The sequence below is a fragment of the Synechococcus sp. Lug-A genome, from assembly GCF_024345655.1.
Classification (GTDB): Bacteria; Cyanobacteriota; Cyanobacteriia; order PCC-6307; family Cyanobiaceae; genus MW101C3.
In genome coordinates this window covers 55,898-112,438 of sequence record NZ_JAGQBN010000009.1, presented here as the reverse complement: position 1 = coordinate 112,438, position 56,541 = coordinate 55,898, and the positions used below count along the sequence as shown (strand labels likewise).

The following is a 56,541-nucleotide window of genomic DNA, read 5'->3' as shown; positions in this document are numbered from 1 at the left end:
AGGCCACCATCTACGCTCCCGCTGTTTCGCCGCCCGCAGCACTCCGTGGCCCCATTGCCCGCTCCTCTGTGCCTGGCCCTGATCGCCGCTCTTGGCTTCGGCGCCCTGCTGCTGTGGCTGGAGCTGCGCCACCGGCTGCGGCCCGCTTCACCGCTGCGGCTGGATTCCCATGACTGGACGGTGCAGGAGCACCCAGCCGCCACTACCGGAGCGGCCCCTGCGGCGGTCGCGGGGGCCATCACCGTGGAAGGCGTGCTTCGCCTCAGCAACCCCCATGCCCGCATGGAGGTGATGGTGCCGGAAGTGGAGCTGCGGCCCACCCTGCTGGGCAAGGGCGACCTGAGCGGGGTCACCGTCACGGCCCGCCTCACCGCCGCCCATCCCGATGAGGACACCCGCGCCGATGGCTACTGGGCGGCCTACATCGTCAAAGGGAACAAGCAGACGGAGGCCCGCGTCTCGCTCACGATCGCCGCGCCGGCCGGCCGGCCGTCTGATGGCGCCGCCGGGCAGCAGCCGATCAATCCCCTTGCCCTGATCGACACCCTCTGGCTCGAGGTGTTGTGGATCAACTACGGCCCCTTTGGACGGCTGCAACGCCGTGACGGTCTGCTGATACCCCTGCGCAAGCCCGAGCCCCTGCAACCCGCCACCGCCCGCTGGCGAGCAGGGGAAGCCTGTCAGGTGCTGCCGCTGCCCACCCATCTGCTCGGCGTGCTGGATGATCCCGCCGACGTTCTGCGCCGCTACGCCGCTGCCGTGCTGCAACCCGGCGACATCCTCACGATCGGCGAAACACCGCTGGCGGTGATGCAGGGCCGCTACCAGCACCCGGCCATGGTGGAGCCATCGGCCCTGGCCCGCCTGCTCTGCCGGGTGTTCCATCCCACCAGCAGCCTGGCCACCGCCTGCGGCCTGCAGACCCTGATCGACGACGTGGGCCCGGCGCGGGTGCTGTGCGCCTGGCTGGCGGGCACCCTGATGAAACTGGTGGGCAGCCGCGGCGGCTTCTACCGCCTGGCGGGAGAGCAGGCACGCCTGATCGATGACATCACCGGCACCACCCCCCCCTACGACCAGACGATCGTGTTGGGCCCGGCCCACCCCGAGCGCAGCTGCCGTGAACTGGCCAGGCAACTGGGCGTGCCGGTGGCGGTGGTGGATGTGAATGATCTGGGCCGGGTGAAGGTGCTGGCCGCCAGCGAAGGCTGCGATGAGGGCCTGCTGCAGCGGGCATTGCGGCCCAATCCGGCCGGCAATGCCAACGAGCGCACGCCTCTGGTGGTGGTCCGCCCCGCCTGACCCTCACGCGCTGGCACCCCTCCGGCCAGCCGGTCCAGAACCGATACAGTCGGGTCACGACTGAAGTCACGTGCGGCACCCCATCCCCCTACGCCCCTCGGGAGGTGACCCGCTCGCCGCGCCGGGGGAGCTGCGGATCGAGCCGTTGCAGGGCTGGTCGTTGCCGCTGCTGAACGATGCCGCCTTCGCTGATCTGCAGCCGCTCTTGCAGCGCTCCCTTCTGCTGCGTCAGCCGGAGCGCCTGCTGAGTGCCCTGGTGCAGCGCCCGCCCCTGGTTCCTGAGGTTCTGGTGGCCTACGAGACAGCCGATTGCATGCTGGGGGTGAGCGTGGTGCGACGCCTCAACCGGAGTGGCAGCTGCTGGGGTGTGGAGGCGTTGCGGGTGGCACGCACCGCCCTGCAGCGGCCAGGCAGCCTCAGCGGCCAGGAGATCCAGGCGGGCCTGCTGCGCGAGGCGCTGCACCGCTGCAGCGGTGCCGCCAGCTGGATCGCCCGCTGTGACAGCACCGACACCGACCGGCTGGCACTGCTGCGGGAGCAGGGCTTTCAGCCCCTGCGGCACGAGGTCTCCTGGCTGTGGAACGCCCCGGCAGAGCCGGGCCCGGCTCTGCCGCCCCCTGGCGACCTGCAACTGCGGCCCCTGAATCGGCGCACCGCCGGCCTGATGCTGCACCTGGAGCAGGCGGCCTGCCCGGCGCTGCTGCGCCAGCTGCTTGACCGCCGGGTGGAGGATCTGCTCGACCAGAGCAGCGGCCCCAGTGCGCTCTGGCTCGACCCCAGCCGCCAGCAGGCAGTGGCGGGCGTGCGCCGGCTGCATCACCAGGGCCATGGCCCGGTGGATGTGCAGCTCACGGTGCATCCCGGTTGGTCGCGGCTGCACGGCCCGGCGCTGGAGCACCTGCTGATCCAGGCGGTGGCCAGCGATCCGGTGGTGCGCCTCTGCAGTGATGCCGGCGATGCGGAGCGCTGCGCCTGGTTGCGCAGCATCGGCGCCAGCCTGGAAGGCGAGCGGCTGCTGATGGCGCGCAGCGTCTGGCGCCGCCACGAGCAGGCCAGCAGCCGCGCCGCCAACTGGCGCCTCGACACCGTGCTCGAGCCGTTCAAACCGCGCCGTCGCACGGTGCCCACCCCTGCAGGACCGTCGGCGCTCACGCCCGCCGCACGCCCAACGCGGGCACTGGTGAGTGCCTCCTCCAGTGCGCTGTCCACCCTCCGGTGAGCGCCACCCCCGGCACGCGGCAACAACGCCAACCCCCACAGCCCCGCTCCGTGCTGGCGCTGGATGTGGGGCGGCGGCGCATCGGCCTGGCCGGTTGCGATCCGCTCGGGCTCACGGTCACCCCACTGCCGGCACTGGCGCGCGGGGCCTTCGCCCACGACCTGGAAACCCTGCGCGTCCTCAGCGCCAGCCGGCGGGTGCAGGCGCTGGTGGTGGGGCTGCCGCTCGACAGCCACCAGCAGCCCACGCCCCAGGCGGCCCACTGCCGCCGCTACGGCGAACGGCTGGCCCGCCACCTGAGCCTGCCGCTGGCCTGGGTGGATGAGCACGCGAGCAGCTGGGAAGCGGGCGAGCGCCACTGCCTGCACGGTGACCGCAGCGGCGCCCTCGACAGTGCCGCAGCGGCGCTGCTGCTGGAGCAATGGTTGCGGGAAGGTGACGAGCCGGTGACCTTGGCGACCCCCCTGCGGACAGCAGGCCGACGCTGAGACATTCTGAGAGGGTCTGACTCCCCCTCCATGAGTGCCGAAGGCCCCTCGATCACAGGATCCGGTGACGTGCCCACGGTTCTCGTCCGTGACGACCACGACCGCCAGCTGCTCTGCTTCCTCGAACAACTGATCCCGCTTGATGGGCACGATTACGCCCTGCTCACGCCGGTCGATACCCCGGTGTGCCTGTTCCGCCTGCAGGGCGACGACGAACCGGAGCCGATCGAAACCCTCGATGCCACCGAACCGATCCTGTCGGTGGCCGATGTGGTGCTGCAGGAGCACGACCTCACCCTGGTGCGTTCCGCCGTCACGCTCACGGTGAGCGGTGAGCTGGAGGAGCCCGATCCGGAGGATCTCGACGACGAGGACGGCGACGAAGACGACGACACCGACACCTACGAGCTGCTCGTCAGCTTCATGGTCGAAGACCAGGAGTACGGCCTGTACATTCCGCTCGACCCCTTCTTCGTGGTGGCCCGCATGCACAACGGCGAAGCAGTGCTGGTGGAAGGCGAGGAATTCGACCGCGTGCAGCCGCGAATCGAGGCTGAACTCGACGACAGGGAGAGCGCTGGGTGACCTCCCGCCACCTGCTGCAACCCGACTGGGAGCTGCAAACCAGCCTGGCCGGCCTGCCGCTGGAGCGGCTGATCGCCCAGAACATCAAGGCGCTGGTGCTGGATGTGGATCGCACCCTCATCCCGCGCCGGCAGTCGCAGCTGCCGCCTGCCGTGGAGCAGTGGCTGATTCAAGCCAAGCCGCACCTGCGCATTCATCTGTTCAGCAACAACCCGTCCCGGCGCCGCATCGGAGCGGTGGCGGATCAGCTTGACCTCCCCTACACCGTGTCAGCGGGCAAGCCGCGCCGCAGCACCCTGCGGCGGGTGCTGGCTGAGCTGAATCTGCCGGCGCGGCAGGTGGCCGTGGTGGGGGATCGCCTGTTCACCGATGTGCTGGTCGGCAACAGGCTCGGCCTGTTCACGGTGTTGGCCAAGCCGGTGGATGTGCACGGGCTGCCCTGCCGCGTCGACCATCTGCAACGGCTGGAGGTGCGGCTGGCGCGGCTGGCGGGAGCGGACCTGAAGGGATGACGCGACGTGTGATCAAGGTGGGCACCAGCCTGCTGCGGGGCTCGGCGGATCGCGACACCGCCTGTGTGATCGCCGATCTGGCGGCCAGCCTCAGCCAGCAACGTCGCCGGGGCGATCAGGTGACCCTGGTGACCAGCGGCGCCGTGGGCCTGGGCTGCCACGCCCTGCAGCTGGAAAAGCGCCCCACCGAAGTGGTGGCGCTGCAGGCGGCGGCGGCGGTGGGGCAGGGCCAGCTGATGGGGCTTTACGCCGAAGCCTTCGCCAGCCACGGCGTGCGTGTGGCGCAGGTGCTGCTCACCCGCGGCGACCTGGCCTCGCGTCGCCGCTACCAGAACGCCTGCCGCACCCTGGAACACCTGCTGGGTTGGGGCGTGATTCCGATCGTCAACGAAAACGACACCCTGGCCACCGACGAACTGCGCTTCGGCGACAACGACACCCTCTCGGCGCTGGTGGCGGTGGCGATCGGCGCCGAGGAACTGGTGCTGCTCACCGATGTCGACCGGCTCTATTCCGGTGATCCCCGCAGCGATGCCACAGTCGAGCCGATCGAGGAGGTGCGTGACCTCCAGGAGCTGGCCCGGCTCAGCAGCGTGGCCAGCGGGGGCGGGCGCTGGGGAACCGGCGGCATGACCACCAAGCTCACTGCCGCCCGCATCGCCACCTCCAGCGGGGTGCGCGTGCGGCTGGCGGACGGCCGCGACCCGCGCGTGCTGGAGGCCCTGGTGGCAGGCGAGAAAGTGGGAACGGTGTTTCAGCCCAGCTCCAGACCCCTGGCCGACCGCAAGGGCTGGATGGCCCATGCCCTGCTGCCCAAAGGGGATCTGGTGATCGATGCAGGGGCGCAGAAGGCGCTGGTGGAGCGGGGCGCGTCCCTGCTGGCGGTGGGCATCCGCGCCGTGGAGGGCCGCTTCGGCCGCCAGGACGCGGTGCGGCTGGTGTCGTTGCAGGGAGAGGAAATCGGCCGGGGCCTCTGCGCCCTGAGCAGCGAGGAGGTGCGGCAGGTGCTGGGCCTCAGCAGCAGCGACGTGCAGCGGGAGCTGCAGCAACCGGCAGGAGCGGCGGTGGTGCACCGCGACCATCTGGTGCTCACGGCCCTGGCACCCGCCAGCGACTGACCGCAGGGCAGGCCTACGATCCGGCCTCAGTTCGCGGCTCCGGCAGCATGCGCTTCAGCACCCTGCTGCTCCAGCTCGCCCAGCGGGGCCTGCTCAACGACTCCGCACCGCGGCATCTGGCAGGCGACCCCGAGCTGAGCGGGGCAGCCGCCGTGGATCAGGCCGCTGCCGGCCAGCTGTCCTTTCTCGAGCCCGGCCACCAGCTCAGTGCCGCCCTGGCCACCTGCCACGCCTCGGCGCTGCTGCTGCCGCTCGACCCGGAACTGCAGCAGTTGGCGCAGGAACGGGGCATGGCCTGGGTGGCCCTGAAGGATCCGCGGCTCGGGTTCGCTGAGGCCCTGGCGGCACTGCACCCGCCCCGGCACTGGCCCGCCGGCATTCACCCGTCGGCGGTGATCGATCCGAGCGCCAGCGTCGGCACCGGCGTGCACATCGCCGCCCATGTGGTGGTGGGGGCCGACTGCCTCGTGGGTGAGGGCTGCGTGCTCCATGCCGGCGTGGTGCTGTACCCCGACGTGCACCTGGCTGAGGGCTGTGAGCTGCATGCCAATGCGGTGCTCCATCCCGGCAGCCGTCTGGCGCGCGGCTGTGTGGTGCACTCCAACGCCGTGATCGGTTCGGAGGGGTTTGGCTTCGTGCCCACCGCCAATGGCTGGCGCAAGATGCCCCAGACCGGCCTGGTGGTGCTGGAGGAGCAGGTGGAGGTGGGCTGCGGCACCACGATCGATCGCCCATCGGTGGGGGAGACACGCATCGGCGCCGGCACCAAGATCGACAACCTCGTGCAGATCGGCCACGGCGTCGTCACCGGCCGGGGTTGTGCGCTGGCCGCCCAGGTGGGCATCGCCGGTGGCGCCCGTCTCGGCAACGGTGTGATCCTGGCGGGCCAGGTGGGTGTGGCCAACCGCACCACGATCGGGGATCGGGCGATCGCCTCGTCCAAGTCGGGCTTGCACGGCGACATCGCCGCCGGCGAGGTGGTGAGCGGCTATCCGGCGATCCCGAACCGCCTGTGGCTGCGCTGCTCGGCCGCCTTCAGCAAGTTGCCGGAGCTGGCCCGCAGCGTGCGCCAGCTCAAGGCCGCCGCCGGCGACCCCTGAGGACTGTGCGGGTGGGTCGATGGCTGTGCGTGTGGATCAGCGCCTGAGCCGGTAATCTCGCCAGTTGCCCCCGCCGCCTCGGCTGAACGCATGACCACGTACCGGATCACCCTCCTGCCCGGCGACGGCATCGGTCCGGAGATCACAGCGGTGGCCAGGCGGCTGCTGGAGGCAGTGAGCGCCAGCCACGGTTTTTCCTTCAGCTTCGACGAACAGCCGGTGGGAGGAGCGGCAATCGATGCCTGCGGCGTGCCGTTGCCGGAGCGCACACTCGAGGCCTGCCGCCAGAGCGATGCGGTGCTGCTGGCGGCGATCGGTGGTCCCCGCTACGACGGCCTGCCGCGCGAACAGCGCCCGGAAAGTGGCCTGCTGGCCCTCAGGGCCGGCCTCGGCCTGTTCGCCAACCTGCGCCCGGTGAAGATCATTCCGGCCCTGGCGGGCGCCAGCAGCCTCAAGCCTGAGGTGATCGAGGGCGTCGACCTGATGGTGGTGCGCGAGCTCACCGGCGGCGTCTACTTCGGCACCCCGAAAGGCCGGGTGGAGGCCGGTGGGCATGTGCGTGCCTTCAACACCATGGCCTACAGCGACTACGAAATCGATCGCATCGCCAAGGTGGCCTTCCAGCTGGCGACGGAACGTCGCGGACGGCTGTGTTCGGTCGACAAGGCCAACGTGCTCGATGTGAGCCAGCTCTGGCGCGACCGGGTCACGGCGATGGCCGCCGACTATCCGGCGGTGGAGCTCAGTCACCTCTACGTCGACAACGCCGCCATGCAGCTGGTGCGCTGGCCCAAGCAGTTCGATGTGCTGCTCACCAGCAACCTCTTCGGCGACATCCTCAGCGACGAAGCCGCCATGCTCACCGGCAGTATCGGCATGCTGCCGTCTGCCTCCCTGGGCAGCGACGGGCCGGGCCTGTTCGAGCCGGTGCACGGCTCAGCACCCGACATCGCCGGCCAGGATGTGGCCAATCCGATGGCGATGGTGCTCTCGGCCGCCATGCTGCTGCGGGTGGGTCTGCAGCGGCCTGAAGCCGCCGACGCCCTGGAGCGGGCCGTCGACCAGGTGCTGGCGGCGGGCTGCCGCACCGCTGACCTGATCGGTGAGGCCGACCTCGCCAGCGGCTGCACGCGGCTGGGCTGCGCCGCGATCGGTGATCGTCTGCTGGAAGCCCTCTGACCGGCGACCTGCCAAACTCACAGCCTCGTTTCTCCCCCGCTGCACCGATGTCCAAACGTCACCCGGTCGTGGCTGTCACCGGTTCCTCGGGCGCAGGCACCAGCACGGTCAAGCGCGCCTTCGAGCACATCTTCCAGCGGGAGGGCATCCAGCCGGTGGTGGTGGAGGGCGACAGCTTCCACCGCTTCGAGCGCGGCCCGATGAAGGAGGAGATGGCGAAGGCCCAGGCCAACGGCATCAACTTCTCCCACTTCGGTCCGGAAGCCAACCTCTTCGATCAACTCGAGGATCTGTTCCGGGCCTACGGCGAAACCGGCAGCGGCAAGAAGCGCTATTACCTGCACTCGGTCGAAGAGGCCGCCGAGCACAACGCCCGGCTTGGCACCCAGCTCGATCCCGGTCAGTTCACACCCTGGGAAGAGATCCCCACCGGCACCGATCTGCTCTTCTACGAAGGCCTGCACGGCGGCGTGGAGGGCGACGGCTACGACGTGGCCTCCCTGGTCGACCTGCTGATCGGCGTGGTGCCGATCGCCAACCTGGAATGGATCCAGAAGATCAGCCGTGACAACGCCGAGCGGGGCTACTCCGCCGAAACGATCGTAGACACGATTTTGCGGCGCATGCCCGACTACATCAACCACATCTGCCCCCAGTTCAGCCGCACGGACATCAACTTCCAGCGGGTGCCCACTGTGGACACCTCCAACCCATTCATCTGCCGCAACATCCCCACCCCTGACGAGAGCTTCGTGATCATTCACTTCCGCAAAGGGGCGCGGGAGAAGTGGGGGATCGATTTCTCCTACCTGCTGCGCATGATCAACGGCTCCTTCATGTCGAGCCCCACGAGCATCGTGGTGAACGGCGGCAAGATGGGCTTCGCGATGGAGCTGATCCTCACCCCGATCATCCACCGGCTGATCGAGGATAAGAAGAGCCTCTTCTGACCGATTAAGCTGCGCCCAAAGGTCGCGCCGGGGGAGGACGATTTCCATCGCCACATCTCCTGATTCTTCATCCGGTTCCGTCCCCCCGTCGTTCGTGATTCGGGGGGCCGCCGGCGCGGCCAACCATTCCATGCGCTGGGATCGGATCAACAGCGGCGATGTGCTCAGGCGAGCCCGTCAGGTGTACTACCACTACTGCGAACATGTCCCCGGCGGTAGTGAACCGCTGGGGATCGTGCTGCAGGAAGCCACTGATCAGGGCCGGGTGGTGTTCGAAGCCCCGGTGCTGTTGCCGGAGGAGCGGTTCATTCCACTGGAGATGATTGGCGGGCGGGGCGCACGCTCCCGCAACAACCGACGTCCATGACCCCCATCAGCCTCGAACCGATCGCCGTGCTGGCAGCCGTGCTTGGCGCCTGCGTCGGCAGTTTCCTGAACGTGGTGGCCTGGCGCCTGCCGCGCCGCGAATCGATCCTTTCGCCCCCCAGCCACTGCCCCCACTGCGGCACCACGCTGGCCTGGTATGAAAACCTGCCGGTGCTGGGCTGGCTGTGGCTGCGGGGCCGCTGCAACCACTGCCACGCACCGATCTCTCCCCGTTACCCGCTGGTGGAGCTGCTCACCGCCGGACTGTGGGTGGCCGTCGTGCTGGCCAGCCCTTCCGCCATGGGCGCGCCGCCGCTCTGGCTGCTGATGATTGCCGGCTGGGCGCTGATCAGCCTGCTGGTTCCGTTGGTGCTGATCGATGCCGATCAGCTGTGGCTGCCTGAACCGCTCTGCCGCTGGGGCCTGGTGGGGGGTCTGGTGGTCACCGCGCTGCTGGGGATCAGCCAGTCGGAGGCGATCGCCCGCCAGCTGCTGGTCAACCACCTGCTCGCCGCCGCCGTGGGGCTGCTGGTGTTTGAAGGGCTCAGCGCCCTGGGCGAGAAGCTGCTGGGCCGCCCCGCCCTCGGTCTGGGCGATGCCAAGCTCACGGCCCTGCTGGGGGCCTGGCTCGGGCTGCAGGGCATGGGCCTGGCGGTGGCCCTGGCCGTGCTGGGTGGCGCGGCACTGGGCTCGATCGGCCGCCTCACCGGCCGCCTGGGCCCGCATCAGCCCTTTCCATTCGGCCCCTTTCTGGCTTTCGGCGGCATCGCCGTGTGGCTTGCAGGCGAAGGCTGGTGGTTGCGCTGGTTCGGCGGCTGGCTGGGCTACCAGAGCCTCTGAGCGGCTTGCAGCGGCATGGCGCCGGCAGCGGCAGCTTTTAATGGTGATCCGTTCTTGCGCCTGTCGCCTCTCCCGTGTCGCTGTTCGACTGGTTCGCCGATCGCCGCAAGGCTGCACCGGTGGTGCGTGCCCCCCAAGAACTCGACGAGGGCGACGGGCTCTGGAGCAAGTGCCCGGAATGCGGCCTGGTGGTCTACCGGAAAGACCTGATTGCCAATGCCAGCGTCTGCAGCGGCTGCGGACACCATCTGCGCATCGACAGTGAAGCCCGCCTGCGGCTGATCGCCGATGAGGGCACGTTCCAGCCGCTCGATACCGATCTTTCCCCCACCGATCCGCTCGCCTTTAAAGACCGGCGCAGCTATGCCGATCGCCTGCGCGACACCCAGAGCAGCACCGGTCTGCGCGATGCGGTGATCACCGGCCTCTGCCGGATCGAGGGCATGCCCCTGGCGCTGGGCGTGATGGATTTCCGCTTCATGGGCGGCTCCATGGGTTCGGTGGTGGGCGAGAAGCTCACCCGCATGATCGAAACCGCCACCTTCCGCCGCTATCCGGTGTTGATCGTGTGCGCGTCTGGCGGGGCCCGCATGCAGGAAGGCATGCTCAGCCTGATGCAGATGGCCAAGATTTCCGGCGCCCTGCAGCGGCACCGCCAGGAGGAGCTGCTCTACATCCCCCTGCTCACCCACCCCACCACCGGTGGCGTCACCGCCAGCTTCGCGATGCTGGGCGACCTGATCCTGGCCGAACCGAAGGCCCTGATCGGCTTCGCCGGACGCCGGGTGATCGAGCAGACCCTGCGCGAGAAGCTGCCGGAAGGTTTCCAGACGGCTGAGTATCTGCAGGATCACGGCTTCGTCGACCTGATCGTGCCCCGCACCCGCTTCCGCTCCACCTTCGCGAGCCTGCTGCGGCTTCATGGCGTCACCCCCGCCGTAGCCGCTTGATGGGCTGGCTCACCAAGCAGCTCTTGCTGCCGCTTTTGCAGCGCTGGTCGCCCCAGCTCGCCGCCCACCGTTTCTGGTCGTTGGCCCGGGCGATGGTTTCCGGTTGCAGGCTCCAGGGCTTCATCGTGGCCGCCGCGCTGTTGCTCGCGCTGCTCCCGGCGCTGCTGCTGCCGGCTCCTGGCTTGTCGGGCGGTGCGGCCCTGGCCGGCCCGGTCAGCTGGAAGGAGGTGCCTGCCACAGCGGAAGGGCGCCAGTGGTGGGATGAGGGCAGCCTGAGGCTGAGCCGTGAGGGCTGGCTCTCCGTACTGAGCCGCTTTCAACCGGCGCCGCCCCCGGAAACAGACGACTCCGGTAACGCCACCAGGGCCAAGGCACGGCCCGGTCAGCTGTATGTGATGGACCTGGACTGCGGCCAGCGGCTGTATCGCGACACCTCCGTCAATGGCTTGCCCCGCTTCGGCGCCGACTGGCAACCCACCGGCGGGGATGCCCTGATCAGCGCGGTGCTGGAAGAAGCCTGCGCCGCCGGCGCCCCCCTGCTGGCCCTCCGATGACACTGCTCGAAGCAGCGCCCCTACGGGTAGCGGTGGCTGGCCTGGGATTCGGAGAAAAGGTGCACCTGCCGGCCCTGCGCGCCAGTGGCCGCACCGAACCTGTGGCGCTCTGGCACCCTCGACACGAGCGGGTTCAGCAGGCCGCCAGCGCCGCCTCCCTGCCTGGCTTCACAAACTTCGAGGCCCTGCTGGCGGACCCCGGCATCGAGGCGTTGGTGATCGCCACGCCGCCCGCCCCCCGCTTCGCCCTGGCGAAAGCCGCCCTCGACGCCGGCAAACACCTGCTGCTCGAGAAACCCGTGGGCGTTTCGGCGGAGCAAGTGGAGGAATTGCAGCGGTTGGCGATCAGCCGGGGGCTGCAGGTGGCGGTCAACTTCGAATACCGGGCGGTGCCGGTGTTTCAGCAACTGGCGGCCCTGCTGGCGGCTGGGGTGATCGGCGATCCCTGGCTGGTGAAACTCGACTGGCTGATGAGCAGCCGCGCCGATGCTTCCCGACCCTGGAACTGGTACGCCCAACGCAGCGAAGGTGGCGGTGTGCTGGGCGCCCTGGGCACCCACGCCTTCGACATGCTGCACTGGCTGATCGGCCCCACCCGGGAGCTGCAGGGCACACTCTCCACCGCCATCGACGCCCGCCCGCTGCCCGATGGCAGCGGCCGCCTGGCTGCCGTGGATGCGGAGGACATCGCCCTGCTGCAGCTGGGACTCGATGCGGGCCTCGCTACAGGCTTCGGCACAGGAAGCGCTGCTGGCAGTGGTGCTGGAAGCCAGCGGCTGGTGCCGGCCCAGGTGAGCCTGGCGGCAGTGGCCCGCCAGGGGCGCGGCTGCTGGCTCGAGTTGTACGGCAGCGAAGGCACGTTGGTGCTGGGCAGCGACAACCAGAGCGACTATGTGCATGGCTTCCACCTCTGGCGGGCAGGGCGAGGCGAAGCGTTGCAGCCTGTACCGGTGGACCCTGCTCTGGCCTTTGCCCGCACCTGGGCCGATGGGCGAATTGCCCCGGTGGCGCGCCTGCACCGCTGGTGGGCCGAAAGCGTGCGCACCGGTCAGCCGATGGTGCCGGGTCTCAGCGAGGGCTTCCGCAGCCAGCTCTGCTGCGATCTGGCCATCGCCGCCGCCGGCACCGGCCTGCGCCAGGACCTGCCGGTGGGTTGAGAGCGATCAGCATCGCCTAGAGTCGCGCGCATCCCGCGTCAGGGTTTCGAAGCCGGTGGCCTGGTCTCTTGGTCCGCCTCCCCTCGTTCACCGCGCTGGTGCCCCCGACGTGCCCACCCACACCCTCAGAGGTATTCCCCCATGGCCCTCGTTCCCCTTCGGCTGCTGCTCGACCATGCCGCTGAGAACGGCTATGGCATCCCTGCCTTCAACGTCAACAACCTGGAGCAGGTGCAGTCGATCATGGAGGCTGCCTATGAAACCGACAGCCCGGTGATCCTGCAGGCGTCCCGCGGCGCTCGCCAATACGCCGGTGAGATTTTCCTGCGTCACCTGATCATCGCCGCCACCGAAACCTATCCCGACATCCCGGTGGTGATGCACCAGGACCACGGCAACAGCCCTGCCACCTGCTTCGGTGCCGCCGCCAACGGCTTCACCTCGGTGATGATGGATGGCTCCCTGGAAGCCGACGCCAAAACCCCCGCCAGCTACGAGTACAACGTGGCCGTCACCAAGGAAGTGGTGGATGTGGCCCATGCCATCGGTGTGAGTGTGGAAGGCGAACTGGGCTGCCTGGGTTCCCTGGAAACCGGCAAGGGTGAAGCCGAAGACGGCCACGGTTTCGAAGGTGCCCTCTCCCGCGAGCAGCTGCTCACCGATCCTGCCGAAGCCGCCGACTTCGTCGCCAAAACGAAGGTGGATGCGCTGGCGATCGCCATCGGCACCAGCCACGGCGCCTACAAGTTCACCCGCAAGCCCACCGGCGAAGTGCTGGCCATTTCCCGCATCGCCGAAATCCACAAGGCGATCCCCAACACCCACCTGGTGATGCACGGCTCCAGCTCCGTGCCCCAGGAATGGCTCGACATGATCAACAAGTACGGCGGTGCCATTCCCGAAACCTATGGCGTGCCGGTCGAAGAGATCCAGAACGGCATCAAGAATGGCGTTCGCAAGGTCAACATCGACACCGACAACCGTCTGGCCTTCACTGCCGCTGTGCGGGAAGCCGCCTTCAAGGATCCTGCCAACTTCGATCCCCGCCACTTCAACAAGCCTGCACGGGCCTACATGAAGCAGGTGTGCCTTGATCGCTACCAGCAGTTCTGGTGCGCCGGCCAGGCCAGCAAGATCAAGCAGCAGAACATCAACTACTACGCCGCCCTTTACGCCAAAGGCGTCCTGGATCCCAAAACTGCTGTGGCCGTCTGAAGCGTCCACAATCTGCCTGTCGACAACCAACAGTGTCGGGCTCACGCAGTCCACGCTCGCGCGAATCACATCCACCCTGGGGCCTTCGGGCCCTTTTTTCATGGGGAGATTTCGGGCTTATGGCATCGGGCAGCCATGGGCCCTTTGGTCTCATGCCATCGAGAGCCATCCGGTCCCATTGGTCTGATGTGACATGGAACCACAGGCCCCTTTCGGGCTATCCATCCCATGAACCATGCCGCTCAGAGCTTCCGGCCTTGCTGCCTGTGGGACGTTCGGGCCAGTGGTTGTGTGGCGGCTGCAAGCTGATTGATCGCGCGAAAGCTTCCAATCGTCCTGCTACCACAGCCTGGCCTCAGAGTGTGTCGAGACCGGGGATCGGCAGGGGCGGAGGCGGGAAGGCGGGCAGTGAGTCGGCTGGGCTGGAGCCTTTGGCGGTGCCTTGGGTGAGCTTTTCAAGGGCAAGTTCAAGATCCCGGTCCATCACAAAGCGGCGCCCGTCGGTGACCACCACCCGCACCAGCGTCGGCAGGCTGTTGTTGCCCGACTCGAGGTAGATCGGCTCCACGTAGAGCAGACCATCACCCACCGGCAAGACCAGCAGGTTGCCATGCACCAGTCGGGCTCCTGCTCGGTTCCACAGACCGAACTGGAAGCTGATCTGAGGATCCTGCTCGATCAGCGCGGTGACCTGCTCCGGGCCCAGCAACAGCCGCTGCTGAGGGAAGCGCACAAGGAACAGTTCGCCGTAATGGGGAGGATCGTTGCGGGCAGCCAACCAGCCCACCAGGTTGGAGCGGCGCACCGGGGAGAAGGGCAGCAACAACACGAATTCCGGCCGCCGTTCTCCAGGCAGCTGGACAGTGGCGTGATACGGCTGCACCGCCACAGTTTCGGAGCCGTAGGTTTCGAGCGGCACCGACCAGACATCATCGCCGTTGTAGAACGTGCGCACATCGGTGACGTGATAGCGAAGCAGACGCTCCGATTGAATCTTGAACTGACTGTTGGGCACCCGGATGTGGGCCAGCAAGGCTGACGGCATGTCCGTGAGCGGGTGAAACAGTTCAGGGAAGGCCCGCTGCCAGGTGCGCAGCACCGGATCACTGGGATCGCTCACGTAGAACCACAGCCTGCCATCCTGTGCATCCACAACGGCTTTCACAGGATTGCGGAAATAACGGATGCCTTCCGCGTTGGCGTCACTATAGGGATAACTGCGGCTCGTGGTGTAACCATCGAGCATCCAGTATTGATGGTGCTTCTCGTCAAACTCCGAGGCGTTCTTCACGTTCACCGTCACCATGTACGGCTCACTTTCGAAGCGTAGGAAAGGGGCCAGAGCTTCCACCCGTTCATTCACCTGGCGCCGCAGCAGCAGCAAGGAGCGGGACGTGAACGAACCGGCCAGCAGCACCCGCGGCTCATGCAGGTACACCGCGGCTGTGAAACGCTGCCAGGCATTGGTGAGCGGAATGCCCCGTTCACCGTCGTAGTGGCTGTAAACGTTCAGCTCCCCGTCAGGGAAATCGAATTCCTGCACCTTGGTGGGCGCGATGGCGTAAGGCGCCGGAGCCGAAGCGAAGTACAGGCGTGGTCGGCCCACGGGAAAAGCGGCCTGCGCTTCAGCGTCCGTGATGCCCAGCTGGGAGATGCCCTGCACCCTGCCACTGCGACCGAGATCCTTCACGAAGAACAGCGGCAATCCGTCAGGCCCGAACACATTCACGGGTGACACGGTGAAGCCGTAGCCATGGGTGAAGACCAGATGCCGGTTCAGCCAGGTGCGCGATCCCTCAGGAAGCGCGGCGCTGTCCAGCTCCCTGGCGGAAATCAGCACCTGCTGGGAGGCCTGGTCCTCTCCGGCCGCGGAGAGGTCGTAGCGGTCGACGGCCGCTGAGGGGAACGTGTAATACAGGCGCAGTTGCTGCAATTGGCGGTTGGCCGCCAGCAAGGGCCCGCTGTCCCAGAGGCGGATGTTGGCCAGGGTGCCCGGCGCTTCGACAAGGTCGGCGGCGGTGATGCGTTGCAGGGGCTCCAGGGTTGTGTTGCGCACCTCCTCAAGGCCGAAGGCGCGCCGGGTGGCACGGATGCTGCGCTCGATGTAGGGCGTTTCCACCGCCAGCTCGCGCGGCTGCACCCAGAAGCGCTGCGCCTGCGGCGCCACCGCGAACTCGGCCACCGGCAGCAGCAGAGCCGTGGCCAGCAGCGGGAGCACCACCACGCGGCGCAGCCAGGTGCGTCGCACCGGCAGCGCCAACCCCAGCGCCGCCAGCATCAACAGCAGGGCCAGCAGCAGCCGGATGGGCAGGCGCACATGCAGGTCGACGAAGCCGGCGCCTGCCGCTACACCGCTCCCCTGCACCATCAACGCAAACGGGGAGAGCGCATTGCTGAGCGAGGCCAGCGCCGCCAGCACGGCGATCTGGGGCTTGAGCACGCCCTGCTGGTCACGGCTCAAGCCCACGAAGCGGAGGTCGCTGAGGCTGGATCCTTCGGTGAAGCTGACCCAGAGGCAGCCGGCAAGCCCCACCACCAACTGCGCGATCAGCACGCTGAGCAGCAGCTGCAGAGCCGGCAGCCGCAGCACTGAAAAGCTGAGATCGAAATGGGTGAGCGGATCGGCTTCACCGAACGGCACGGCCAGCAGTGCCGGCAGCCACAGGCTCCAGCCGCGCGCCAGGGCTGTGGCCGAACCCGCCAGCGCCGCCACCAGCACCAGCCGCAGCACCGGCAGCGGCCGCACCAGCAGCAACAGGCCGAGCAGGGCGGCCAGCAGCCCCACCCCTACGGGCGAGAGGCCGGCCAACGCAGACAGGCCACTCACCACATCGCCATCGAAGGGATCGGTGATCAGGCCCCGGGCCTGCACGAACAGAAACATGAGCCCTGTGCTGAGCAGCAGCAGCAAGGCCAGCAACGTGCACACCAGCGCGAGGGGGCCCATCCGCAGCAGGGGCTGGCGCGGCAACGGCTTGGCTGTGGCCTCGCTGCGCAATCGCCAGCAGCGGTGGAGTTGCTGCAACTGCAGCGGGACCCCGACTCCCATCACCAGGAGGAACCCGAGCACCTGCAGCATCCAGCGGCGCAACAGCACCTGCTGAAAGTCGAACTGCGAGTACCACGCCCATTCGATGCTCAGCCGCGAGACCACGAGCACGCCGAAGGCGAGCAGGGGCACGAGCAGCAGGCCCGCCAGCAGCGGTGGCTTCAGGCGAGGGAAACGGTGGGGCACGGGCTGAGGCTAAACAGGCATCGGACGCTGACAAGCCTGCGGCCTGAATGGCACTCCGAAGGTAACTGAATACCCGACTTCAGAGATCGGATATTTCCGTGCCTTCTGCTCATCGCTGCTAGCTTTCGATTCAACGCTGCAGTGAGCCTGTGACGGCCACCCTCTCTCGTGCCACCTTCACGGGGCTGCGCTGCAAGGAATGCGGCCACCCCTACGACGCCGGAGCCCGCCACGTCTGCGAAGACGTCTGTTTCGGGCCTCTGGAAGTCGTCTACGACTACGACGCCATCCGCGCCCGGGTCACCCGGGCCACGATCGAAGCCGGCCCGGCCTCCATCTGGCGCTACCGCGAATTTCTGCCCGTGCAGGGCGATCCCATTGATGTGGGCACCGGGTTCACCCCCCTGGTGCGGGCCAACCGTCTGGCCCGGCGCCTCGGCCTCAAGAGCCTCTATATCAAGAACGACGGCGTCAACATGCCCACCCTGTCCTTCAAGGACCGGGTGGTGTCGGTGGCCCTCACCCGCGCCCGCGAGCTCGGCTTCACCACGGTGAGCTGCGCCAGCACCGGCAACCTGGCCAACTCCACAGCTGCCATCGCTGCCCATGCGGGCCTTGAGTGCTGCGTCTTCATCCCCGCTGATCTGGAGCTCGGCAAGGTGCTCGGCACCTTGATCTACAACCCCACCCTGATGGCGGTGAAGGGCAACTACGACCAGGTCAACAGGCTGTGTTCCGAAGTGGCCAACACCTACGGCTGGGGCTTCGTGAACATCAACCTGCGCCCCTACTACTCAGAAGGCTCCAAAACCCTCGGCTACGAGGTGATCGAGCAGCTGGGCTGGCAACTGCCCGACCACATCGTGGCGCCGCTGGCTTCCGGTTCCCTGTTCACCAAGATCCGCAAGGGCTTCGACGAATTCATCAAAGTCGGCCTTGTCGATGAAAAGCCGGTGCGCTTCAGCGGCGCCCAGGCCGAGGGCTGCTCACCAATCGCCCAGGCCTTCGATGCGGGCCGTGATTTCATCACCCCCGTCAAGCCCGACACCATCGCCAAATCGATCGCCATCGGCAACCCTGCCGACGGCCCCTACGCCCTCGACATCGCCCGCCGCACGGGCGGCACCATCGCCTCCGTCACCGACGAGGAGATCGTGGCCGGCATCCAGTTGCTGGCCGAAACCGAGGGCGTGTTCACCGAAACGGCCGGCGGTACCACCATCGCCGTGCTCAAGAAACTCGCCGAGCAGGGCAAGATCGATCCAGACGAAACCACCGTCGCCTACATCACCGGCAACGGACTCAAAACCCTTGAGGCCGTCAGCGGGGTTGTCGGCGAGCCCCACACGATCGAACCTCAGCTCAGCAGCTTCAATGCCGCCTGGGAGCGGGCCCAATCCCTGCATCGCGCCACATGGGAGCCGATGGGGGTCTGACCCCAGCCCACCGGGATTCCCGGCGATTTCATTCCTTCCTTCCCCCTTGCCCAAGTCCCATGGCGATTCAGGTCCTCATTCCCACTCCGCTGCAGAAGTACACCGCCGATCAGGCCAGCGTGGAACTGGAAGCCTCCAGCGTGGATGCCCTGCTGCAGGAGCTCGACAGCCAGTTCCCCGGCATCAAGGCACGTCTCACCGATGAGCAGGGCAAGCTGCGGCGCTTCCTGAACGTCTACGTGAACAGCGAAGACATCCGCTTCCTCGATAACCAGGCGACCCCCTTGAGCGATGGCGATGAAGTGAGCATCGTGCCGGCCGTGGCTGGTGGCTGAGGCCGGCAGCAGGCCAAAGGGTGTCATCGGCGGCCACCCCCCGGCTCCAGGCTTGCGTCAATAGGCTCACCGACATCACCAAGCGGCTGGATCCATGACCCAGACCAAGCCACCAACCGCCACCTCGCCGAGCAGCTCGAGCCGGCCCTCCGCAGCACCTGCAAGCAGCCCAAGCCCCACCGCCCAGCTGTTCGACTATCGCCAGGCAGCCAACCCGATCCGCCACGGGCTGACCGAACCGATCCCGGACCAGCGCTGGGGCCCTGAACTGCACGCCAGCGGTCCGACGGCCGTGCTGCCCCTTGATCTGAGCGCGGCTCTCGGCTGCAGCGGCCCGGCTACCAGTCCGGCCCTCTCCGCCAACTTCATTCGTCTGCTGGCCGGGGAGTCGATCGAGGCCAGCGCCAACGCCACCAGCCTCCTGTTTTACGTGCTCCACGGCGAAGGCCGCTGCCACCGGCAGGGCAACGGCATCGCCCCGGCCTTCCGCCAGAGCTGGGGTCAGGGCGATCTGTTCGTGCTGCCGGCCGGAGCCACGCCGCAGCTGGAGGCCACGGCCGAGAGCGTTCTCTACTGGGTGCACGACGCTCCTCTGCTCCGTCATCTGGGTGTGAGCCCCGATCAGGCGCGCTTTGAGGCCACCTACTACCCAGGCAGCTGGCTGCGCCAGGAGCTGGCGCTGCTGGCAGCCGACCCCAGCAGCGCCCGCAGCAACCGGCTGAGCCTGCTGCTGGCCAATACCGCCCTGCCTGCCAGCCGCACGGTCACCCATACCCTCTGGGCCATGTACGGCATGGTGCCGGCCGGAGCCGTCCAGCCACCGCACCGGCATCAGTCGGTGGCGCTTGATCTGGTGATCGACTGCGATCCCGGTTGCGCCACCCTCTCGGGCAGCGAGCTCAATGCCGACGGCACCATCCGCAACCCCGTGCGCATGGAGTGGGAACCCGGTGCCGCCTTCGTGACCCCGCCAGGGCAGTGGCATTCCCACGTGAACGAAAGCGGCCGCACTGCCCTGTTGCTGCCCATTCAGGACGCCGGCCTGCACACCTACCTGCGCAGCCTCGACATCCGTTTCAGCTGAGCAGGTGGTTTCGGTTCATTCGATCGAACAGGTCGCCTGATCACAGGGTGACCTGATCCAATCGTTCGTTCGCTCGAACACACCAGTGCATCGAGCAGGCCAGTGATCGAAGAGCTCGTGGAGATCGACCGTTCGCCTGTTCTTCTGGGCTAGTGCCCTGATGAATCGAGTGCCGAACCACAGCCTCGCCTGCGCAGCCCGCTCAGGCCGCGGGGGTGGGCGTAAGCGCCCTCTGGGTGGTGGCCATGAGGTTGGCTTCATAGCGGTCCACGATGGCCCGGAAGTCATCACCGCTCAGGGTTTCCCGCTCGATCAGCAGCTCCACCAGATCATCAAGCAGGTCACGGCGCGGCTCCAGTTCGGCGACAGCCCGCTCGAGCGCCTCCTGGGAGAGCGCGCGCACCTGAGCATCAATGCGGCGGCCGGTGGTTTCGGCGTAGCTGGGCCGCGTGTGGATCAGATCGCGACCAAGAAACACTTCAGCGGCATCACCTTCAAGTGCGACCGGCCCCAGCGGTGAAAAGCCGTAGCGGGTGACCATCTCGCGGCAGATGCGGGTGGCCATCTGCAGGTCGCCGGAAGCACCCTGGGTGATTTCGCTGGGGCCGAACACCACCAGCTCAGCGGCGCGACCGCCCATCACGACCACCAGCCGGGCCTGCAGATACGCGCGGCTGATCAACCCGGAATCAATGATGTCCTCATCTGGCATGGTGCGGGCAAAGCCGCCGACGCCGCCGGCCCGCGGCAGCAGGGTCACCTTGTCGAGGCGATCCGCGTGGGGAATGAGGGTGGTGAGCAGGGCGTGCCCCACTTCGTGGTACGCGATCAGGCGCTTCTTGGCGCTGTCGAGCAGGGGAGCCACGGCCAGGCCCATGGTGATGCGCTCCAGGGCATCGCTGAGCGCCTGGTCATCGATGCTGGCTTTCTGGCGGCGTGCGGTGAGGATGGCCGCCTCATTGAGCAGGTTGGCCAGATCCGCTCCGGAGAATCCAGGCGTGCGGGCGGCCCAGGTGGCCATTGACACCTCGTCCGAGAGGGGCCTGCTGCGGGCATGCACAGCCAGGATCGCTTCGCGGCCGCGCCGGTCGGGCAGATCCACGCTGATCTGGCGATCAAAGCGACCGGGCCGGGTGAGGGCCACATCCAGAACATCCGGCCGGTTGGTGGCCGCCAGCAGGATCACGCCGGAGTTTTCCTCGAAGCCATCCATTTCGGTGAGGAGCTGATTGAGGGTCTGCTCCCGTTCGTCGTTGCCACCGCCGATGCCCGCTCCACGCTGGCGCCCCACGGCATCAACTTCATCAATGAAGATGATGCAGGGAGCCTTTTCCTTGGCGCGGCGGAACAGGTCGCGGACCCGGCTGGCGCCCACGCCCACGAACAACTCCACGAACTCCGAGGCCGCCATCGAGAAGAAGGGCACACCCGCCTCGCCGGCGATCGCCTTGGCAAGGAGGGTTTTGCCGGTGCCAGGCGGGCCCACCAGCAGCACACCGCGCGGAATCTTGGCGCCGATGGAGGTGAAGCGCTCGGGCTGGCGCAGGAAGCTCACCACCTCCTGCAGTTCTTCCTTGGCCTCGTTGATGCCCGCCACATCCTCGAAGCGCACCAACACCGTGCCTTCGGGCTGGAGGCGCGGCTGGCTGCGCCCGAAGCCGATCGCCTTGTTGGCCACCTGGGAGGAGCGCCGGATCAGCAGCGTGAGACCCCCCACCAGCATCACCACCAGCAGCACATTGACCACCAGGCCAGCGGTGGCATCTTCCTGGCGATCATCACGGACGCTGAGCGGCACCTTGGCCTGTTCGGCGGTGCTGAGCAGCAGGGTGTCGTTGGCGAACACCGGCACCCGCGCTTTGCTGCCATCGGCCATGGTGACCAGGGCTTCCCGCTGGCGCAGCGACAGCTCCACCTCCTTCACCTGGCCGGCCCGCATCAGGGCCAGCAGCTCGCTGTAGGTAGGGGCCGGAGCCTGCTGCACGCCAAAATTGCCGAAGAGACCAGGCCGAGACTCGGCAGCAGCCGGAGGCAGTGCTGCTGGCGTCGCTTGACCGGGAGGCTGGTCTTGAGCTGCTTTCTCCGTAGGGGTCGGCTCTGCGGTGGAACGTTCTGAGGCGGAGCCTTCTGTGGCGGCCTGCTCAGCGTCGGGCTGTGTTGGAGGGGTCTGGTTGCCGGGAGTAGGACTGGTGCTGGTGGCGGCTGGCCTCGATTCAACGGCAGGAGCCGCTGTGGGATCTGGGGCAACCGACAGGGCAGCGGTGGACCCGCTGGACCAGAGCGGATGCACAGGAGGCGCGCTGCTCACGGGGATTTGCTTCTCCTTGGAGCTTAGCGATTTGACGAAAGGCAGGCCGGCAGCGGAAAGTAGTTGTTTGGCAGTAGGTAGGGAATGGCTGTTCCCAAGAAGAAAACGTCCAAAGGCAAGCGCAATCAGCGCCACGCGCACTGGAAAGCCAAAGCTGGCGTTGCCGCCAGCAAGGCGCTCTCCCTCGGCAAAGCCGTGCTCAGCGGCCGGGCTCAGGGCTTCGTCTATCCGATCGACGACAGCGCCGAAACCGAAGAGAGCTGAGGACCTGCCAGGCGGGCCTGCTCACCGGTGCCCATCCAACGGAAGCGGCGCCGGCTGTCCAGTAGCCCCACCGCTTCCACAACCTGCTCCTGGCCTGGGTCGGTGCACCAGACCAAGGGATCCTGGTAAAGGGCTGGTGGGAGAGAACACAGACTGGCCCGCACAATCCTTTCCAGGTCGGCCCCACGCAACGCTATGGCTGCCGGGAGTGGACCTTCTGTGGAGCTTCGGAAAGCGGAAGCGCTGATCCCGGCGTCCCCACCCATTGAGCCGCCCAAGCGGCGCTGGCGCGCTTCAGCCTGAAAGCGCCAGCGGCGTGGCCAGCTCCAGTCGAGCGGTCGCAGCACCCACAGCCCATCCAGCTGCGCCCACACCGGCGCGTAGGGCAACAGCGCAGCGTCCCACTGCGGCAGCCAGGCCTGTTCCTCGGGCGTCAACCCCAGTGCCGCCCCACCCGCCAGCCGCTCCAGCCGCCCCGCCAGTGCTGCCGGGCCAATCGGACGGCAACCAATCATCCAGCCCTCCAGCAGCACCACATCGGCCTGCTGGGCGCTCCAACCGCTGCGATCACCACGCCCTTGCCGCAGGCGTTTATCGAAGCGGGGCCAGCGCAGGATCCCTTCCTGGCGCCAGCGTGTGAGCTGGTGGGCGAGCAGGTCCGCGTCATGGCTGCCAGGAGGAACCCGGTCGACACCAAAGGGATTGCCCGCCATGCGGCTGATGCGCTCCTGCCAGGGCCAGTAGAAGTCGTCGATCGAGAGGCTGCTCAGGCTGAGGCCCAGCGCCGGTGCCAAGGCGCTCAGCCAGGCACCGAGGCTGGATTTGCCGGCCCCCACCGGGGCGTTGAGGCCGATCAGCAGGCGCTTGCCCTTGGCCACCTCGCGCTGGCAGCGGGTCAGCAGCGGTAACACCACCGCCCAGCGCGGATCAGGCGGAATGGACAGGGCGTCGGGATGCTGCCGCCAGCGCTCCTGCCAGGCCACAGCATCCGCCACACCGCAGGCCTGCAGCAGGCGGCCGTAGGGAGCCTCAGGCCAGAGCGGGGTGTACGACGGCTCTGGAGTGTGCGTCACGAGCCCAGCTTGAACGCCTCTGCCACCACGGCGTAGACGAACCCGAGGCGCAGGTGGTCGCAGATCACCCAGGCCAGGGTGGGTTCACCGCGCACCTGGTGGCTGCGCACCCGTACCAGCACTTCGAGCAGCACCACCAGCAGAAGCACCACCACCGGCCGCTGCCCGATGGTGACGAGGAAATAGGAGGTGAGGTTGTTACCGCCGAAATACCCGGCCAGCAGGGCGATCAACGACAGGCTGCGGCGTCGCCAGGTGCCACGCACCCCCTGCAGCAGGGCAGCGGCGCTGCGATCGAGCAGGTGCTGAAAGCGGGTGGCCTGAACCGGCGGGGTGCTCATGACGGAACGGCCAGCTGCTCCAGGTAGGAGAGCGTGATCAGGCCGTCAGGGCAAGGTGGGCCCTGCAGCACCGAGACGGGAGCGCCGCCCTCACCCAGCTGGCTCACAATGGCGGCCGCCCCCTCGAACACAGCGAGCGGTTCCTGGCGTGTGGCTTCGCTGAGGGTCACCAGGGTGCGCAGGCCAGCGGCCGTGGCGGCCCGAGTGCCGTTGCTGGAATCCTCAATTGCCACCACCGCTGCCGCCGGCATCGCCAACTGGCTGAGGGCGAGGGTGTAAGCGTCGGGCGAAGGCTTGAGGGCAGCCACGTCGTCGCCGCACACAAGAAAGGCGAAGGTGGCAGCCCCCCCAGGCAACAGGCGATCGATCAGTGCCTGCGCGGAAACGCGCCCGCTGGTGGTGACCACCGCCTGGCGGAGGCCGGCGCTGGCGGCGGCCGTGATCAGCCGCTCGACGCCCGGGCGCAGCCGGATCGCCCCGGATGCCATCAGGGCTGTGTAGTGCTGTTGCTTGCGACGCACCAGGGCATCCAGCAAGGCGGGATCGGGGGGCTCAGGCCCCTGGTCGCTGAGATAGACGCGCAACCGCTCCCGGCCGCCACTGATCGCCAGCAACTGGATGTAGGTGGCCGGATCCCAGTGCCAGGGGAGACCTTCCTCGGCAAACGCCAGGTTGAAGGCCGGGCGATGACCGTCCAGCTCCGTTTCCGCCAGCGTGCCGTCCACGTCCCAAAGCAGGGCGCCAAGGGAAGGCTTCAGAGGAGCGTCATCCATGCAGGGAGGGTAGGCAAAGGCGCATGAACAGCCAGCACACAGAATGCGAAGGCCGCCTCGACGATGGCCTGTTGTCCCGCCTGCCCGAGCAACGCTGGCAGTTGCCGGCGCCCCTGCCGGCCCCGGAGGCCAGTGACCCGGCAGCCAGGGATACCGCTGCGGCGCTGGCCGCCCTGGGTCTGCCGCCCGAACTGCTGGCCGTGCTGCGCCGGCGGGGCTTTGACAGTGCGGCGGCGATCACCGCCTTGCTGGACCCCCCCGCCGCCCCCGATCCTCAGCAGCATTTCCAGGACCTGGGCGTGGCGGTGGAGCGCCTGGCGCTGGCCTGTGGGCGAAGCGAAGCCGTGGCGATCTGCGGCGACTACGACGCTGACGGCATGACCAGCACGGCCCTGCTTGTGGGCGTGCTGGAGCGGCTGGGCGCCCGGCCGGTGGCGGCGATTCCCAGCCGTCAGGACGATGGCTATGGCCTCAACACGGCGATGGTGGAGCGCCTGGCCGGCGACGGCATCCGCCTGCTGGTGACGGTGGACAACGGCATCGCCGCCGCGGACGCCCTGAACCGGGCTCTGCAGCTGAAGGTGGACGTGATCCTCACCGATCACCACACCATTCCGCCGGAGCCACCGCCTTACCTGGCGCTGCTGCATCCCGCCCGCACCCCCGAAGCCTCGCCCTACCGAGGCCTGGCCGGAGTGGGGCTTGCCTACGTGCTGGCGGTGGCGCTGGCGGAGCGGTTGAAGCGCGCGGATGCCACCGGCATGGCGCTCGACCTGTTCTGCATCGGCACCATCGCGGACATGGCGCCCTTGCACGGGGTGAACCGCCGCTGGCTTCAGGACGGCCTGTGCCGCTTGCAAGGCTCCGCGCTGCCGGGACTGCAGGCCCTGCAGCGGCTGGCTGGACTCGGGGAGCGACCGCTGGATGCCATGGCGGTCGCCTTTCAGATCGCGCCGCGGATCAATGCCGTCGGCCGGCTCGGGGATCCCCAGCTGGTGGTCGACCTGCTGACCACCGCAGATCTGGAGTGCGCCATGGAACTGGCGCAGCAGTGCGAGGCGCTCAACCGGCAGCGCCGCGATCTCTGCGATGCCATCGAAGCGGAGGCGGTGGCACTGGTGGAAGCCGACGGTCCCGAGCGCAGCCCTTTTCTGCTGCTGGCCCAGAGCCATTGGCACCACGGCGTGATTGGCGTGGTGGCGGCCCGGCTGGTGGAGCGTTTTGGTGCACCGGTGGCCCTGCTGGCCGGCGAGGGCAACGGGCTGCTGCGGGCTTCGGTACGGGCGCCCAAGGGATTTGCGGTGGATGCGGCGCTGCATGCCTGCCACGACCTGCTTGAACGTCACGGCGGCCACCCCGCCGCCGGTGGTTTCACAGTGCGGGCCGAAAACGTCGCGGCTCTCCACGACGCACTCAGCGCCATTGCCAGCGCCACTGCCAGCCCCCTGGGCAGCGGACTGCTGGTGGAGCCCGAAGCACGGCTCGCGCTCGATCGCATCGACAGACCGTTCTGGCTCTGCCTGCAACGGCTGGAGCCGTTCGGTGCCGGCCACGAAACACCCGTGTTCTGGAGCCAGCAGTGCCGCGTGGTGGAGCAGCGCAGCCTGCGGGGCGGCCATCTGCAGCTGCTGCTGGAGCAGAACGGCATCCGGCAGCGGGCAATCGCCTGGCGCTGGCAAGGAGAAGGAGCGGTGCCGGCCGTGGTGGACGTGGCCTTTCGCCTGCGGCTCAACCACTGGCAGGGCGAGGAGCGCCTGCAGCTTGAAGTGGTGGGCCTGCGCGAGAGCGGTGGGGGCGAGGTGCTGCTGCAGCGCCGCCAACGCGCCTACTGGTGCCGGGTGGAAGCGGAGGAGTTGCGCATCCGCAATGCCTCAGGCGAAGAAATGGGCGTCCCCCTGCACGAAACGAACGTGCAGGGGGAGAGGCACCCCTACGTGCAGGGGCTGATTGATGAAGCGACCCTGGCTTTGGGCCTGGTGGCCTGAGGGGTGTGTTGGCGCAGCGCGTGGGCCTGCGCCGGACGCGGGGCCAGTGCCAGGGGCAGCAGGCTCAGAGCGCGCCGCGCCGATAGAAAAGGATGAAGATCACGGCCGGGCCGGCCAGGGTGATCAGAGCCAGGGCGAGGAAGTTGGCGATCAGATGGAAATCAATACCCATGGTCCGAAAGCTCGCAAGGAAAGCGCTCTGCGTGGCAGCCTAAGGGTCGTGGTGACGGGCATCCCGGTGGCGACCATGCCACTGTGACGGCTTGTCACAGCAACGCGGGGTGACCTGATGGTCTGCGGAACCCACTGGAGCTGCATCTCTGGGTGTGGAGCCTGCTGTCGCCTCGATCCCGAGGAGCGGAGCGAGGCCCTTGAAGCGCTCAATCCCCGGCAACGGGAGACCTATCTCTCGATGGTGGGCGCTGACGGCTGGTGCCGCCATTTCGACACCGGCTCCCGCCGCTGCAGGATCTACGCCGAGCGGCCCGATTTCTGCCAGGTGAGCCAGCTGGCCAGCCTGTTCGGGGTGCCATCAGAGGCAAGCGAGGCTTTCGCGATCCGTTGCTGCCAGCAGCAGATCCGCAGCGAATTCGGCGGGCGCAGCAGGGAGCTGCGCCGCTTTGAACGGGCCACCCGCCGGGCGCCGGCACCGCTGAACGACCAACCTGGTTCCGTTGCCTCCTGCCCTTCATGAGCGCCACCAACGACCCCGGCACCGGGCCAGCCGCAGATCCTGCGCCCCTGCCGGCCGACGCCCCGGACACAGGCGGAGCCGTCCTGCCGGCCTCGTTCGTGAGCATCCTGTTCACCACCTTCACCACGGTGTTTCTGGCGGAACTGGGCGACAAGACCCAACTGGCCGCCCTGTTGTTATCCGCGCAATCCGGACGCCCCGGGGTGGTGTTCCTGGGGGCGGCACTGGCCCTGATCTGCTCCAGCCTGGTGGGGGTGCTGCTCGGCCGCTGGCTGGCAACGGTGCTCCCGCCGCAACGCCTCGAACTGATCGCCGGGCTGCTGATGGTGGCGCTCGGCCTCTGGCTGGGCATCCAGGCAGCTGTGCAACTGCTGCAGGTCCCCGCGGCCGCCGTGCTGCTTCCTTGATCCAGCCGGCTTGGGTTGAACCTTCACCCGGCCTCATCGTCTCGTGACGTTGATCTCCCCTTGGATGGATCGACTGCTTGGTTGATCAATCCCGGCCGATCCACTCCTTGGTGATCCGCTCTCGGTTGATCCACTGCTTGAGTGATCGTCTCCTTGGTTGTTCTTCGCACAGATTCAGTTGGACCGGGTGGAGCGCCCTCCGTTTGAGCGAACACTCCCCCTGACCAAGCCGCTGGAATTCCGGTCCTGCCGTCCACCCCCTCAATCTGATGCAACTTCCGCTGCTGGCCTCCACCTTTCTCACGGTGTTCGTGGCCGAACTCGGTGACAAAACCCAGCTCACGATCGTGACGATCAGCGGCACCTCCAGCAACACCCTGGCGGTGTTTCTCGGCAGTGCCGGTGCGCTGGTGCTGGCCAGCCTGCTGGGAGCCCTGGCCGGGGGGTCTCTCTCCTCGCTGATCCCGCCGGCCGCCCTGCAGCTGGCCGCCTCGCTGGGGTTCCTGGTGATCGGCAGCCGCCTGCTGATCCGGGTGCGGCAGGAGGCTTCGTAAAGTCTTTGCTAAGACGCCAGTTCCCGGGGGCTCCGCTGCACGCCCCGGGAACCGCCATCTCTATCCCCGTTCCTGGCTCCAACCCTGTCTCTCCCCGCTGCTCCGATGAAGTTTTCGGTCGCTGACCTGCTCGACCACCTGCCCGAATCCGATGTTCTGCCGGTCGAGCAGCTCGAGAAGGCGCTCGGTCTGAGCCTCACGCCCGACAAGCAACACCTTCGCATCGCCCTGGCAGGCCTTGAAAAAGTGGGGCTGCTCGAGGCGAACGAGGCCGGCATCTCACGACGCGCCGACGACAGCCTGATCGAGGCCCGGCTGCGCTGTTCCAGCAAGGGGTTCTGCTTCGCCCTGCGCGAAGACGGAGGCGATGACATCTACATCCGCGACCACCAGCTCAATCACGCCTGGAACGGCGACCGCGTGCTGGTGCGAATCACGCGGGAGGGTGGGCGCCGTCGCTCCCCGGAGGGCGGAGTGCAATGCATCCTCGAGCGGGCCACTGCCAGCCTGCTGGCTCAGGTGGAGCAACAGGACGACCGGCTGGTGGCCGTGCCCCTCGACGACCGGCTGCTGACCACCGTGGCCCTGCCAGCAGACGATGCCGTCTACCTCGACCCTGCGGCCGAATCGGTGGTGGAGGTGCGGCTCGATCGCTACCCGGTGGCCCAGTTCCCTCCCCAGGGCCATGTGGCCCGGCGTCTGCCGATCAAAGGGGGCGAGGAGGCAGACCTGGATCTGCTGCTCACCAAACATGGCCTGCGCGAACGGGCCAGCGCCCCCCGCGCCAGCCTGCGCAGCCCCAACGACAAGGGCCGCACCGACCTCACCGGCCTGCCCACCCTGCTGCTGCGGCCCTGGCAGGGAGCGGAGGCGCCGGAACTGCCGGCCCTCTCCCTGGAGGAAAGCGACGAAGGCCTGCGGGTGTGGATCCACAGCCCCGCCGTGGCCGAGCGGATCACGCCCGGCAGCGCCACCGACCAGTGGCTGCGCCAGCAGAGTTCGGCCTACTGCCTCGGCAAGCGCTGGTTGCCGCTGCTGAGCCCGGCGCTCGCCAAGGCCACTGCCTTCCGGACCGGCGAATCCGCCGCCGCCGTATCGGTGGCCCTGACGATCACGCCGGAAGGGCAGCTGAGCCACTACCGCTTCGCCCTCACCACCATCCGCCCCGACGCCGAGGTGGACGCCGCTGCCCTGGAGGCCCTGGCGGACCGCAAGCCGAAGGCCCGCACGGTGCCCGCCTCGCTCAAGGCGCTCAAAACCGTCCTGCCCGACCTGGAACGCCTGATGGCGGTGGGTCGTGGGCTGCAGGAGCAGCGGCTGGCGGCCGGCTCGGTCGATCTCGATCTGCCCTTCCCCCCGCTGGAGGTGCTCGGTGATCTGCGCACACCCGAACCCGATGAGTGCCACCGCGGCTGGATGATCGCCCTTCCCTCCACCCAGCCGCTGGCGCTGCTGCGGGAAGTGGTGCTGCTGGCGGGCCGCGCTCTGGGTCATCACCTGCAGGCACTGCAGCTGCCGGCTCTGTTCGCGGTGCAGGCGGCGCCCGATCCGGCGGAAATCAACGAAGTGGCCAAGGCCGCCCTGGCCCTCGATGTGCCGCTTGATCTGGACGACGAGGGCAATGCCCCCGCTCCCGGCGTGCTGGCCACGATCTTCGCCGCCAGCGAACGCCGCCGCGGCTTGCAGCACCAGCTCAGCGAGGTACTCAGGCCCGTGCAGATCAGCCTGGAGCCGGGGCCCAACCTGCTCGCCGGCGAAACGCAGGCCTACGCCCCCTGGTGCCTGGCCACCTCCTCCTACGCCGATCTGTGGAACCAGCAGGTGCTGGTGCTGCTGCTCACCGAGGGCAAGGATCGCCCCAGCGTGCGCCATAAAACCCGGGTCGACCTGGCCTCCGATGCCTGCCACGGCCAGATCGACTGGCCGCTGCTGCCGCCGAGCCAGATGGCCGAGCTGCAGCAATCCCGCAGCGTGTCCCTGCTGCAGCGCCTCAATGGCCGGGCTCGCTTCGTCGCCGACCTCCAGGGCGACCTGCTGGCGATGGCCCAGGCCCGCGCCGCCGAACCCCTGGTGGGCGAGACACTCACCGGTGTGATCAGCGGCGTGCAGAGCTACGGCTTCTTCGTGGAAATCCCTCCGTCCCTGGTGGAAGGGCTGGTGCACGTGAGCTCGCTCAAGGACGACTGGTACGAATACCGCTCTCGCCAGAACCGGCTGGTGGGGCGCAAGAACCGCCGCACCTACATGCTGGGGGACGCCGTTGAGGTGACCATCCTCAAGGTGGACGCCCTGCGCCATCAGATCGATCTGGCGGCGATCCTGCCCGACGACGACGGCAGCGGCAGTGAGCTGGGCGGTGCAGGCCACTTCAGCGGTGATACCGGCGCTGAAGATGGCGCGGGCCCCGACGGTCAGGACGGCATCGACGCCGAGACCGACACGGAGGCCTGAGCGATGGACCCGGTGGTTCTGGCGGTCTCCGGCGCGTCCGCCATGCCGCTGGCGGAGCGGGCCCTGCAGCTGCTACTGCAGGCGGGCCAGCCCGTGGAGCTGATCGTGAGCCGCGGCGCCATCACCGTCTGGCTGGCGGAGCAGGGCCTGCGCATTCCCGTCGAGCCCGAGGCCCAGACGGCGTTCTGGCTGCAGCGCACGGGCTGTGCCGATGGGCCACTGCGCTGCCACCGCTGGAACGATCAGACGGCGGCGATCGCCAGCGGCAGCTTCCGCACCCGCGGCATGGTGATCCTGCCGGCCAGCATGGGCACGGTCGGACGGATCAGCAGCGGTGTCGCGCTGGACCTGGTGGAGCGGGTCGCCGATGTGCACCTCAAGGAGGGCCGGCCACTCGTGATCGCACCGCGGGAGATGCCATGGAACCTGGTGCACCTGCGCAACCTCACCCAGCTAGCGGAGGCCGGTGCCCGCATCGCTCCGCCGATTCCCGCCTGGTACCAGCAGCCCCGCTCCCTGGAGGACATGGTGGATTTCCTGGTGATCCGGGTGTTCGATTCGCTGGGGTTCGAGCTCGGTGAGCTGCGCCGGTGGCAGGGTCCGGTCGAGCTGGCGCTCCCCACCTGAGACCCGCCGTGCTGCAACGCCTGCTGCTGCTGCCACTGCTCGCCCCGTTGCTGGCAGTGCTGCTGGTGGGTGCCTTAAACCCGCGGCCAGCCACCAGCCTGCGGCTGCTGATCTGGACCTCACCGGCGCTGCCGATCGGTCTGTGGATCGCCGCAGCAGCCGGTGGTGGCGCCGCCCTGAGCGCGGGTGCCACGGCGCTGGCGCTCAAGGGTCAGTCCCGGGTCGTCGTTCAGCGGCAACGCAGGGGTCTGGAGCCGCCAGCCCAGCAGGAACCATGGGACCTGCCCCGCAGCGAGCCGTCGCGGCGCCGCGACGCACCCGTTGAGGGGTCCGGGCGCGGGCGCCCGTTTGCAGCAGCAGCGGCCGGTCCTGTTCGCGCCGCTGGAGACCCTGCCCCCACCGTGGCCGTCCCGTTTCGGGTGATCCGCCGCGCTGATCCAGGAATGGGCGCTGCCGGAGCTTCTGCTGCAGCCACCGCAGGAGATGCCGCTGCGGATGGCTGGGAGGCGCCACCAAGCGACGACTGGTGAACCAGCCGGACGGTACCGCCCCTAAAGTTCCCAGACCTGAACGCCAGATCCCCGTGCCGGTGAGCGAACCCAACGGAGCCGCCCCCACGCCATCTGCCGTGGAAGCCGCGGAGAATCCGGCCGCCAAAGCCAAGCCCCCGGCAGTGGAGGACAAGCCGTTTGCCGAGTTCGTGCCGGAGATCTTCCTGCCGGCACTGGCCAAGGAAATGCAGGCCTACGGCGGGCCCTCGCCGGAGCTGAGCTTTGAGCAGGCGCCGATGCCCGTTGTGGGTAGCGACTGCTGGGTGGTGAAAGGGTGCATGCCCCGGGGCCGGCGGTTCTGGCTGTGTTTCACCACCACCGACATCCACGGCCCCAAAACCTTCAGCCTGGCCGAATCCGGTAGCGAACCCACCTTGCTGGAGTCGTTCCTGATCGATGAGCGCAAAGCCACCCTGCCCCTGCTGGTGTCCAGGGTTGTGTCACGGCTCAACGGGCAGAAGTGGCTCGGGCCCAACTGAAGCCAGCGCACCGGGCCCGGCCGGTACCTCAAGCACGCCGCCCTATCGGAGACACAGCGTTGAGCCTCTATCCCGGCTCGATCTGTTGGAGCGTCACAACTGGGCCCCTTCGGCTCGGATGGCCCTTACGATGCCTGCATCGCCTGCCTCGACGCCAGAATGGTGCCTCCCACCGCCGCACCCAGCGCTCCCGTCGCCGCTTCGAACGACCACGCACCGGCCTTCAAGGATCCGGTCAAGGACACGATCCTCACCCCGCGGTTCTACACCACAGATTTCGACGCAATGGCGGCGATGGATCTGCGGCCCAACGAAGTGGAGCTGGAGGCGATCTGCGAAGAGTTCCGCAAGGACTACAACCGCCACCACTTCGTTCGTAACGGCGAATTCGACGGCGCCGCCGACAAGCTCGATCCCGACACCCGCCGTGTGTTCGTCGAGTTTCTCGAGCAGAGCTGCACATCGGAGTTTTCCGGCTTCCTGCTCTACAAGGAGCTGAGCCGCCGCATCAAAGCCAAGAACCCGCTTCTGGCCGAATGCTTCGCCCACATGGCCAGGGATGAGGCCCGCCATGCCGGCTTCCTCAACAAGGCCATGGGCGACTTCGGGCTCCAGCTCGATCTGGGCTTTCTCACAGCCAGTAAGTCATACACCTTCTTCAAGCCCAAGTTCATCTTCTACGCCACCTACCTCTCGGAGAAGATCGGCTACTGGCGCTACATCGCCATCTACCGCCACCTCGAGAAGAACCCTGACAGCAAGATCTTCCCGATCTTCAACTTCTTCGAAAACTGGTGCCAGGACGAAAATCGCCATGGCGACTTCTTCGACGCTCTGATGAAGGCCCAGCCGGACACCGTGCGTGGCCTGCAGGCGCGCCTCTGGTGCCGTTTCTTCCTGCTGGCTGTGTTCGCCACCATGTACGTCCGTGACGTGGCCCGCAAGGAGTTCTACGAAGCCCTTGGCCTTGATGCCCGCGCCTACGACAAGTACGTGATCGCCAAGACCAACGAAACCTCCGCCCGGGTGTTCCCCGTGGTGCTCAACGTGGAGCACCCACGTTTCTATGAGCGGCTGGAGCGGATCGTGGGCAACAACCAGGCCCTCAGCGCCGCCGATGCCTCCGCCGCCATCGCTCCGCTCAAGGTGCTGCGCAAGCTGCCCTTCTGGGCCGCCAACGGCCTCGAAATGGCGAAGCTGTTCTTCATGGCTCCGATTCGCAGCGAGGCCTTCCAGCCCGCTGTGCGCTGATCCTCAGCCGTTTGAAGTGCCTGGCCAGGGGCCTACCCAACCCAGCAAATCTCTGGGGGGGGTTCCCTGGCAGCGAAGCTGCTGAGGCATCCCGTGCCTGCGGACTCGCCGTTAGCCTGAGCCACCAAGATCAGGCCGACTTCCTTGGTTGCTTCCACTGCTCGCCCCTTGCTGGCGCTCGAAGGTTTTGACCTCAGCTGGCGTCAACGCCTGGAGCCGTTGCTGGCTGCAGGACGCGCCGCTGGAGCCAGCCTGGTGGAGGTGTTCCTGGAGAGCACTGACCACATCGGCTTGCTGGCTGAGCAGGACCGCATCACCAGCGTGAGCCCGGCCTTTGGCCGCGGCGCTGGTGTGCGCGTGTTCCGCGGCGAGCGCGATGGCTTCGTCTCCACCAACGACCTCAGCGAGCGGGGCCTGATGGTGGCGCTGGAGCAGGCCCTGGGCATGCTGGGCCTCACGGTCAACAGCAACGGCATCAGCGGCTTCGACGGGCTGCCCGACCTGCGCGACTACGCCCTCGCCAAGGGCGACTGGCTGGGTGCCTGCCCGACCCTGGCGGAAAGCACCGACCGGCTGTTGGAGGGCACCGCCCTGCTGGAGCAGCACGGCCAGCACCTGCAGGCACGCCGCGGCAGCTACGCCCGCGACTGGCAGGAGGTGATGGTGGCCGCCAGCGATGGCACCTTCGCCCGCGACATCCGGTTGCACCAGTCGGTGGGGCTCACGGCCCTGGCCGCCGATGGGGAGCACCGGGCCAGCCAGGGCCGCCGTTATGGCAGCACCGACCGCCCGGACGATCTGCGCCAGTGGGATGCCCAGACGGCCGCCGTCGACCTGTGTGCCAGCACCCAGGCCATGCTGCATGCCGAGTATGTGGAAGCGGGCACCTACCCGGTGGTCCTTGCCAACCGCTTCGGCGGCGTGATCTTCCACGAGGCCTGCGGCCACCTGCTGGAAACCACCCAGGTGGAGCGGGGCACCACCCCCTTTGCCGATCGGATCGATGCTCCGATCGCCCACAGCGCCGTGACGGCGATCGACGAGGGGCTCAGCGACGGCGCCTTCGGCAGCCTGTCGATGGACGACGAGGGCATGGTGCCCCAACGCACGGTGCTGATCGAGAACGGGGTGCTCAAGCGTTTCCTCTCCGACCGCGCCGGTGAACTGCGCACCGGCCACCCCCGCACCGGCAGCGGCCGGCGCCAGAGCCACGCCTTCGCGGCCGCCAGCCGCATGCGCAACACCTACATCGCCGCCGGGCCGCACACCCCGGAGCAGCTGATCGAATCGGTCGATCGGGGCTTGTACTGTAAATCGATGGGTGGCGGCAGCGTGGGCCCCACCGGCCAGTTCAACTTTGCGGTGGAGGAGGGCTATCTGATCGAGAACGGTCGCCTCGGCAAGCCCGTGAAAGGAGCCACCTTGATCGGTGAAGCCAAAGAGGTGATGCCCCGGCTCTCGATGTGCGCCAATGATCTGGAGCTGGCAGCCGGCTTCTGCGGTTCGGTGAGCGGCAGCATCTTCGTCACCGTGGGGCAGCCGCACATCAAGGTGGATGCCATCACCGTGGGAGGCCGCTGATCATGAGCACCACCACAGCGGGAACCACCTTGGGCCTCGACGCCCACGCCCTCAGTGAGCAGCTCAGCGGCCTGGCCCAGGGCCTGGGCATCGAGCGCTGGGATCTGGGCGCCGCCTGCAGCACCGACACCTCCGTGCAGGTGGACCGCGGCGAAGCCAAGCAGCTCAAGGGCGCCCAGCGCAGCGCCATCACCGTCCGGGTCTGGAACGGGGATGGCCTTGTGGGCATCACCAGCACCTCCGACCTCTCCCCCGCCGGCCTGGCCCGTGCCCTCAGCGGTGCCCGCGATGCCAGCGCCTACGGCAACGCCGACGACATCCCGGCCTTCTCGCCGCTGGCCACGGCCCCGCTCGAACCGCTTGATCAGCCACTGGTGGAGCCGCGCGGCATCCTCGAGCTGCTGGACACCCTGCGGGAAGCGGAGCGCGACCTGCTCGGCCGCCATGCCGCCATCACCACCGTTCCTTACAACGGCCTGGCCCAGCGCAGCAGCGAGCGCCTTTACCTCAACAGTGCCGGCGCCTGCCGCGAGCAGAAGCTCACCACCGCCAGCCTTTACCTCTATGCCCGCGGTGAAGAGGAGGGCCGCAAACCCCGCAGCAGCGGCGCCGTGCGCCTGGCCTACGGCCTGCAGCAGCTGGATGTGGCCGGCTGCATCGCCGAAGCGGCCGAGCGCACCATCGCCCATCTCGATTACGCCCCGATCCAGACAGGGCACTACACCTGCATCTTTTCGCCGGAAGCCTTCCTCGACCTGATCGGCGCCTTCAGCAGCCTGTTCAATGCCCGGGCCGTGCTCGACGGCGTCAGCCTCAGCAACCGCGACGCGCTCGGCAGCACCCTGGCGGTGCCGTTTCTCTCCATCCACGACAACGGCCTGCATCCCGGCAATGTGGGCGCCTCGAACTTCGATGGCGAAGGCACGCCCGTGCGGCGCCTGGCCCTGGTGGAAGGGGGCGTGCTGCGCCACTTCCTGCATTCCGAAGCCACGGCGCGCGCCTTCGGGGTGGAGCCCACCGGCCATGCGGGCCTGGGCGCCAAGGTGTCGGTGGGGCCGCATTGGTTCGAGGTGGGGCCAAGCGCCGGTTCCTCCGGCGGCGCCAGCGGCCTGGATCGCCACACTGCCGACGGCGTGGTGTGGATCGATTCGCTCTCGGCACTGCACGCCGGTGTGAAGGCGAGCCAGGGATCGTTCTCACTGCCGTTTGATGGCTGGCTGATCCGCAACGGCGAAGCGCGCTCGATCGAAGCGGCCACCGTGGCCGGTGACATCCGGGCTGTGCTCAAGGGCATCCTCGGCTTTGAAGGGGAGGCCAAGCTCACCCCCGATGGCCTCTGCCCGCACGTGTGGGTGGAAGGCCTGTCCGTGACCGGCGACGCCTGAACGGCACCGGCCCCGTTTGATCCACCCGCCCACGTCCCTGTGAAGATTCTGTTCTGGGGCACGCCGGCCTACGCCGTGCCCAGCCTTGAGGCGTTGGTGGCTGCCGGCCACACGGTCGTGGGGGTGGTCAGCCAGCCCGACCGGCGACGTGGCCGGGGGGCGGCGGCCCAGCCATCGGCGGTGAAGGCCCGGGCCCTGGAGCTGGGGCTGCCGGTGTTCACGCCCACCCGCATCCGCCGCGAACCAGAGGTGCAGCAGCAGCTGGCGGCCCTCGGCGCCGACCTTTCGGTGGTGGTGGCCTTCGGCCAGTTGCTGCCGCCCGAGGTGCTGCAGCAACCGCCACTGGGCTGCTGGAACGGCCACGGTTCCCTGCTGCCCCGCTGGCGCGGGGCCGGGCCGATCCAGTGGTGCCTGATGGAAGGCGACGCGGAGACGGGGGTGGGGATCATGGCGATGGAAGCCGGCCTCGACACGGGTCCGGTGCTGCTGGAAGGTCGTCTGCCGATTGGCCTGCTCGAGAACGCCCAGCAGCTGGCAGCCCGGCTCAGTGCGCTCACCGCCACCCTGCTGGTGGAAGCGATGCCGAGGATCGAGGCCGCCGGTCCTGGCCCCGAACCGGAGCGCTGGCAGCGGCTGGGGCTGCGGTCCCAGGGCGACGACGGCGTGCGCTTGGCGCGGTTGTTGCGCAAGGAGGACTTCGCGGTGGATTGGAGCCGTTCGGCGCTGGCGATCCACCGCCAGGTGATGGGCTTGTACCCCGGCGCCACCACCACGCTGGCGGGCAAGCGGCTCAAGCTGCTCGCCACCGAGCCGCTGGTGGCCAGGCTGGCGGAACAACTGAGCGCCGACGTCCGGGCGCTGGCCACCGGCGTGGCTGAGCAGCAAGGGAGACCCGGTGAGGTGCTGGCTCTGCTGCCAGGCGTGGGGCTGGTGCTGGGCACCGGCGGCTGCCCGCTGCTGCTGCGCAGTGCCCAGCTGGAGGGCAAACAGGCGGCCAGCGGCCAGCCCCTGCTCCAGCAGCTGGGCCTGCAAGCGGGTGACCGGCTGGGTGAGAAGGGGGCAGGGTCTGCTCCAGAGGGGACGCTCGGCGGGAGCTGAGCGCGGTTCCGCTGGTGCTCAGGCCAGGCGCCTTTCGATCTGGTGCTCAGGCCGGGCGTCTTTCCATACAGTGACGCCACGAGCGGACAGGACAGGCGCGATGGAGGGAGCCGGAGCGGCGGTGAATGCGCAGGAACCGGCAGCAGCGATGGAGAACGGGGGCCGCAACGATCCGCTGCTGTGGGCCCTGGATCATGCGCAGGCGCCTTTGCGGGTAGGCACCTGGCTGAAGGTGGAGGCCGATCAGGCCGCGGTGTTCGCCGTGGGGAATCAGCTGGCCGATGTGCTCCTCACGGGCCGCCATCAGCTGCGGCGCCAGTCGCTGCCGAAGCTGGCGGGGTTGATCGACCTGCCGGGGCAGGAAGGCAGCTTCTTCAATGCCCAGATCCACGTGGTGGACCTGCGCCCCTTCACGGCCCTGCCCTGGGGTGAGAGACGTGCGCAGCCGATGGTCGCCACTGCGCTCCGTCCGGTGGCTCCCTCGCCGGAGACCTTCAGCGCCTCCGGGCTCTGCGCGATCCAGTGCCTGGACCCGCTGCTGGTGCTACGTACCGTGGGCGCCCGCCAGCTGATCGAGGGCCCGTCACGGCCGGCTGCACCGGTGACTGAGCTGCTGGCCCCGCACCTGCTTGGCATCTCCAGCCAGCTGCGGCAGGTGATCCGCGATGGTGCCCTTGGCCCAGCGCGGGAGGAGCCATCGCTGGCCATGCTGGCCAGCGACACAGGGGAGAGGTGCCGCAGCAGCTTTGCAGCTGTCGGACTGGCGCTCAGCGATGTGCGCATCGAGAGCCTCACCCTGCCGGCACGGAAGCCGAGCGGAGAACTACCGGCCTCGTTGGAAGCACTGATGAGCCTGTTCCGGCCGGCACCACCGCCACCACCACCGGCCTGAGCCGGTTGACTGGGCTGCAGGCTTGAGCGGAGGGTCAGGGGCGACGGGTACGAGCCCGCGCCGGGGCGGCGGCAGATCCGGAGCCCGGCGCCGGCCGGCGGGAGCGGGTGGGGGGACGATCAGGCCGGCCACCGCCTCCTCCGCCGGAGCGGCGTCCACCCTTGCCCCGCCCACCGCTGAGATCCAGCGGCGGGGCCGAGAGGATGGTGGGCTCAAACCCGGCGATCTCGAGCCGCGGCAGTGGGTTGCCGATCATCCGCTCGATCGCCCGCAGCAGCTCATGCTCCTCGGCGGCCACCAGGGAGATGGCATGGCCACTCTGGCCCGCACGGCCCGTGCGGCCGATGCGGTGCACGTAGTCCTCGGCCACGTTGGGCAGATCGAGGTTCACCACATGGGGCAACTGCTCGATGTCGAGGCCGCGGGCAGCCAGATCGGTGGCCACCAGCACACGCAGCTCGCCACTCTTGAAGGTGGCCAGCGCCCGGGTGCGAGCGCCCTGACTCTTGTTGCCATGGATGGCCATGGCCGTGAGGCCCTCCTGGTTGAGGCGATCGGCCAGGCGGTTCGCCCCGTGCTTGGTGCGCGAGAACACCAGCACCTGCCGCCAATCGCCCTGGCGCACCAGATGGGTGAGCAGATCAGCCTTGCGGGCCATGTCGCAGGGATGCATCACCTGCTCCACCAGCGGAGCGGCCCTGTTCTCGGGCGTGGCCTGCAGCTGCACCGGGTTGTGCAGCAACCCCTGAGCCAATTTGCGGATCGAGGGGTTGAAAGTGGCGGAGAACAGCAGGTTCTGCCGCTTCGGCGGCAGCAAGGCCAGGATCTTCTGGATGTCGCGGATGAAGCCCATGTCGAGCATGCGATCGGCTTCATCAAGCACGAGGATTTCGAGCCGGTCGAAGCGGATGGCGTTCTGCTGATAGAGGTCCATCAGTCGCCCCGGAGTGGCCACCAGCACGTCGGCGCCACGGCGCAGGCGCTGCATCTGCGGGTTGATCTTCACCCCGCCGAACACCACATCGCTGCGCAGATCGAGATAGCGCCCATAGACCTGCACGCTTTCCGCCACCTGGGCCGCCAGCTCGCGCGTGGGCGTGAGCACCAGGGAGCGCACCTGGTTGTTGCGGGCGTGGGGGCCGTGCTGAAGCCGCTCCAGCATCGGCAGGGTGAAACCGGCGGTCTTGCCGGTGCCTGTCTGGGCAGCCGCCATCACATCGTGGCCAGCGAGCACCGCTGGAATTGACTGCAGCTGGATCGGCGACGGCACTGTGTAGCCCTTGGCCGCGATCGCCTTGAGCAGCGGCTCCGAGAGACCAAGCGAATCAAAGGAGACGCCGGCATCGGGAAGGTCCGTCAGCACAGGCCGCTGCTGCGGTGCCTGCTCCTCTGCCTGAAGGCGACGGATGGGTGGCGTGCGGCGACCGCCGCTGGGTTGCTCCTGTCCCGGAGCTGGGTGGGTCAGAAGGGTGATCGGAGCGGCTCGCATGGTGCCCCAAGCCTAGAGGGAGCCACCAAGCACGCCCGAGGGTGGAGAGGCCTTGGGGTTGAGGGCCTCAGAGCGGCTGGTGGCATCGGAACCGTTGCGCCAGATGAGGAGAGCGACAAGGACGCCATGACGGCGAGCGGCAGGGACAAGCGAACGCAGGAGGATGACCAACTGCCAATTCGCCGTGCCGCCCAGTTGTGCCGGCTGACAAACGGATGGGAGGCGCACAGCGTCGGGATGCCGTACAACAGCGGCCAGCTCAGCTGCAGGCAGGAACAATCTGGTGGCCAACCACATCGAGCAGCCAAGTCCTGAGCCAAGGCACGGGTGATCTCAGCGGCTTGAAAGGCGGTAGCCGATCCCACGGATCGTTTCGATGCGGCGGGAATCGATTTTGCGACGGAGATAACCGATGTAGACATCCACAATGTTGGACTGGGGATCGTGGCCATAGCCCCAGACATGGTCGAGAATCTGCTCGCGGCTGTGGATGGCCAGCGGGTTGCTGAGGAACAACTCCAACAAACGGAACTCACGATCCGTGAGGTCGATAGGGTCGGGAAAACTCTCGAGGAACACCTGGCGTGCCCGCAGGTTCATGGTGATGCCGCAGTGCTGAAGCTCAAGCGTCTGCGCATTCGGAGCCTGAGCCAGGCGGGCAGTGGACGTGCGCAGGCGGGCACGGATACGCGCCAGCAGTTCATCAAAGCGAAAGGGTTTGGTGATGTAATCATCAGCGCCAGCATCCAGGCTGGCCACCTTGGTGCTGAGATCATCGCGGGCGGTGAGAACAATCACCGGTGTTTCTATGCCCTGACCCCGCATCGCCTCGAGAACATTGGTGCCATCAAGGCCCGGAAGGCCGAGATCCAGCAATAACAGATCAATGGGGGAGGCAGAAAGGATGTCGACCACGCCATCACCGGATGGCGTGTGCACCACGTCGTAGCCCTGAGCCCGCAGCCCCTTTTCAATGAAGCGAGAGATGCGTGGCTCGTCTTCGGCGATCAGGATGCAGGCCATGGCTCAGGGGAAAAGTCACGCAGCAGCACAGGTTGCCGTGCGGGAAAGATCAATGTGAAGGTCGTGCCGCGGTTTGGCTGGCTGAGGAGTTCAATCCGGCCGTGGTGGGCGTTCACGATAGCCCTGACGATCGACAGACCAAGACCCGAATGATGCTCAGCTTGGGTGCGGCTTCTGCCCTTGAAGAAGCGTTTGAATACCTGCGGCTGGATGCGCTCAGGAATTCCCTCACCGCTGTCTGAGACCCAGAGGCGGATGGATCCATCGGCAGCGAGGGAGGAGCCCAGCTCAATGCGATCAGATTCACTGGTGTGCTGGGTGGCGTTGAGTGCAAGGTTCATCATGCACTGGGTGAGGCGTTGTTCATCGGCCTCCATCATTGTCTGGGCCGTGCATGCCAACGACCAGCGGCGCGGGGCGAGAATCCTGGCCTTCTGGTAGATGTCCTGGGTGAAGCGATGCACATCAAGGTCACTGAGCACAAGGAATTCAGGGCGTTGGGATTGGGCCAGCAGTGAAAGCTCTGCAACCAGCCTGGCGATCCGGTCCACTTCATCCAGCACCAGGCGTACCGTTTCACGGCGAGCCTCCTCATCATCGTCCTGAAGAAGCAGCTCGATATTGCCCCTGATCACTGTGATTGGTGTGCGCAATTCATGCCCAGCATCTTGGATGAATTCCTTCTGGGAAATGATTAAGGCTTCCAGGCGGTCCATCATGGCATTGAAGCTGAGGGTGATGTCACCCAGTTCGCCTCTGCCGGTAACGGGCAAACGCTGTTTGAGATTCGTGGCCGTGATCGAACGCGTGGTGCTGGCCAGCAGCTGGAGGGGAGCCAGCACCGCCTTGGAAAGAATCCAGAGAAACAACAGCGACGTGATCAGAATGCCAACAACAATCTGAACCAAGATGGAGGTGAAATCGCCAACCTCAGCAAGTTCGCCTGCAGTGGTACGTGCCGCCACGAACACAGCTTGCACCCGGCCATCCACTTCAACCGGAACGGCCGAATACAGAATGGTTCCCACCTCTGGATCAGCTTCATCCACCTTGCCTGAAGCAAGCTTTGTGGTGGCTTCCCACTGCCGCATCAAGACAGATCCCGGCCGCATGGGGTGAGGCAGAGCCACTGGGCTCGAGCGCTGAAACTCTCCATTGATGATCAAGATGAAGAAGGTGTCGTCTTCCGGAAGGATCTTCGTGAGAAAACTCTTCATGTGCCCGGCAAGCTCAGGACTGGAAGGAGCCGCTTCGGCGGTAAGCAATGGACGCATGTAGTGCTCGAAGTCTTGAATGCTCTCGCCCAGGCTGGTTTGCTCACGCTGATGCAGCTCAAGCAGCAGCAGATGCTTACTGAGCGGCACCGTCAGACCAATCAGCACAGACAGCATCACGGCATAGAACACCAACAGCCGCGTGCGAACCTCACCAAAGAACCCCGCTTGCGGCATGTGACCTTCCAACGTGTACGGAATTGAGCAGTAAAGGTAAGGCAGCACCGCTGCTGGAAGCGATGCTTTCACACTGGCGTTGAGCCTGGACTGTCGCCGACACAAACAGCTGAAACAGCCCCGTTCAGAGCACTGATCAAAGCGTGAGCAGTGAATGCAGGAAGAAACCCGCCAGGCCAACAGCCTGACGGGTGATCATCACGATCGATGAGGTCAGATGAAATCGAAGGTCGGCACGTAATCGAACTTGAAGTCGTTTCCGGGATCAAAGCCACCGAAGTACCCCTGCAGCAGCATGCTTCCAGAGGAGCCAGCAAACGAGAGCTGGGTGCCCTGGGACGTGGTGCTGATGTTGATCGACGCTTCGGAAAGGCCCAGTGAGGCCGCGAAGTGGATCTGGTCTCCCTGAACGCGGCTGAAGTCGATCACCGTATCGCCAGCGCCGAAGATGAACACATCACCCCCTGCGCCACCCGTGAGCCTGTCATTTTGCAGGCCGCCGTCGATCAGGTCATCGCCGGCACCACCAACCAGCTGGTCGGCACCGCCGCCGCCCCAGAGCAGATCATTGCCGGCATCGCCGTTGAGGCGATCGGCACCGGCGCCACCATCGATGATGTCGTTGCCATCACCACCGAAAACGATGTCGTTTCCGCCAAGGGAACGGATCGCATCATTGCCATCCAGACCGTTCATGGTGTCGCCGGCAGCGGTGCCCGTGAGCACGTCGTCGCCGGCTGTTCCGGTGAGTTGTGGCAATGGCGGCGTGACCGAACCAGTGGTGGGGAGATAGCCACCCGTGTTGTTGAAGGGAACGAGGCTGGCTGCCGTGAGCGGCTGATCAGAAACCAGAATTTTCTCCAGCTGCAAGCCGGCATAGGCGCCACCCACACCAACAGCAGGCGATTCGGAAATATAGAAGAAGTCGGCACCATTCTTCGATTGATCTGGATCCACATCCAATGCATTCGCACTGGAGACTCCAAAGGTGGTCACCTGTCCAGCGGCGGTGGTGACAGTCAGACCGATGACGGCACCAGCACCACCGATCAGAGCACCGGTCTGGGCGTTGAAGCTGGCGGGAGCAAAGGTGATCCGCACCGTATCGGTGGCACTGAACCAGACACGCCCTACTTCGACACTGGTTGTGGAAGCATTGGAATCAAATTGAAGGGCTTCGCCGAGACGATCACCACTAACAGTGAGGGTTGTCATGTCGAGTTCTCAAGTAGGAGGAACACTCAACAAAGTTATCGGCCTATCTACCCGATGACGCAACAATGAGAACCTTCTCATGTCGCCTTCATCGTTATGACAATGTCTGTCAGATGTTACTCAAATACAACTGAATGCAAGAAAACAGCGGCGTGATTTCTTGCATTCTTGGTTGGGGCCGAACGAAGTGAGCCAGACAGCTCGGCAGAAGGGTTTCTCCCCGCAAAGGAAGAAACGCAATCAGAGCCATCTGGTCTCTCGGATGTTGCTGTGGTAGCAGGAAGCGAGCTCTTGCTCCTCAGCGCCCCGCCCCAGCCCCCGCAGGCACCTTGCCGACGCCCAGAGCGCGCAGTTCCTGCAGCAGGGTCTGCAGCACCTGTTTGGCGTCGCCGAACACCATCGAGGTCTGGGGGAGTTCGAACAGGTCGTTGCGGATGCCGGCGTAGCCGGAGCCCAGGCTGCGCTTCACCACGAACACCGAACGGGCCTGATCCACCTCCAGCACAGGCATGCCGTAAAGCGGGCTGCCGGGATCGCTCTTGGCGCGGGGGTTCACCACGTCGTTGGCGCCCAGCACGATCACCACATCGGTGCGGGGGAACTCCGGGTTGATCGCATCCATCTCGATCAACTGGTCGTAGGGCACATCGGCCTCAGCCAGCAGCACATTCATGTGGCCCGGCATGCGGCCGGCCACCGGGTGGATCGCATAGCTCACCGCAATGCCCTGCTGCTCCAGCAGCTTGGCCAGCTCCTTGAGGCTGTGCTGCGCCTGGGCCACCGCCAGGCCGTAGCCCGGCACGAACACCACGCGCTCGGCCGCTTCCAGCGTGAGCGCGCATTCCTCGGCGCTGCAGGAGGTGACGTTCTTGTACCCCTCATCCTTGGCACCATCGGCGCCGGCCGCCGGCGCTGCCCCCATGGCTCCGCCGAACAGCACCGAGGTGAGCGAACGGTTCATCGCCGTGCACATCACCTGGGTGAGGATCAGGCCCGCCGCCCCCACCATGGCGCCCGCCACAATCAGCAGCTCGCTGCCCACCACGAAGCCAGCCGCCGCTGCCGCCACACCGGAATAGGAGTTGAGCAGTGAGATCACCACCGGCATGTCGGCGCCGCCGACCGGCAGGGTGAGGCCCACGCCCAGCAGCAGCGACAGCACGGTGAGCGGGATCAGCGCCACCGCCATGCCTTTGAGCACCAGGCCGCAGAACACCAGCGAGGCCACCGCCAGGGTGATGTTGATCGCGTGGCGCTGGGGTTTCTGGGTCCAGCCGGGGGTGCCCAGCCATTCCTGCAGCTTGCCCATCGCCACCAACGAGCCGCTGAAGGTGATGGCGCCCACCAGCACCGACGCCAGCACCGACACCTGACCCAGCAGGTCGAGCGGCGTGGGCAGTTGGGCAGCGCCGATCGCCACCAGCAACGACGACAGGCCGCCGCAGCCGTTGAACAGGGCCACGGTTTCTGGCATGGCGGTCATCGCCACCTTGAAGGCGAGCAGGGCGCCGAGGCCGCCGCCCACCCCCAGACCCAGCAGCATCCACGGCCAGCCGTCAAACCCCTGTTGCAGCAGCAGACCGGCCACCGCCAGCAGCAGGGCCAGGGCCGCCAGACCATTGGCCGCCCTCGCTGTGCGGATCTTGGCCAGGCCCTTGAGGCCGAGGGCCAGCAGCAGCACGGCCCCGAGTTCGAGCGTCAGTTCTCCCATCAGTTCGCTCCCTTGCGTTTGAACATGGCCAGCATCCGGTCGGTCACGAGGAAGCCCCCGACCACGTTGAACAGGGCAAAGCCCAGCGCAGTGGCGCCCAGCAGGCGCAGTGCCGGTGTGGGCGCCTCGGCGATCAGCACCAGGGCCGCCAGCAGGGTGATGCCGCTGATGGCGTTGGCGCCGGACATCAACGGGGTGTGCAGGGTGGGGGGCACCTTGCCGATCAGTTCCAGCCCGAGCAGGCTGCCGAGCACCAGCACCCAGAGCGCTTCGGTGCCGCTGAGAACGCCGCTCATGCCGCCACCTCCACCAGCGCGGGCCAGAGGTCGGGGCGGCGGCAGGCGCCGGCGTGGGTGATCAGACAGGGGTCCAACAGGGGGTCCTCCGGGGAAATGGTGAGCAGGTCGTCGACGAGCAGCTGCTCCAGCAGCGCCGACACATTGCGCGCATACAGGGCACTGGCGTGCTGCGGCACCGAGGCCGGCAGCTGGCCGGCACCGATCACCCGCACCCCGCCGATCTCGACGGTGGTGTCGGCCTGGCTGCCGGCCACATTGCCGCCCTGACCCACCGCCAGATCCACCACCACCGATCCGGGCCGCATCACGGCCAGCATCTGTTCGGTGATCAGCAGCGGTGCCGGCCGGCCCGGCACCAGCGCCGTGGTGATCACGGCGTCGGCTTCGGCCAGGTGCACGGCCAGCTGCTGGCGCTGCGCTTCAAGGAAGGCCAGGCCGGCCTCGCGGGCATAGCCGCCGGCCTCACCGGGGGCATCGCGTTCAGGCGGATCAATGAAGCGGGCACCGAGCGATTCCACCTGCTCCTTGGCGGCCGGCCGCACATCGCTCACCTTCACCACGGCGCCGAGGCGGCGGGCCGTGGCCACCGCCTGCAGACCGGCCACGCCGGCGCCGAGCACCACCACCTTGGCCGGCTGCACCGTGCCGGCGGCGGTCATCAGCATCGGGAAGAAACGATCGAGCTCGGCCGCTGCCAGCAGCACCGCCTTGTAGCCGGCGATGTTGGCCTGCGACGAGAGGGCATCCATCGTCTGGGCGCGGCTGATGCGGGGCAGCAGCTCCAGCGCCAGTGCCGACACGCCCTGGTGGGAGAGGCGCTCGATCAGGGGGCGGTTCTGGTAGGGCTCCAGCAGGCCCATCAGCAGGCTGCCGGAGCGCAGACGCTCCACATGGCCGGGGCCGCCCTCGGCTTCCAGCCGCGGTGGCGCCACCGTGAGCACCACATCGGCACTCTCCCAGCCTTCAGCGGCTCCGGCGGGCAGGACCTCCGCGCCGCTGGCCGCAAAGCTGTCGTCGCCGTAGCCCGCCTGCTGGCCGGCCCCACTCTCGATCGCCACCGCGCAGCCCTTGTCCGCCAGGCGGCGGGCCGTTTCCGGCGTCGCGGCCACCCGTCGTTCGCTGGGGCTCCGCTCCGCCGGGATCCAAACCCTGATCACGCTCCACTCCCTCCACACGGGTTTCCATGTAAAGAGCAGGAGGCCCATCAGGAGCCTGCCGGGCCCGGCCGTGTGTTCATGCCACCACATGCGTTCATGCCGCTGCCGGCAAGCGCACACACCACGGCAATCCGTAGCCGCCCGCACATCCGCGCCGCGATCGGCTCCCTAAATCCAGTGGGTCATCCACGTCGACCTCACCATGGCCACCTATGCGATCACGATCGAGGGCGGCAAGACCTTCGACTGCCCCGACGATCAGTACATCCTTGATGCCGCCGAAGAGCAGGGCATCGACCTGCCCTACTCCTGCCGTGCCGGTGCCTGCAGCACCTGTGCCGGCAAGATCCTGGCCGGCAGCGTGGATCAATCCGATCAGAGCTTCCTCGACGACGACCAGATTGCCCAGGGTTTCGCCCTGCTCTGCGTCAGCTACCCGATGAGCGACTGCACCGTGCTGCCGGGCGTGGAAGACGAGCTCTGAACCCGGAGCTGCGCGCGGGCTCATTTCGCTCAGGCCCCCACCACCGCGCGGTAGGTGGGGTGCCAGCGGGCCTGCTCCAGGCAGGCGAGCGCTTGCTCGGCCGTGCTGGCGTGGCGGGCCACGCCGGCTTCCACCGCCGCCAGGGCCACCGCTTCCGCCACCGCGGTGGACACCACCGCCACCTCAGTGAGATCCGGCATCAGCGGCGCCTCCGGATCGCTCCAGGCAGGAATGCGCCGCGCCAGTGCCTCCAGGCCCGCATCGATCATCGCTTCGCTCACCTCGCTGGCCCCCACCGCCACGCTGGCGAAACCCAGGCCGGGGAACAGGAAGCAGTTGTTGCACTGACCGATGCGGCGCAGCCGCCCCCCCACCTCCACCGGCGCAAACGGACTGCCGGTGGCTACCAGCGCACGGCCCTCACTCCAACGCAGCAGATCGGCGGGTTGGGCCTCCGCCAGCCGGGTGGGATTCGACAGCGGCAGGATGATCGGCCGCGCCACCGCGGCGGCCATGTGTTCCACCACCTGCTGAGTGAAGGCCCCCGCCACCGTGGAGGTGCCGATCAGCACGGTGGGGCAGACGCGCTCCACCACTTCCAGCAGGCCGATCGTGCCGGCGGCGTCGCGGCGGAAGGCCTCCAGCTCCGCCAGCGGGCGTGCCAAGCCTCGGGCCATCTCCGGGATCTGCTCCGGCAGCTGGCCCGTGTGCACCAGCCCGTGGCGATCGATCAACCACAGACGTTTCCGCGCCTCTGTGGCGGAAAGGCCGCTGCGCTGCAGCAGGCGCACCAGGCCGTCGGCGATGCCGCACCCCGCTGTACCGGCGCCGAACACCACGATGCGATGCTCCGCAAGCGGCACTCCGGCCCCCTGGGAAGCCGCCCTCACCACAGCGCAGGCCACACCTCGGGTGCCCTGGATGTCGTCGTTGAAGCTGGGCAGCTGCTGCCGGTAACGGGCCAGGTTGCGGTGGGCATTGCCCACGCCGAAATCCTCCCAATGCAGCAAGGCCCCCGGAAACACCTCGGTGACGGCCTGCACGAAGCGGGCGATCAGGGCGTCGTAGGCCGCACCGGCCAGGCGCGGCTGGTGGCTGCCGGGATAGAGGGGATCGTCGAGCAGCTCGGGCCGATCGGTGCCCACATCCAGCACCACCGGCAACGCCCGGTGCGGATCCAGACCGGCGCAGAGGGTGTACACCGCCAGCTTGCCCTGGCAGATCTCGATGCCGCCCACCCCCTGGTCGCCGATGCCGAGGATGCCCTGCGCATCGGTGACGAGGATCAGATCGATCGGCCTGCTGGCCGCCTGCCGCAGCACCGCCGCGAAGCGATCCTGATCGGCCGCCGCCAGAAACACACCGCCGGCGGGGCTGCGGTAATCGAGGCTGAAGCGCTGGATCGCCGTTCCCACCGTGGGGGTGTACACGATCGGCAGCACCGCTTCGACGTGATCGGCCAGGAAGCGGTGGAACAGGATGCTGTTGGTCTGGCGCAGGCCGTGGGCGAAGCGGAACTTCTCCATGTCGCTGGCCAGGCTGCAGAAGGCCTTCCACACCCGGGCCACCTGGATGTCGAGCGACTCCACGGCATGGGGCAGCAGCCCCTCCAGGCCCAGCTGGAGCCGCTCCGCCCGGCTGAAGGCCGTGCCCTTGTTGAACTGCGGATCGGCGAGCAGCTGGCGCCCGCGCAGGCTGGTGGTCAGGGGCGCAGGGGTGGGCAAGGACGAAGCGCTCAACGGCCCCTCAGCAGCCGGGATGCCGGAGCGTACGCCAGTCGCCACAGCCGGTGCGGACCTCCAGGCCGATCCCGACCGGACCACCGGCAAGGCCGCCCCGCTGCTCCTGCCACCAGCCACAGGCCGCCTCCCAGGCCGCCTCCATCGAGTCGTAGGCCTCATCGAGCACGGGGTGAGGCTGTCCCTGGGGATCGACGAGCCGGTAGATCCGCTGGACAGGTGCTCCGGGCAGGACAGGAACCATCACGACAGGGTTCAGTGTGCAGGATCCTGCGCGGGATCGGGGACGCTGGCTGTGCCCACGCGAACCCTCCGGGCGGGGTGTGGCGCAGCCTGAGGCCGGCTCAGGCCTGTCGCCGGGCATCGACGCGCTGCCAGAGAGCCAGGCCGCCGCCCTTGCCCCGTGCCGCCAGCCACGACCCCTCGGGATCCGCCGCGATCAGGGCAAAGAACGGCAGGCCCGCCACCGGCAGGCTGCTGAAGGGAGCGGCGGCGGGCAGCGGGCGATCCACCAGTGTGCGTGCGCCCAGCCGCAGCTGCAGACGCAGGAAGCGGAACAGCAGCAGGGGGCGCCGGCCCTGCAGCCGGGCCTCGCCGCAGAACCGCAGCTCCAGCATCCCCAGCCGCACGCTGTTGATGATCTCCAGAGGGTCCGCTTCAGAGGCGGCAGACGCGGCTGCATCGGTTGACTCTGCTGGCGCGCTCAGGCTGAGCGAGGCGCCGAGCCCGCGCAGCAGCGTGCTGGACAGGTCTGCAGGGGTGGAGCGGCCCCGCGGCCAGGTGCGCTGCAGGATCCACGTACCGCGCAGCGCCGCCGGGCTCAGGCCGCTGCCATTGCGGCGGCTCGCGCACTCCAGCGCCAGCAGTTGCGGACCATCGGGCAGGGAATCGGACATCGGCGGGGGGTGAGGTGGGACAACGGCTGGCGGGTGGGGATGGCCGTTCGTGAAGCCGGGTATGGATCGCTGGACGGGGACTGGCACCGTTTTTAGGGTTGATGTGGAGGGTGCCTCACCGGCCTCCCCCACCGCCAACCCACGAGGATTTCCATGCGCACCCATGACCTCGAGAACCATGACAACCTCTACGCCGATGAGGTGGCCATGCAGGCGGGCGAAACCCGCGCCGATGCTCTCAACCATGCCCTGCTGGCCACCGGCGCGATCCTGCTGATGGTGGCCGCCCTGGGTGTGGTGTTGATCATCAGCTGAGCCAAACTCACAGCTCAGCAGGCAGGGCTGAGGGATGCTGCCGCTGTGCTGGATGGTGGCAGGCGTTCAACCGGGGTGACTCGGTAGTGAATGCTGCACTGATTGCACCTGCGCATCGACTAAACACCAATGATGCAGCCGAGGTGAGCCGATGTCCAAGGACAAACTGAAAGAAGAGAAAGTCAAGAAGGACAAGAAACACAAATCCGGCAAAAATGGCCACAAGAAGAGCCACGGCAAAGCGCTCTCCTACCCGCTCGGCTCAGGCGATGCCTACGGTCCCTCGCCCATCCTTGACGACTTCTCCGAGCAGTCCGAAGGACGTTTAACCAAACTCGACAAGAAGCTCTACGAGAAAGAGCTGGCTCGCCTGCAGGTGGAGCTGGTGAAGATGCAGTACTGGATCAAGTCAGTGGGCTACAGGCTCGTGCTGCTCTTCGAAGGCCGTGATGCGGCCGGCAAAGGTGGAACGATCAAGCGCATCACCGAGCCGCTCAACCCACGCGGCTGCAATGTGGTGGCCCTCGGCACCCCTTCCGACCAGCAGAAAACGCAGTGGTATTTCCAGCGCTATGTGGAGAATTTCCCCTCCGCTGGTGAGATCGTGCTGTTCGATCGCAGCTGGTACAACCGGGCCGGCGTGGAAAAGGTGATGGGCTTCTGCAAGCCTGAGCAGGTGGAGGAATTCATGCTCTCCTGCCCGGAATTCGAGCGGATGCTGGTGCGCAGCGGCATCATCCTGATCAAATACTGGTTCTCTGTGAGCGATGAAGAACAGGAGGCCCGTTTCCTCTCCCGTCTGGAAGATCCTGCCCGGCGCTGGAAGCTGAGTCCGATGGATCTGGAGTCGCGGGATCGCTGGGTGGAGTTCTCCAAAGCGAAAGACGAGATGTTCGCCCACACCAACATTCCTGAAGCCCCCTGGTTCACGGTGGAGGCCAACGACAAACGCCGTGCCCGCCTCAACTGCATCCGGCACTTGCTCAGCAAGGTTCCCTACGAAGACATGACACCGGCTCCGTTTGAATTGCCGCCCCGCAAGAGCGGCAGCGATTACCAGCGTCCGCCGATGAACGAGCAATTCTTTGTGCCCAATGCTTATCCCTAAGCACGGGTGAGGCTCAGATCATGCTGCGGGGAGCCGGGGATGGGAACAACTGCTGAAAGGCAAGCTTGCGCTCGCTGAGCGGCTCCATGGCCCGGTCCCAGAGAGTTTCGAAGTAGAAAAAGGCCACCCCGAGCTGGCGTTCCCGCACCGCATTCACCTGGGCCTGAATCAGCTCTATCGGGACCAGGCGCTGGCGCTGACCCGTCATGATCGCCACCGCTGTGGGAATCCTGGTGCGCGATTCCAGCAGCGCCGCTTCGGCCAGCTGGGGCAGGAAGGAATCAAGATCCGGGCGGTAGAGCTGCACGATCAGCTCATCCACCAGGCCACGCCGGATCCAACCGAGCCAATCCTGGAGCTGCAATTTGTAGGCGAAGTCGTAATAGTTCGGCGACACAGACACCACCGCTGAGGGCTTGGCCGCATGCACAGTGTCATGCACTCGTTGCATGAAGTCACTGATCTTGTCAGCGCGCCACTTCAACCAGGCCGCATCGCGCGGGTTAGCAGGAGGAGCCTTCCTGGTTTCCTTCCGATACAACGCCGTGGTGACGTCGTCATAGCCGAAATCACTCGGCAGGCTCATGTGATCGTCGAACTGGATGCCGTCGCCGTCGTATTGGCTGATGATTTCCTGCACCAGTTCCAGGATGAACGCCTGCACGTCAGGATGCAGCGGGTTCAGCCACACCACCTCACCGGCGGCGCTGATCGAGGTCAGGCCGCCGTCCTGTTTGCGGGTGAGCCATTGCGGATGCAGGCGGGCCAGCTCGGAGCCGGGCGGGGCCATGAAGCCGAATTCGAACCAGGGGATCACCAGCAGGCCTTTGGCATGGCCCGCCTGGATCAGCTCGGCGAGCACGTCCTGCCCCTGCAGGCCGCGGAACGTGAACGACTGAATGCCGCGGCGCTGGGTGGACGCACTGGCGTAATAGGCGATGCCGCTGTTCCACACCACCGGATAGATGGTGTTGAAGTTCAGCCGTGCCAGCTGCTCCACCGCCAGCTGCATCCGGTCGCGGTCGCGCAGCACCGGCATGTCGTTGCCGGTCATCCAGACGCCGCGGATCTCGGCGCGGTTGAGGCTGAGCGGCTGCGGCTGCACCACGGGAACCGAGGAAGTCGCCGGAGCCGCCACAGTCCCCGGAGTCGCAGAGGCGGGCGGTGGCGGTGGTGGTGGTGGCGGAAACGACGCCATGGCGAACCCTGGCAGCACCGTGGCAGCGACGGCCACGAGCACGAGAACCAGGCGCCGCAGCCAGCGGTGTCTGAAGAAGGGCATCGGTGGGGGCTGGGTACGGGCTGAGGGAGCGGATCGGCGATCCCGGCCTCCCGCTCGGGAGCGCGAATTGTGCCGCCTTGTTGCGGCACTGTCATGGCCGGCACAAAGGCAAACGCGACCGGATTCTCCGGCCGATCTCGACGTGCTGGCGCCGACCGCCCTGACACCCTGCCGGCAACGGCTGCCGTGACACCATGCCGGCACCGTCCCGACCCGAGCCCGTGCCTCCAGACACCATGCGGGCGATCGTGCAACGCCGCTACGGCCCGCCTGAGGTGCTGCGCCTGGAGCAGGTGCCCAGGCCCGTTCCGGCTGACGATCAGGTGCTGGTGCGGGTCCGGGCCAGCGCCGTGCATGCCGGCGACTGGCATCTGATGCGGGGTGACCCCTTCATCAGCCGACTGATCTATGGCGGGCTGCGCACGCCCTCGATCCCCACCATCGGCACCGACATCGCCGGTGAAGTGGCGGCGGTGGGCGCTGCAGTGACGGGGCTGCAGGTGGGGGAGGCGGTGTTCGGCGATCTGTCGGAGGCGGGCTTCGGTGGCTTTGCGGACTACGTCTGCGCCCCCGCCACGGCCCTGGCGCCCATGCCCGCCGGCAGCAGCTTCGCGGAAGCGGCGGTGCTGCCGGTGTCGGCGCTCACCGCCCTGCAGGCGCTGCGGGACGCTGGCCAGCTGAAGCCGGGACAGCATGTGCTGATCCATGGCGCCTCCGGGGGCGTGGGGTCCTATGCCGTGCAGATCGCCAAGGCCTACGGCGCCGAAGTGACCGGCCTCTGCCGGGCGCAGAACCAGGCGATGGTGCTGGCCCTGGGCGCCGACCACGTGAGCGATCTCGGGCCCGCCGATCTGCGCCGCCAGACCCAGCGTTTCGATCTGATCGTGGACATGGCGGCCTTTCTGCCGATCCGTTCCTGGCTGCCCCTGCTCACTCCCGCCGGCACCTACGTGCTGGTGGGGGGCGACTTCAGCCGGCTGCTGCGCGCCCTGCTGCTCGGCCCCCTGTTCTCCAGGCTGCGCCGCCGCCAGGTGGTGGCGGTGATGCAGCAGCCGAAGCGGGCGGATCTGCTGGTGCTGAAGGAGCTGGTGGAAGCCGGGCAGCTCAGGCCCTGGATCGATGGGCGCTACCCGCTCGACAAGCTGCCGGACGCCGTGCGCCGCCTCGAAGCCCGGCAGGTGAAGGGGAAGCTGGCGATCGAGATCTGACGGGCACCCCAAGGCGGCGCCCACCGGGCTGAACAGCAGCGACAGCAGACCACCTGGATGGGCACTGCCGGCGCAACGGCGCTCTGGATCAGGAGGGCGGCGCCGGCTCCAGGCGGATCAGCTGGCCATCGCCCGCAGCATCAGTGAGCACGTAGAGGAAACCATCCGGCCCCTGGCGCACATCGCGCACCCGCGCGCCGATGTCGATGCGGTGCTGGCCGCGCACCCGGCCGGCGGCATCGAGCGTGAGGCGGTGCACCGCCTGCGACACCAGGCCACCGGCAAACAGCTGGCCGCGCCAGGCCGGCATCCGCTCACCGTCGTACACCACCAGCCCCGAGGGGGCGATCGCCGGGGTCCACACCAGCTCCGGGTCCACGAAACGCGGCGATCCGGTGGCGGCGGAGATCGCCGGGCCGAAGTATTCGCGGCTGTGGGTCACAACCGGCCAGCCGAAGTTCGCCCCAGCCCTGGGGCTATTGAGCTCGTCGCCACCCTGGGCGCCATGCTCGGTAGCCCACACCCGCCCGCGGCCGTGGTCGTAGGCGAGGCCCTGGATGTTGCGGTGGCCCAGGCTCCACAGCCCTGGCAGGGCGCCGGGATCGCCGGCGAAAGCGGCGGCGCGCACCGGCCGGCCCGTGTCGGTGAGGTGCAGGATCTTGCCGAGGGCGCTGGCGCGGTTCTGGGCCTGCACACGGATCAGAGCCCCATCGAGCTGCACGGGTGGATTGCCGCCGTCGCCGATCGCCAGCAGCAGGGTGCCATCGGGCAGCCACAGCAGCCGGGAGCCGAAGTGCTGGCCGCCCGCCTTGCGCTGGGGCACCTCGAAGATCACCTGCAGATCCTGCAGCGCGCGTCCGTCGAAGCGGGCCCGGGCCAGGCGGGTGTGGTTCGCCGCTTCCGTGCCGGCGGCATAGGTGAGATACACCAGCCCGTTGTCGGCGAAGCGGGGATGCACCGCCACATCCAGCAGCCCACCCTGGCCCCGCGCCAGCACCGCCGGCACCCCGGCGATCGGGGTGGGATCAAGGCGGCCGTTGCGCACCAGCCGCAACCGGCCGGGTCGCTCCGTGATCAGCAGCTCACCGCTCGGCAGCCACGCCACCGACCAGGGGTGCTCCAGCCCCCCCACCACCGGCACCTGGCGCACCGCCTCACGCGGCGCCTCGGGGCTGACCACCAAGGGCGGGCGGGTGCCACTCGTTGCATCCGCTGTCTGGGCACCACTGGGGTTGGCATCAAGGACGGGCGAGCCCGGCAGCGGACCGCTCAGCGGCCGGGCCTGACAGGCCGTCACCAGGGGCAGGGCGAGCAACAGGACCACACGCGCGGGCCCAGCGAGGCAGCCGGGGAACCTGATCACGGGCCACAACCAGAGCAGGGGCCACGATGCTGGCCCAGAATCACAGGCGATGCGCTGCCCTGGCCGCCTCGCCCATGTCCCCATGGCTTTCCGGCCGGTTGATCGCTGCCAGTGGCCTTGCGCTGGTGGTGTTCCTGCTGGCCCATCTGGCCGGCGTGGCCCAGCTGGTGCTCGATCCGGCCGCTTTTGAGGCGCTGGCGGCCTGGCTCCATGCCAGCCCCTGGTTGCCGGCGGCGGAACTGGGGCTGGCCCTCGCGGCCCTCACCCACGTAGCGCTGAGCCTGCAGCGGGTGCTCCAATCTGCCCGCGCCCGCGGCGAGGCCGGCTATGCCCAGCTGCGCAGCCGTCGCCCCGACAGCCTTGCCGCCTTTGCTTCCCGCACCGCGCCGCTCAGCGGCAGCGTGCTGCTGCTGTTTCTGGTGGTGCATCTGCGCCAGTTGCGCTGGCAGCGGCCGCCGGCAGGCCTGGAGGCGCAGGCAGTGGCCCTGGCGCTGAGCTCTCGCTGGGCTCTCGCCCTTTACCTGGCGGCGGCCGTGGCCCTGGCCCTGCATCTGCTGCATGGCAGCGAGAGCGCCCACCGCAGCCTGGGCCTGCTGGAGGCCGCCAACGCCGCGGGCCTGCGCAGGGGCAGCTGGCTGCTGGCTGTGCTGGTGGGCGGTGGCTTTGCCCTGGTGGCGGGCATGGCCGCCGGTGCAGCAGGTGGCCTGGTGGCGGGGGCTGCTGGGGGCCTGGGAAGCCTGATGGCCCTGTTGGGCCTGCAGCCATGAAGCTTGATCCCCAGCTGCCCAGCGGGCCGATCCATGACGCCTGGACGCAACGGCGCCGCGAGCTGCCGCTGATCAGCCCGATCAACAAGCGGCGCTTCAAGGTGCTGGTGGTGGGCAGCGGGCTGGCGGGGGCCTCCGCCGCCGCCAGCCTGGCGGAGCAGGGCTTCCGCGTGACCCTGCTCACCTATCACGACAGCCCGCGGCGGGCCCATTCGGTGGCGGCGCAGGGGGGCATCAACGCCGCTCGCAACTATCAGAACGACGGCGACAGCATTGAGCGGCTGTTCCTCGACACGGTGAAGGGGGGCGACTTCCGTGCCCGCGAAGCCGGCTGCCACCGCCTGGCTGAAATCAGCGGGGCGATCATCGACCAGTGCGTGGCCCAGGGGGTGCCCTTCGCGCGGGAGTACGGCGGCACCCTGGCCAACCGCAGCTTCGGCGGCGCCCTGGTGAGCCGCACCTTCTACGCCCGTGGCCAGACCGGCCAGCAACTGCTGTACGGCGCCGTGCAGGCCCTGCTGCGCCAGGTGGACGCCGGCCGGGTGGAGCTGCTCACGCAACGGGACGTGCTGGATCTGATCACGGTGGAGGGGGTGGCGCGCGGGGTGGTGTGCCGGGTGCAGGCCAGCGGCCGCCTTGAGGCCCACACCGCCCATGCGGTGCTGCTGGCCAGCGGCGGTTACAGCAACGTGTTC

Annotated in this window: 56 protein-coding genes (1 of these 56 running past the window's edge); 38 read left to right on the top strand and 18 right to left on the bottom strand. The window is 67.7% G+C overall.

The features are described from left to right. Positions 1-54: 54 nt before the first annotated feature. The 15 genes from KBY86_RS08520 (at position 55) to fba (ending at position 13,535) form a co-directional block, all read left to right on the top strand. Positions 55-1,302 carry a F420-0:Gamma-glutamyl ligase gene (locus tag KBY86_RS08520; protein ID WP_255140831.1) on the top strand — a complete coding sequence of 416 codons (1,248 nt, stop codon included), beginning with the start codon at positions 55-57 and terminating at the stop codon, positions 1,300-1,302. Between the two features lie 70 nt (positions 1,303-1,372). Further along, positions 1,373-2,521 carry a hypothetical protein gene (locus KBY86_RS08515; protein ID WP_255140830.1) on the top strand — a complete coding sequence of 383 codons (1,149 nt, stop codon included), beginning with the start codon at positions 1,373-1,375 and terminating at the stop codon, positions 2,519-2,521. Next, the gene (gene ruvX / locus KBY86_RS08510; protein ID WP_255140829.1) at positions 2,518-3,009 is read left to right on the top strand and encodes a Holliday junction resolvase RuvX; all 492 of its coding nucleotides are present in this window, start codon (positions 2,518-2,520) and stop codon (positions 3,007-3,009) included. Before KBY86_RS08515 ends, ruvX begins: the two co-directional genes overlap by 4 nt. A gap of 30 nt (positions 3,010-3,039) precedes the next feature. Then, on the top strand, positions 3,040-3,594 hold the full coding sequence (locus tag KBY86_RS08505) for a DUF3727 domain-containing protein (protein WP_094510671.1): 555 nt from the start codon (positions 3,040-3,042) through the stop codon (positions 3,592-3,594). Further along, positions 3,591-4,106, top strand: a complete 516-nt coding sequence (locus tag KBY86_RS08500) for a YqeG family HAD IIIA-type phosphatase (protein WP_094510672.1) — start codon at positions 3,591-3,593, stop codon at positions 4,104-4,106. Before KBY86_RS08505 ends, KBY86_RS08500 begins: the two co-directional genes overlap by 4 nt. Continuing rightward, positions 4,103-5,224 (top strand): glutamate 5-kinase, encoded by a 1,122-nt coding sequence (gene proB, locus KBY86_RS08495; protein WP_255140828.1) that lies wholly within the window; start codon positions 4,103-4,105, stop codon positions 5,222-5,224. The genes KBY86_RS08500 and proB overlap by 4 nt, the downstream gene beginning before the upstream one ends. Before the next feature lie 47 nt (positions 5,225-5,271). Then, positions 5,272-6,324 carry a UDP-3-O-(3-hydroxymyristoyl)glucosamine N-acyltransferase gene (gene lpxD, locus KBY86_RS08490; RefSeq protein WP_094510674.1) on the top strand — a complete coding sequence of 351 codons (1,053 nt, stop codon included), beginning with the start codon at positions 5,272-5,274 and terminating at the stop codon, positions 6,322-6,324. 90 nt (positions 6,325-6,414) lie between these two features. Beyond that, positions 6,415-7,503 (top strand): 3-isopropylmalate dehydrogenase, encoded by a 1,089-nt coding sequence (leuB, locus tag KBY86_RS08485; RefSeq protein ID WP_255140827.1) that lies wholly within the window; start codon positions 6,415-6,417, stop codon positions 7,501-7,503. 47 nt (positions 7,504-7,550) lie between these two features. Then, a complete protein-coding gene (locus KBY86_RS08480) occupies positions 7,551-8,453 on the top strand; it encodes a phosphoribulokinase (RefSeq protein ID WP_255099343.1) in 903 nt (300 codons plus the stop codon). A 130-nt stretch (positions 8,454-8,583) separates the two neighbouring features. Continuing rightward, entirely contained in the window at positions 8,584-8,820 is a 237-nt protein-coding gene (locus tag KBY86_RS08475) for a hypothetical protein (RefSeq protein WP_094510786.1), read from the top strand. Further along, on the top strand, positions 8,817-9,659 hold the full coding sequence (locus KBY86_RS08470) for an A24 family peptidase (protein WP_255099345.1): 843 nt from the start codon (positions 8,817-8,819) through the stop codon (positions 9,657-9,659). The genes KBY86_RS08475 and KBY86_RS08470 overlap by 4 nt, the downstream gene beginning before the upstream one ends. A gap of 74 nt (positions 9,660-9,733) precedes the next feature. Then, entirely contained in the window at positions 9,734-10,609 is an 876-nt protein-coding gene (gene accD / locus KBY86_RS08465) for an acetyl-CoA carboxylase, carboxyltransferase subunit beta (RefSeq protein ID WP_094510678.1), read from the top strand. A gap of 23 nt (positions 10,610-10,632) precedes the next feature. Further along, complete coding sequence (locus tag KBY86_RS08460; RefSeq protein ID WP_315855847.1) at positions 10,633-11,163, top strand: hypothetical protein; 531 nt, start codon at positions 10,633-10,635, stop codon at positions 11,161-11,163. Further along, positions 11,160-12,320, top strand: coding sequence for a Gfo/Idh/MocA family protein (locus tag KBY86_RS08455; RefSeq protein WP_255099347.1), 1,161 nt, complete (start codon positions 11,160-11,162; stop codon positions 12,318-12,320). The genes KBY86_RS08460 and KBY86_RS08455 overlap by 4 nt, the downstream gene beginning before the upstream one ends. Before the next feature lie 141 nt (positions 12,321-12,461). Then, on the top strand, positions 12,462-13,535 hold the full coding sequence (gene fba, locus KBY86_RS08450; RefSeq protein WP_094510680.1) for a class II fructose-bisphosphate aldolase: 1,074 nt from the start codon (positions 12,462-12,464) through the stop codon (positions 13,533-13,535). Between the two features lie 355 nt (positions 13,536-13,890). Here the strand turns inward: fba and KBY86_RS08445 are convergent, their stop codons facing one another. Continuing rightward, positions 13,891-16,770 (bottom strand): UPF0182 family protein, encoded by a 2,880-nt coding sequence (locus tag KBY86_RS08445; protein ID WP_255099349.1) that lies wholly within the window; start codon positions 16,768-16,770, stop codon positions 13,891-13,893. Between the two features lie 149 nt (positions 16,771-16,919). Between KBY86_RS08445 and thrC the strand changes: the two genes are divergently transcribed. The 3 genes from thrC (at position 16,920) to KBY86_RS08430 (ending at position 19,625) form a co-directional block, all read left to right on the top strand. After that, positions 16,920-18,206, top strand: coding sequence for a threonine synthase (gene thrC, locus KBY86_RS08440; RefSeq protein WP_094510682.1), 1,287 nt, complete (start codon positions 16,920-16,922; stop codon positions 18,204-18,206). A gap of 59 nt (positions 18,207-18,265) precedes the next feature. Then, complete coding sequence (locus tag KBY86_RS08435; RefSeq protein WP_094510683.1) at positions 18,266-18,541, top strand: MoaD/ThiS family protein; 276 nt, start codon at positions 18,266-18,268, stop codon at positions 18,539-18,541. Positions 18,542-18,635: 94 nt separating this feature from the next. Beyond that, positions 18,636-19,625: a cupin gene (locus KBY86_RS08430; protein ID WP_255140826.1), complete on the top strand. Its 990-nt coding sequence runs from the start codon at positions 18,636-18,638 to the stop codon at positions 19,623-19,625. A 202-nt stretch (positions 19,626-19,827) separates the two neighbouring features. Here the strand turns inward: KBY86_RS08430 and ftsH are convergent, their stop codons facing one another. Continuing rightward, positions 19,828-21,609, bottom strand: a complete 1,782-nt coding sequence (gene ftsH / locus KBY86_RS08425) for an ATP-dependent zinc metalloprotease FtsH (RefSeq protein ID WP_255140825.1) — start codon at positions 21,607-21,609, stop codon at positions 19,828-19,830. 408 nt (positions 21,610-22,017) lie between these two features. On the opposite strand from ftsH, the gene rpmF reads away from it, so the two are divergent. Next, on the top strand, positions 22,018-22,197 hold the full coding sequence (rpmF, locus tag KBY86_RS08420) for a 50S ribosomal protein L32 (RefSeq protein ID WP_094510684.1): 180 nt from the start codon (positions 22,018-22,020) through the stop codon (positions 22,195-22,197). On the opposite strand, the gene KBY86_RS08415 is transcribed toward rpmF, so the two are convergent. From KBY86_RS08415 to KBY86_RS08405, 3 genes are read right to left on the bottom strand one after another with little or no spacing between them, the layout of a single operon-like run. Beyond that, positions 22,158-23,270, bottom strand: coding sequence for a hypothetical protein (locus KBY86_RS08415; RefSeq protein WP_255140824.1), 1,113 nt, complete (start codon positions 23,268-23,270; stop codon positions 22,158-22,160). The genes rpmF and KBY86_RS08415 overlap by 40 nt on opposite strands. Further along, positions 23,267-23,611 carry a DUF565 domain-containing protein gene (locus KBY86_RS08410; protein WP_094510686.1) on the bottom strand — a complete coding sequence of 115 codons (345 nt, stop codon included), beginning with the start codon at positions 23,609-23,611 and terminating at the stop codon, positions 23,267-23,269. Before KBY86_RS08410 ends, KBY86_RS08415 begins: the two co-directional genes overlap by 4 nt. Further along, positions 23,608-24,384: an HAD-IA family hydrolase gene (locus KBY86_RS08405; protein ID WP_255140823.1), complete on the bottom strand. Its 777-nt coding sequence runs from the start codon at positions 24,382-24,384 to the stop codon at positions 23,608-23,610. Before KBY86_RS08405 ends, KBY86_RS08410 begins: the two co-directional genes overlap by 4 nt. Before the next feature lie 23 nt (positions 24,385-24,407). On the opposite strand from KBY86_RS08405, the gene recJ reads away from it, so the two are divergent. Next, positions 24,408-26,369, top strand: coding sequence for a single-stranded-DNA-specific exonuclease RecJ (gene recJ, locus KBY86_RS08400; RefSeq protein WP_255140822.1), 1,962 nt, complete (start codon positions 24,408-24,410; stop codon positions 26,367-26,369). 64 nt (positions 26,370-26,433) lie between these two features. Here the strand turns inward: recJ and psb30 are convergent, their stop codons facing one another. Continuing rightward, positions 26,434-26,541 (bottom strand): photosystem II reaction center protein Ycf12/Psb30, encoded by a 108-nt coding sequence (gene psb30, locus KBY86_RS08395; protein WP_094510689.1) that lies wholly within the window; start codon positions 26,539-26,541, stop codon positions 26,434-26,436. 117 nt (positions 26,542-26,658) lie between these two features. Here psb30 and KBY86_RS08390 point away from each other — a divergent pair, with 117 nt between their 5' ends. The 12 genes from KBY86_RS08390 (at position 26,659) to KBY86_RS08335 (ending at position 38,339) form a co-directional block, all read left to right on the top strand. Beyond that, positions 26,659-27,063, top strand: coding sequence for a YkgJ family cysteine cluster protein (locus KBY86_RS08390; RefSeq protein ID WP_255140821.1), 405 nt, complete (start codon positions 26,659-26,661; stop codon positions 27,061-27,063). Continuing rightward, positions 27,060-27,470 carry a TMEM165/GDT1 family protein gene (locus KBY86_RS08385; protein ID WP_255140820.1) on the top strand — a complete coding sequence of 137 codons (411 nt, stop codon included), beginning with the start codon at positions 27,060-27,062 and terminating at the stop codon, positions 27,468-27,470. The genes KBY86_RS08390 and KBY86_RS08385 overlap by 4 nt, the downstream gene beginning before the upstream one ends. A gap of 269 nt (positions 27,471-27,739) precedes the next feature. Next, complete coding sequence (locus tag KBY86_RS08380; RefSeq protein ID WP_255099363.1) at positions 27,740-28,024, top strand: TMEM165/GDT1 family protein; 285 nt, start codon at positions 27,740-27,742, stop codon at positions 28,022-28,024. A 105-nt stretch (positions 28,025-28,129) separates the two neighbouring features. Continuing rightward, positions 28,130-30,475, top strand: a complete 2,346-nt coding sequence (locus KBY86_RS08375; protein WP_255099364.1) for an RNB domain-containing ribonuclease — start codon at positions 28,130-28,132, stop codon at positions 30,473-30,475. Between the two features lie 3 nt (positions 30,476-30,478). Then, the gene (locus KBY86_RS08370) at positions 30,479-31,102 is read left to right on the top strand and encodes a flavin prenyltransferase UbiX (protein WP_094510694.1); all 624 of its coding nucleotides are present in this window, start codon (positions 30,479-30,481) and stop codon (positions 31,100-31,102) included. 8 nt (positions 31,103-31,110) lie between these two features. Then, the gene (locus KBY86_RS08365; protein ID WP_255140819.1) at positions 31,111-31,632 is read left to right on the top strand and encodes a hypothetical protein; all 522 of its coding nucleotides are present in this window, start codon (positions 31,111-31,113) and stop codon (positions 31,630-31,632) included. A 59-nt stretch (positions 31,633-31,691) separates the two neighbouring features. Then, on the top strand, positions 31,692-32,132 hold the full coding sequence (locus KBY86_RS08360; protein WP_255140818.1) for a DUF2996 domain-containing protein: 441 nt from the start codon (positions 31,692-31,694) through the stop codon (positions 32,130-32,132). Positions 32,133-32,291: 159 nt separating this feature from the next. Next, positions 32,292-33,383, top strand: a complete 1,092-nt coding sequence (gene acsF, locus KBY86_RS08355; RefSeq protein WP_094510695.1) for a magnesium-protoporphyrin IX monomethyl ester (oxidative) cyclase — start codon at positions 32,292-32,294, stop codon at positions 33,381-33,383. 144 nt (positions 33,384-33,527) lie between these two features. After that, complete coding sequence (locus KBY86_RS08350; RefSeq protein WP_399221293.1) at positions 33,528-34,964, top strand: TldD/PmbA family protein; 1,437 nt, start codon at positions 33,528-33,530, stop codon at positions 34,962-34,964. Positions 34,965-34,966: 2 nt separating this feature from the next. After that, entirely contained in the window at positions 34,967-36,349 is a 1,383-nt protein-coding gene (locus KBY86_RS08345; protein WP_255140817.1) for a TldD/PmbA family protein, read from the top strand. Positions 36,350-36,388: 39 nt separating this feature from the next. Next, the gene (locus tag KBY86_RS08340) at positions 36,389-37,447 is read left to right on the top strand and encodes a methionyl-tRNA formyltransferase (RefSeq protein WP_255140816.1); all 1,059 of its coding nucleotides are present in this window, start codon (positions 36,389-36,391) and stop codon (positions 37,445-37,447) included. Positions 37,448-37,547: 100 nt separating this feature from the next. Then, positions 37,548-38,339 (top strand): SPFH domain-containing protein, encoded by a 792-nt coding sequence (locus KBY86_RS08335; RefSeq protein ID WP_255140815.1) that lies wholly within the window; start codon positions 37,548-37,550, stop codon positions 38,337-38,339. A 34-nt stretch (positions 38,340-38,373) separates the two neighbouring features. Here the strand turns inward: KBY86_RS08335 and KBY86_RS08330 are convergent, their stop codons facing one another. From KBY86_RS08330 to KBY86_RS08300, 7 genes are all read right to left on the bottom strand, one after another. Beyond that, on the bottom strand, positions 38,374-39,828 hold the full coding sequence (locus KBY86_RS08330) for a DEAD/DEAH box helicase (protein ID WP_233132773.1): 1,455 nt from the start codon (positions 39,826-39,828) through the stop codon (positions 38,374-38,376). 333 nt (positions 39,829-40,161) lie between these two features. Then, positions 40,162-40,851: a response regulator transcription factor gene (locus KBY86_RS08325; RefSeq protein ID WP_255140814.1), complete on the bottom strand. Its 690-nt coding sequence runs from the start codon at positions 40,849-40,851 to the stop codon at positions 40,162-40,164. Further along, complete coding sequence (locus tag KBY86_RS08320) at positions 40,836-42,350, bottom strand: cell wall metabolism sensor histidine kinase WalK (RefSeq protein ID WP_255140813.1); 1,515 nt, start codon at positions 42,348-42,350, stop codon at positions 40,836-40,838. Before KBY86_RS08320 ends, KBY86_RS08325 begins: the two co-directional genes overlap by 16 nt. 165 nt (positions 42,351-42,515) lie before the next feature. After that, positions 42,516-43,517, bottom strand: a complete 1,002-nt coding sequence (locus tag KBY86_RS08315) for a calcium-binding protein (RefSeq protein WP_094510701.1) — start codon at positions 43,515-43,517, stop codon at positions 42,516-42,518. A 298-nt stretch (positions 43,518-43,815) separates the two neighbouring features. After that, positions 43,816-45,228 carry an NAD(P)(+) transhydrogenase (Re/Si-specific) subunit beta gene (locus tag KBY86_RS08310; protein WP_255140812.1) on the bottom strand — a complete coding sequence of 471 codons (1,413 nt, stop codon included), beginning with the start codon at positions 45,226-45,228 and terminating at the stop codon, positions 43,816-43,818. After that, complete coding sequence (locus KBY86_RS08305) at positions 45,228-45,524, bottom strand: NAD(P) transhydrogenase subunit alpha (RefSeq protein ID WP_094510703.1); 297 nt, start codon at positions 45,522-45,524, stop codon at positions 45,228-45,230. Before KBY86_RS08305 ends, KBY86_RS08310 begins: the two co-directional genes overlap by 1 nt. Next, positions 45,521-46,684 (bottom strand): NAD(P) transhydrogenase subunit alpha, encoded by a 1,164-nt coding sequence (locus tag KBY86_RS08300; protein ID WP_233132774.1) that lies wholly within the window; start codon positions 46,682-46,684, stop codon positions 45,521-45,523. Before KBY86_RS08300 ends, KBY86_RS08305 begins: the two co-directional genes overlap by 4 nt. Before the next feature lie 202 nt (positions 46,685-46,886). Between KBY86_RS08300 and KBY86_RS08295 the strand changes: the two genes are divergently transcribed. Continuing rightward, positions 46,887-47,168: a 2Fe-2S iron-sulfur cluster-binding protein gene (locus tag KBY86_RS08295; RefSeq protein ID WP_094510704.1), complete on the top strand. Its 282-nt coding sequence runs from the start codon at positions 46,887-46,889 to the stop codon at positions 47,166-47,168. A gap of 29 nt (positions 47,169-47,197) precedes the next feature. On the opposite strand, the gene KBY86_RS08290 is transcribed toward KBY86_RS08295, so the two are convergent. From KBY86_RS08290 to KBY86_RS08280, 3 genes are all read right to left on the bottom strand, one after another. Further along, entirely contained in the window at positions 47,198-48,907 is a 1,710-nt protein-coding gene (locus KBY86_RS08290; protein WP_255140811.1) for an NAD-dependent malic enzyme, read from the bottom strand. A gap of 7 nt (positions 48,908-48,914) precedes the next feature. Next, positions 48,915-49,151 (bottom strand): hypothetical protein, encoded by a 237-nt coding sequence (locus tag KBY86_RS08285; protein WP_255140810.1) that lies wholly within the window; start codon positions 49,149-49,151, stop codon positions 48,915-48,917. A gap of 100 nt (positions 49,152-49,251) precedes the next feature. Further along, complete coding sequence (locus KBY86_RS08280) at positions 49,252-49,803, bottom strand: hypothetical protein (protein WP_255140809.1); 552 nt, start codon at positions 49,801-49,803, stop codon at positions 49,252-49,254. Between the two features lie 153 nt (positions 49,804-49,956). Between KBY86_RS08280 and KBY86_RS08275 the strand changes: the two genes are divergently transcribed. Together KBY86_RS08275 and ppk2 are read left to right on the top strand one after the other, a co-directional pair. Next, entirely contained in the window at positions 49,957-50,118 is a 162-nt protein-coding gene (locus KBY86_RS08275) for a hypothetical protein (RefSeq protein WP_255099385.1), read from the top strand. 151 nt (positions 50,119-50,269) lie between these two features. Then, positions 50,270-51,226 (top strand): polyphosphate kinase 2, encoded by a 957-nt coding sequence (gene ppk2, locus KBY86_RS08270; protein WP_255099386.1) that lies wholly within the window; start codon positions 50,270-50,272, stop codon positions 51,224-51,226. A gap of 13 nt (positions 51,227-51,239) precedes the next feature. Here the strand turns inward: ppk2 and KBY86_RS08265 are convergent, their stop codons facing one another. Beyond that, positions 51,240-52,508, bottom strand: a complete 1,269-nt coding sequence (locus KBY86_RS08265) for a glycoside hydrolase family 10 protein (protein WP_255140808.1) — start codon at positions 52,506-52,508, stop codon at positions 51,240-51,242. Positions 52,509-52,702: 194 nt separating this feature from the next. Here KBY86_RS08265 and KBY86_RS08260 point away from each other — a divergent pair, with 194 nt between their 5' ends. Continuing rightward, positions 52,703-53,716, top strand: coding sequence for an NAD(P)-dependent alcohol dehydrogenase (locus KBY86_RS08260; protein WP_255140807.1), 1,014 nt, complete (start codon positions 52,703-52,705; stop codon positions 53,714-53,716). Between the two features lie 88 nt (positions 53,717-53,804). Here the strand turns inward: KBY86_RS08260 and KBY86_RS08255 are convergent, their stop codons facing one another. Beyond that, positions 53,805-55,031, bottom strand: coding sequence for a PQQ-dependent sugar dehydrogenase (locus KBY86_RS08255; protein WP_255140806.1), 1,227 nt, complete (start codon positions 55,029-55,031; stop codon positions 53,805-53,807). A gap of 122 nt (positions 55,032-55,153) precedes the next feature. Here KBY86_RS08255 and KBY86_RS08250 point away from each other — a divergent pair, with 122 nt between their 5' ends. Both KBY86_RS08250 and KBY86_RS08245 read left to right on the top strand, forming a co-directional pair. Then, a complete protein-coding gene (locus KBY86_RS08250; RefSeq protein ID WP_255140805.1) occupies positions 55,154-55,846 on the top strand; it encodes a succinate dehydrogenase in 693 nt (230 codons plus the stop codon). After that, positions 55,843-56,541, top strand: the beginning of a protein-coding gene (locus tag KBY86_RS08245; protein ID WP_255140804.1) for a fumarate reductase/succinate dehydrogenase flavoprotein subunit. 1,215 nt of this gene lie beyond the right edge of the window; the window shows 699 of its 1,914 coding nt (coding positions 1-699); the start codon lies at positions 55,843-55,845; the stop codon falls past the right edge of the window. Before KBY86_RS08250 ends, KBY86_RS08245 begins: the two co-directional genes overlap by 4 nt.

Bases quoted from the DNA above. Each gene is read 5' to 3' on its own strand.
- KBY86_RS08475 (WP_094510786.1), top strand. From the start codon at position 8,584: ATGCGCTGGGATCGGATCAACAGCGGCGATGTGCTCAGGCGAGCCCGT.
- KBY86_RS08285 (WP_255140810.1), bottom strand. From the start codon at position 49,151: ATGGTTCCTGTCCTGCCCGGAGCACCTGTCCAGCGGATCTACCGGCTC.
- KBY86_RS08345 (WP_255140817.1), top strand. From the start codon at position 34,967: ATGAGCACCACCACAGCGGGAACCACCTTGGGCCTCGACGCCCACGCC.
- KBY86_RS08430 (WP_255140826.1), top strand. From the start codon at position 18,636: ATGACCCAGACCAAGCCACCAACCGCCACCTCGCCGAGCAGCTCGAGC.
- leuB (WP_255140827.1), top strand. From the start codon at position 6,415: ATGACCACGTACCGGATCACCCTCCTGCCCGGCGACGGCATCGGTCCG.
- KBY86_RS08375 (WP_255099364.1), top strand. From the start codon at position 28,130: ATGAAGTTTTCGGTCGCTGACCTGCTCGACCACCTGCCCGAATCCGAT.
- KBY86_RS08505 (WP_094510671.1), top strand. From the start codon at position 3,040: ATGAGTGCCGAAGGCCCCTCGATCACAGGATCCGGTGACGTGCCCACG.
- KBY86_RS08315 (WP_094510701.1), bottom strand. From the start codon at position 43,517: ATGACAACCCTCACTGTTAGTGGTGATCGTCTCGGCGAAGCCCTTCAA.
- KBY86_RS08330 (WP_233132773.1), bottom strand. From the start codon at position 39,828: ATGCGAGCCGCTCCGATCACCCTTCTGACCCACCCAGCTCCGGGACAG.
- KBY86_RS08380 (WP_255099363.1), top strand. From the start codon at position 27,740: ATGCAACTTCCGCTGCTGGCCTCCACCTTTCTCACGGTGTTCGTGGCC.
- proB (WP_255140828.1), top strand. From the start codon at position 4,103: ATGACGCGACGTGTGATCAAGGTGGGCACCAGCCTGCTGCGGGGCTCG.
- KBY86_RS08260 (WP_255140807.1), top strand. From the start codon at position 52,703: ATGCCGGCACCGTCCCGACCCGAGCCCGTGCCTCCAGACACCATGCGG.
- KBY86_RS08250 (WP_255140805.1), top strand. From the start codon at position 55,154: ATGTCCCCATGGCTTTCCGGCCGGTTGATCGCTGCCAGTGGCCTTGCG.
- rpmF (WP_094510684.1), top strand. From the start codon at position 22,018: ATGGCTGTTCCCAAGAAGAAAACGTCCAAAGGCAAGCGCAATCAGCGC.
- KBY86_RS08295 (WP_094510704.1), top strand. From the start codon at position 46,887: ATGGCCACCTATGCGATCACGATCGAGGGCGGCAAGACCTTCGACTGC.
- lpxD (WP_094510674.1), top strand. From the start codon at position 5,272: ATGCGCTTCAGCACCCTGCTGCTCCAGCTCGCCCAGCGGGGCCTGCTC.
- fba (WP_094510680.1), top strand. From the start codon at position 12,462: ATGGCCCTCGTTCCCCTTCGGCTGCTGCTCGACCATGCCGCTGAGAAC.
- KBY86_RS08390 (WP_255140821.1), top strand. From the start codon at position 26,659: ATGGTCTGCGGAACCCACTGGAGCTGCATCTCTGGGTGTGGAGCCTGC.
- KBY86_RS08455 (WP_255099347.1), top strand. From the start codon at position 11,160: ATGACACTGCTCGAAGCAGCGCCCCTACGGGTAGCGGTGGCTGGCCTG.
- KBY86_RS08280 (WP_255140809.1), bottom strand. From the start codon at position 49,803: ATGTCCGATTCCCTGCCCGATGGTCCGCAACTGCTGGCGCTGGAGTGC.
- KBY86_RS08335 (WP_255140815.1), top strand. From the start codon at position 37,548: ATGGAGGGAGCCGGAGCGGCGGTGAATGCGCAGGAACCGGCAGCAGCG.
- KBY86_RS08370 (WP_094510694.1), top strand. From the start codon at position 30,479: ATGGACCCGGTGGTTCTGGCGGTCTCCGGCGCGTCCGCCATGCCGCTG.
- recJ (WP_255140822.1), top strand. From the start codon at position 24,408: ATGAACAGCCAGCACACAGAATGCGAAGGCCGCCTCGACGATGGCCTG.
- ppk2 (WP_255099386.1), top strand. From the start codon at position 50,270: ATGTCCAAGGACAAACTGAAAGAAGAGAAAGTCAAGAAGGACAAGAAA.
- KBY86_RS08410 (WP_094510686.1), bottom strand. From the start codon at position 23,611: ATGAGCACCCCGCCGGTTCAGGCCACCCGCTTTCAGCACCTGCTCGAT.
- psb30 (WP_094510689.1), bottom strand. From the start codon at position 26,541: ATGGGTATTGATTTCCATCTGATCGCCAACTTCCTCGCCCTGGCTCTG.
- KBY86_RS08265 (WP_255140808.1), bottom strand. From the start codon at position 52,508: ATGCCCTTCTTCAGACACCGCTGGCTGCGGCGCCTGGTTCTCGTGCTC.
- KBY86_RS08470 (WP_255099345.1), top strand. From the start codon at position 8,817: ATGACCCCCATCAGCCTCGAACCGATCGCCGTGCTGGCAGCCGTGCTT.
- KBY86_RS08275 (WP_255099385.1), top strand. From the start codon at position 49,957: ATGCGCACCCATGACCTCGAGAACCATGACAACCTCTACGCCGATGAG.
- KBY86_RS08310 (WP_255140812.1), bottom strand. From the start codon at position 45,228: ATGGGAGAACTGACGCTCGAACTCGGGGCCGTGCTGCTGCTGGCCCTC.
- KBY86_RS08435 (WP_094510683.1), top strand. From the start codon at position 18,266: ATGGCGATTCAGGTCCTCATTCCCACTCCGCTGCAGAAGTACACCGCC.
- KBY86_RS08405 (WP_255140823.1), bottom strand. From the start codon at position 24,384: ATGGATGACGCTCCTCTGAAGCCTTCCCTTGGCGCCCTGCTTTGGGAC.
- KBY86_RS08325 (WP_255140814.1), bottom strand. From the start codon at position 40,851: ATGGCCTGCATCCTGATCGCCGAAGACGAGCCACGCATCTCTCGCTTC.
- KBY86_RS08305 (WP_094510703.1), bottom strand. From the start codon at position 45,524: ATGAGCGGCGTTCTCAGCGGCACCGAAGCGCTCTGGGTGCTGGTGCTC.
- acsF (WP_094510695.1), top strand. From the start codon at position 32,292: ATGGTGCCTCCCACCGCCGCACCCAGCGCTCCCGTCGCCGCTTCGAAC.
- KBY86_RS08385 (WP_255140820.1), top strand. From the start codon at position 27,060: ATGAGCGCCACCAACGACCCCGGCACCGGGCCAGCCGCAGATCCTGCG.
- KBY86_RS08480 (WP_255099343.1), top strand. From the start codon at position 7,551: ATGTCCAAACGTCACCCGGTCGTGGCTGTCACCGGTTCCTCGGGCGCA.